Below are 55,824 nucleotides of genomic sequence, written 5' to 3'. Positions count from 1 at the left end.
GTGCGCCACAACGCTGCTGCCTGGGCGGTGACGTCGGCGGCCACCGGATCGAGGTCGCCCTCGATCGGCACGGCCCCCATGGCGTCCTCGACGGCCACGAGGTGCTGGCCGGTGACCAGGCCGGCCCACACCAGCTCGTTGTTGAGGGCATGGCTGGCCAGGCGGCGTACGGTCCACGGATCGCAGTTCGTCGGGCCGTCCATCACTGAGTCGTCGAGAGTGCCGACTACGCGCCGGAGCTCGCCCAGCGCGTAGTCGAGCGTCTGCAAGCGGTCCATGAGGTCTCCCCGGCGTCGGGTCTCGACGCTACCGACTCAGGACCACTGCGGCGTCAGCTGGTCTCGACCACCGCCTCCTTCGGGTCGACGCGACCGAGGTCCTCCACGACCTCGAACACACCGTCGCGAGCCTGCGCGATGTACATGTTCAGCCGGAGGTGGTGCTGCCCGGGGACCATCTCGGCGGGACCCCCCGGACCCTCGCTGAGGCTTGCCGTGTCGAGCGCCTTGACGACGGCGTCGGTGTCCAACGAGCCGGCCTCGGCGACGGCGGCCGCCCATAGCCGCAGGCCGCGGTACATGCCCGTGCACGCGCTCCCGGCCGTGAACTGGGCGCTGCCCGGGTAGCGGCGGTCGTACTCCTGCAGCAGTTCCGAGCTGAACGGATCTGTCACCTCCCGGTAGTAGTCCAGGCACCCGTAGAGGCCCTCGATCTGCTCGGCCGGCACGAGGTTGAGGAAGTTCTCGTCGAAGTAGGTGCACACGACGGTCCCTCCCCGGGCCGTGAAGCCTGCCTCGTGCAGCTTGGCCAGGAACGGGGTCAGCCCCGGCGGCACGATGGTGTTGAACACCAGGTCCGCCCCGCTGCTCATGATGCGATCCACCGTCGCGTCGTAGTCCATGTGGTCGAGCGGGTGGTACTCCTCGCCCACGATCGACCCACCACGGGCGGTGACGACCTCCGTGACCTTGGCGTTCAGCACGTGGGGCCAGATGTAGTCGGCCGACGGAAGGTAGACGCTCTTCGCGCCCGTCCGCTCCATGAGCCACGGGAAGAGCGGCTCGATCTGCTGCGCAGGCACCGGCCCGGTGCAGAAGATCAGCGGGTCCGACTCCTGCCCCTCGTACTGCTCGGGGTAGATGTACAGCTTGCGTCCGCGCTCGACCACGGGGCCCTTGATCGCCTGTCTGGTCGAGCTGTAGATGCCGCCGAGCACGACATCGACGTCGTGCTCGTCGACCATCTTGGTGGCCGCCTGCTCGGCTGCCTGGTCGTCGGTGGCACTGTCCTCGACGATGAGGCGGAGGGGCCGCCCGAGCAGCCCGCCCTCGTCGTTGATCTGCTGCACGACCATGTCGGCCACGTTCGCGTTCGCGATGCCCATGAAGGACAGCGGCCCGGTGAGGTCGGTGATCACGCCGACCTTGACGGGGTCGTCGGCTGTTGTCGTCATCGTCGCGCCTCAGGCCTCGACCGCACCCTGGAAGTGCAGGGGGTAGGGCTTGGTGAGGTGACCGGCGTCCTTCATGATCGGCGGGACGGTGGGGTCGGAGACGAACGACTGCCAGCCGGCCTCGTCCCAGTCGAAGACGACCCAGACGCTGTCCGAGGCGGCGTCGTCGCGGAAGACCTGGGCTCCCTTGCAGCCGTGCTCGGCGCGCTTCTCCGCGCCGGCGGTGCTGAACACGGACCAGAAGCGGTCCCAGTCTGCGAACTTGGTGGTGGCGAGGATCATGACGTTCTCCTTGTTCCGTCGGGGTGGTGAACACCAGCGATACTTCGCCGGTCGCCACCCCGGCCGCATCCGGAGAACTCCCCATTCCCGCCTCGTCAGTCGACGAGTCCGTGCTCCACGGCCCACCGCGTCGCGTCGGCCCGGTTGGAGGCGCCGATCTTCGTGTAGAGGTTCTGGATGTGCCGGTCCGCGGTCTTCGCCGAGATGAACAGCCGCTCCGCGATCTCGCGGGTCCGCAGGCCCTGTGCCGCCAGGCGGACCACCTCCACCTCGCGCTCGCTCAGGCCACCCGGTCGCCTTGCGCCGGCAGCTGCCCGGAGCTCGGTGCGCGACTGCTGGATCACGCCTCGGGCGAAGTGGGCCGTGTCGCCGAGGTCCATCCCCTCCCCTGCGACGCAGTTCGTGCGGAAGGCTGCGGTGCCGAGCCCGGCCTCGAGGCGTTCGGCGAGGTCGGGCAGCTCGGGGACGTGGTGCTCACTGCCCGGTTGGCGGACGATGGCGGCGTACAGGGTGGCGGCGCTCTCCAGCCGGCCAATGCGTTCGAACAGCGCGGTCGCGCTGGCCAGGGTGATCGTGAGCTGGGGCACGCTGCCGGCCTGCTGGAAGGCGTCGATGGCCGCGTCGAACATCGTGAGGGCGTCGTCGGGGTCGGCGTCCACGAGTCGCAGGCGCGCTGCGTCGCGGGCGATGAAGCCGACGAAGAACCCGACACGGTGCCGGTGCACGTAGGCGAGGCCTTCGCGCCACAGCGCGAGCGCCCGGTCGGGTTCGGTGTGTCGGTGGGCGCTGCCGGAGGTCCAGTAGGCGTAGGCGATGAAGTAGGGGTTGCCGAGGTCTCGGGCGGCCGCCATCGCCTCGTCGGTCAGGGCCAGCGCCTCGGCGAGGCGGTCGGAGGCCTGCAGGCCGTCGAGGAGCAAGGAGAGGCCCCAGCCACGTGGTCGGCCAGGTAGGGCGGCTACTCGCTCGGCCGCCTCGACGTAACGGTCGAGGTGACCGGCGTACACGTGGGACAGCGCCTCCACGAGCCCGGACAGCCCCGGCTCGCACGGCTCGTACCGCGGGTCTGCCTCGAGTGACCCTGCGGTGCGGGCCGCGACGACCGCCTCGTCGGGGCTGCCGGTGAAGCAGCCCCACGCGGCGCCGGTGTAGAGCCGCGGCAGGTGGTGAACGTCTGCCCGGGTCGCATCGCCCAGCAGCTGCTGGGCCCACCCGACCGTCTCGAACACCTGCACCGACGCACCCATGAGGGCGGCATGGGCGGCGATGTCGGCAGCGGTCTCGAGGTCGCCACGCGACCAGCTCCACCGGAAGGCGACCCGGAGGTTCGCGAGCTCGACCTCGAGCCAGTCGACGCACTCTCGCCACTCGGGACCGTTCCACCGGGCCCAGCGCGCCGTTGCCTCCTGGGCGAGACGGACGGCATGTCGGTCTCGTACGACGTCGATCGAACCCGACGCGACGAGCTCGTCCTCGGCGAACTGCCGGATCGTCTCGAGCACCAGGTAACGCGACGTACCAGCTGCCGTGTCGGCGGTCACCAGCGACTTGCGCACGAGGGAGTCGACGAGGTCGAGCACCGCCAGCTCGTCGTACGCCCCGAGCACGTCGCTGATCGCCCCGATGGTGAAGCCGCCGGCGAACACCGCACTGGTGCACAGCAACGCGCGTTCGTCCTCGTCGAGCAGCTCGTAGGACCACGCGACCACGTTGCGCAGCGTCTGCTGGCGCTGCGGAGCGCGCGGCGATGCGGTGAGGATGCGGAACCGGTCGCCGAGGCGGTCGCGGATGTCGATCGGGCTCATGGAGATCGTGCGGGCCGCGGCCAGCTCGATGCCGAGCGGCAACCCGTCCAGGCTGCGGCAGATCTCGACGACCGCCGCCGCAGTGTCGGGCTGCGCGAAGTCGATCCGTGACTGGAGCGCACGGGCTCGCTCGACGAAGAGGGTGACCGCCGGTGAGTCCGCTCCTCCGTCGAGCGCGAGCGGCAGGACCAGCCGGCGCTGCTCGCCGGGTACGTCGATGGCTTCGCGGGACGTCGCGAGAACGCGCAGCGTCGAGGTCCGGGCGACGAGCTCGCGCACCGTCTCCGACACCGCTCCCACGAGGTGCTCGCAGTTGTCGAGCACGACGAGCACCCGCCGACCCGAAAGCGCCTCGGCCAGCGTCTCGAGCACGGCCACGCCCGCGGTGGGCGTGATGCCCAGCGTGGAAGCGATCGCGTCGGGCACGGCGTCGGGGTCGGTGAGCGGAGCGAGCTCGACCATCCAGACGCCGTCCGGGTGTTCCTCCCTGAGGGTGGCGCCCACCTCGATCGAGAGGCGGGTCTTGCCGACACCACCGACGCCGGTGAGCGTCACCAGGCGGTGGGTGCGCACCAGCTCGGTCAGCTCGAGGAGAAGCTGCTCACGGCCGATCAGGCTCGAGGTCGGCATCGGCATGTTGCCGCGGTGCGCGTCACGAGCGCGCGGAGTCGGGAAGTGGGCCGGCGCGCCGGCGACCACCACCTGGAACAGGCGCTCGGCCCGCGGCAGGTCGGGCAGGCTGTGGTCCCCCAGGTCGACCAGCTCGGCCCCGTCGAGAAGTGCCGCCGCCCGTTCGCCGACCAGGACCTGCCCGCCGTGGGCCGCCGCCATGATGCGGGCGGCGCGGTTCGGTCCGAGGCCGATGTAGCTCCCGCCGCGCCCACGGGCAGTGCCGGTCTCGATACCCATGCGAGCCCGCAGCCGTAGGTCGTCTGACCAGGCCTCGGTGGCGAGCGCGCGCTGCGCGGCGACGGCGCCACCGACCGCGTCCTCGGTGTTGTCGAAGACCGCTCCGAAGCCGTCACCGTCGGCGGCGAACACCTCGCCGCCGTGGGCGACGAACGCACTCCGCAGCAGAGCGTCGTGCCGAGCCAGGGCATCCTCCATGTCGGCCGGATGCTCTTCCCACAGCAGCGCCGTGCCCTCGAGCTCGGTGAACAGGAAAGTCACCGCCTGATCGCCTGACGCGCCCCCATCCACCCGTCGAGGATGACACCGAGCAGCCACGGAGCCGAGCCGTGGCAGCACACCGGCACGTGTGGGCTGGACCGCTCGTCGGCATCTGCGTGGCAGGCTCGCCCTGTGCAGGAGGTGTGGAACGACGCGTGGTTCGGTGCCCGCGTGCTCGTGCTGGCGGCGGCGACTGTCGGGCTCGGGCTCTGGTACGGCACCGGCCTGCGCCTGTTCCCGCTCTGGGCGATCGCCCGGGCCGCCGTCCAGCTCTCGATCGTGGCGCTGCTGCTCCGCGGCGTGCTGGCGGTGCCCTGGACCGCCGTCGCCTTCGTGCTGCTGATGCTCAGCACCGCCTCGGTCACGGCGATGGGTCGCACGCGCGATCTCTGGCGGGGTCGTGAGGCGGCAGTGGTCGGCGTCGCGGCTGGAGCCCTGGCCAGCCTCGGTGCGATCTTCGCGCTGCAGCTCGCCGATCTCGAAGCCCGCTACCTGGTGGCGACCGGCGGGATCATCATCGGCAACGCGATGAGCGCCGCCACCCTCTCCGGGCGCAACTTCCTCCGCTCGGCACGCGCCCGGGCCAGCGAGATCGAGGCCTGGCTGTCGCTCGGCGCGACACCGGCCGTGGCCCACCGGGACATCGGTCGCGAGGCCGTGCGGGAATCGCTGATCCCGACCCTCGACCAGTCCAAGTCGACCGGGCTGGTCACCCTGCCCGGCGCGTTCGTCGGTGCGCTGTTCGGTGGCGCCAGCCCCGCAGACGCGGCGAAGTTCCAGCTCGTGGTGCTGGCCGGCATCGCGCTGTCGATGACGGTCACCGCCATCGTGGTGACCACGATCGCCGGGCGTTCGCCGTACGTCGTGGGCACGCGCGCGTGACGCGGCCCTCGACCGGTGCCAGACTCCGGGAATGACTCGCTACGGGCAGCAGTTCGGCCCTGACTTCACCTTCCTGGGCGTCCCGATGTGCGACCTCGACGACCCCTCGTCGTACGCCGATGCGCAGGTGGTGATCCTCGGCGCTCCGTTCGACGGAGGCACCTCGGCCCGCTCCGGGGCACGGTTCGGGCCGATGGCGATCCGGATGCGCGACTACCTCGCCCACGACGGGTCGCGGCCCAGCCTGGCGCTGCGCACCGACGGACTGGTCGACCTCGACGTGGTCGACGCTGGGGACGTCGAGATGTACTCCGGGGACATCGAGGTGGCCCTGCCCGCGCTCGAGGCCGCGGTCGAGAAGGTCACCCGATCGGGCGCGATCCCGGTCATCCTCGGCGGCGACCACTCGGTCACCTTCCCCGACGCCAAGGGCGTCGCGAACGTGCTCGGCCACGGGCGGATCTCGATGATCCACTTCGACGCGCACGCCGACACCGGAGACATCGAGTTCGGCTCCTTGTGGGGGCACGGCCAGCCGATGCGGCGCCTGATCGAGTCCGGTGCCCTGCGCGGCGACCGCTTCCTCCAGGTAGGGCTCCGCGGCTACTGGCCACCGCCGGACACGCTCGACTGGATGGCCGGGCAGCAGATGCGGTCCTACGAGATGACCGAGGTCGTGCACCGCGGCCTGAACGAGTGCCTGAGCGAGGCGTTCGTGATCGCCATGGACGACTGCGACGGCGTCTTCCTCTCGGTCGACATAGACGTCTGCGACCCCGGGCACGCTCCGGGCACCGGCACCCCCGAGCCCGGCGGGTTGTCGGCGCGGGAGCTGCTCGACGCCGTACGCCGGATCTGTCTCGAGCTGCCGGTCGTGGGCGTCGACGTGGTCGAGGTGGCACCGCCGTACGACCACGCCGACATCACTGCTGCGGTGGCCAACCGGGTCGTGCTGGAGGCCCTGTCGGCCATCGCGCGCAGGCGTCAGGATGAACGGAACGGCACGACCTGGGACCCTGCCACTCCTCTGCTCGCCGACCGGCAGCCACTCCCCGACCAGCACGGCGACGCGGGCTCCTGACGTCGCGGACAACTTTTCGGCAAGAACCACGTCATGAACTCCCAGTGGCGGCGTTCCATGAGCATCCGACAGGTGTTCGGCGTTCGCCGACATCTCGAGGAGTTCGCCCGTAGCGCGGGGGCGCTGACCGCGGGCGATCTGCGCGGCGCCATCACCACGGCTGGCGCCGCGCAGTACTCCTCCCTACGGCCGGTTTCAGCCTGCTCGGCCCGGCGAAGGCCCGTGGCATAGTGCGCAACGGCACTCGTCGGGTGTCGTCCGCGAGGCAGGAGACCGATGGCACAGCATCCCCTCGAGCCACTCGACGAAGCCGAGTTCCGGCAGACTGCCGCCGCCCTGCGGCGTGACCAGTCGCTCTCGGCGTCGTGGCGGTTCGCCTCGATCGAGCTGCTCGAGCCGCCGAAGGCAGCGGTCAAGGCCTGGCGCCCCGGCGACCCGGTCCGGCGTACGGCGTTCGCGGTGCTGTGGAACCGCGAGGACAACCAGACCTTCGAGGGTGTCGTCGACCTCACCGGCGACACCGTGGTCTCGTGGACGCACGTGCCCGGGGTGACGCCGCACTTCACGACCGACGAGTACCACGAGGTCGACGAGGCGATGCGTGCCCATCCCGATGTGGTCGCGGCCCTGGCCGAGCGCGGCATCACCGACATGTCCCTGGTGACCATCGAGGTGTGGACCTACGGCAAGGCACTGATGCCCGAGCAGTGGCGCGACCGGCGCCTGGGATGGTGCGACATCTGGTACCGCGAGACCCCCGACGGCAACCTCTACGCGCACCCGGTCTCGGGGCTGAAGGTCGTCGTCGACGTGAACACCCTGGAGCTGCTCGAGCTCGAGAACGACCACGACCACGGCCAGCCCCTGGTCGATGCGGAGTACGTGCCCGGCCCCTGGACCGGTGAGCAGCGCGAGGTGGCCCCGCTCCACATCACCCAGCCCGACGGCGTCTCCTTCACCGTGGAGGGCACCGAGCTCAGCTGGCAGAACTGGACCATGCGCATCGGGTTCAACTACCGCGAGGGTCCGGTCATCTACCAGGTGGCGTACGACGACCACGGGACCCGTCGCGAGATCGCCTACCGGATGTCGTTCACCGAGATGGTCGTCCCCTACCGCGATGCGTCCTTCGACCACTACCGGCGCACCGCGTTCGACATCGGCGAGTGGGGCCTCGGCTTCATGACCACCTCGCTCGAGCTCGGCTGCGACTGCCTCGGCGAGATCCGCTACCTCGACGCGACGCTGCACGACACCGCGGGCGAGCCGTACACGATCCCCAACGCCATCTGCCTGCACGAGGAGGACAACGCCGTCCTCTGGAAGCACGTCGACCACAAACTCGGCGCCGAGGTCCGGCGGATGCGGCGGCTGGTGGTGTCCTGCCACGCGACCGTCGCCAACTACGAGTACCTCGTCTACTGGCGCTTCTACCAGGACGGGAACATCGAGTGCGAGGTGCGCGCGACCGGCCTGATGGTGACCACGCCGTACGACGAGAAGGCCGGCCCGCCCGCCACCGGGACGGTCGTCGACAACCGCACCTATGCGCCCTTCCACCAGCACTTCCTGGTGGCGCGCCTCGACCTCGACGTCGACGGTGACGACAACACGGTCATGGAGGTCGACTCGCGGGCACTGCCGACGTCGGAGGACAACCCCTACGGCCTGGCGGTGGTCACCGAGTCGACCCCGGTCACCTCGGAGGCCGAGTCGGCGCGCGACTTCAACTGGGCGACACAGCGCTCGTGGAAGGTGGTCAACCCCAACCGCACCAACGCGCTCGGCACCAACCCGGCCTACAAGCTGGTGCCCAGTGCCTCCATCCCGCCGATGATGGAGCCGGACGCGCCGCAGTTCCGCCGGGCGCCGGTGATCGGCCACACCCTCTGGGTGACCCGCCACCACGACGACGAGCGCTGGCCGTGCGGCGCCTACCCGACCCAGTCCAGCGACGACGACGGGATGACGCGCTTCATCGCCGACGACGAACCACTGCAGAACACCGACGTCGTGCTCTGGTACGTCTTCGGCATCCACCACGTCACCCGGGTCGAGGACTGGCCGATCATGCCGGCCGACACGATCGCCTTCTGGCTCAAGCCGTTCGGGTTCTTCGACCAGAACCCGTCGATCGACGTACCCGCCTCCAGGAAGGCCGACGGGGACCACTGCCACCCGGACAGCGAGTAGACGAGCTCAGGAGCTCTTCAGCAGGACGCTGAAGCTGGCACCTCGCGAGCTGGTCGAGTTGGCGGTGGCCGTCAGCTGGCCCCGGGCTCCCGACGCGACCGGACCGTTGCCGTCCGCGAGCAGGGCAGTGATGTGACCCGAGGACGAGGTGGTGGCCACGGCGCGCCGTACGGTCTGACCGGCCGGGGTGCTGAACCCGGTGGTGTCGGTGGACTTGTCGGCCCAGTAGGTGACCAACCAGCTGGTGCTGTCGGTCGCGGTGACGGCCGGGCTGACGTGGGCCGCACCCGCCGCGTCGTCGGTCTTCGAGGCCGAGGCGGCGATCGGCGTGGTGCCGTTGAGCCCGCGGTAGGCCACGACCGTGAGGTCGGACTTGCACAGCACCGACGACGTGACCGTCACGCTGGGCTCGTTGGCCGTTGCCGTCTTCGTCCAGGCGCGGGCCACGATGCCGTTGCCGTCCTTGGTCTCCAGCAGGGTCCAGCCCGACGGAGGCGTGTACGTCGGGGTGGTGCCGTTGCCGGTGAAGAAGGCGATCAAGGTGTCGCCGGCCTGGACACCGCTCGGCATCGCCGTGGTGTGGATGCTGCGGTTGCCGTTGCTGGAGTTGGCACCGACGTACGCCACGTTGCTGACCGGGGCTGTTCCGGACGGGTTGACGGTCGTGGTGTCGGTCGCGCTGTGGCCGTGGCCGTCGTTGACAGTCAGCGTGACCGTCTTGGCCCCGGCCGTGGCGTAGGTGTGCGACGGGTTGGGAGTGGTCGACGCCGCCGTGCCGTCGCCGAAGTTCCAGCTGTAGGTGAGCGTGTCGTTGTCCGGGTCCGTCGACGTCGTACCGGTGAACGAGCAGGCGAGCCCGGTGCAGCCGGCGTTGGTGATGTGTGCCGTCGGCGCCGCGTTGGCGGGAGCTGCGCCGCTGCCCGAGAGCAGCACGCTCATCGTGATGCCCTTGGCCGAGCTGTCGGCGGTGGCGCTGAGCCCACCCCGGGTGCCGGCGGCGACCGGAGCGTTGCTGTCGGTGAGCAGCGAGGACATGTGGCCGGTGCCCGTGGCAGTGCCCTCCGAGCGCTGCGTCTGGCCGGCGGGACCGGTCCATCCCGTCGTCGTGGAGGACTTGTCGGTCCAGTAGCTGACCAGCCAGTTGGTGGCGTCGGGAGCGGTGACCGTCGGTGTCGTGTGCACCGTCGCCGCTGTGTTCTGGCCCGCGATGGCCGAGGCGCTGATGGCCGGGGTGCCGACTCCGCGGTAGGAGGCGATGGTCAGGTCGGACTTGACCAGGTAGGCCGTGGCGTCGGGGTTGCGGCTCGTGACCGTGACCGTGGCGCCGAGGTCCGCGGCCGTGGCGGTCTTGGTGTAGACGGTGCCGATCGCCCCCGTGCTCGAGTCGGTCCGCACCTGGGTCCAGCCCGCCGGACCGGCGTAGACGGGAGTCGTCGAGTTGGCGCTGAAGTACAGCAGCATCGTGTCGCCCACCGCGGTGCCGCTGGGCACCACGATCGAGTGGTTCGAACGGTTGCCGTTGTTGTTGGCCGCTGCGACGAAGCCGATGCCGGTGGCGCTGCTCGTCGGGTTCAGCGTCGTCGTCGCGGTGGCCGTGTGGCTGTGACCATCGTCGACCGTCAGCGTCACGGTCTTGGCACCGGCGGAGGTGTAGGTGTGCGTCGGGTTGGCGGTCGTGCTGTGGGCCGTGCCGTCACCCCAGTTCCAGTCGTAGGTCAGCGTGTCGCTGTCGGGGTCGCTGGAGGACGAGCCGTCGGCCGAGCAGGACAGGCCGGTGCAGCCGGTGCCGGTGATCCGTGCGGTCGGCGCCTGGTTGGCCAGTGGGGTCGTCGGCGTCGCGACCACGGTGTCGACGCCGGTGGCGCCCTGGGGGTCGGTCACCGTCAGCGTGACGGTCTGGTTGCCGCCGTTGGCGAAGGCGTGCGTCGGGGTGGCCGTGGTGCCGTGGGCCGTCCCGTCACCCCAGTTCCAGTCGTAGGTCAGGGCGCCCGACTCGGGGTCGGTCGACGACCCGCCGTCGAAGGAGCAGGTCAGGTTGGTGCAGCCCACCATCGTGGCGTGGGCGACCGGTGCCTGGTTGGGCGGCGGAGGTCCGGCTGGAGCCAGCATCAGGCTCATGGTGAGGCCCTGGGCGCTGCTGTCGGCGGTGGCGTTGAGCCCGCCCTGGGCGCCGGCGCTGACGCGCCCGTTGCTGTCGGTCAGCAGCGAGGACATGTGGCTGGTGCCGGTGGCATTGCCCTCGGAACGCTGTGTCTGGCTGGCCGGACCGGTCCATCCGGTCGTGGTGGACGAACGGTCGGTCCAGAAGCTCAGCAACCAGTTGGTGCCGTTGGCGGCGCTGACCGTCGGCGTCTGGTGGGTCGCACTGGCGACGTTCTGGGCCGTGATCGCGCTCACGGAGATCGGCGAGGAGCTGGTGCCGCGGTACGCCGCGAGGGTCGTGTCGGACTTGACGTAGTAGGCGGTGCCGTCGGGGTTCCTGCTCGTCACGGTGACCGTGGCGCCGAGGTCGGCTGCCGTCGCGGTCTTGCTGAACACCTTGCCCACCGCTGCGGTGCCGTTCTGGGTCAGCACCTGGGTCCAGCCGGCCGGACCGGCGTACACCGGGCCGACGGAGTTGGCCGCGAAGAACAGCAGCAGCGTGTCGCCGACCTGGGTGCCGGCCGGCACCGCGATCGCGTGGTTGCTGCGGTTGCCGTTGTTGTTGTTGCTCGCGACGAAACCGATCGTGTCGGCGTCGTTGGTCGCACTGGCGGTCCGGGTGACGCTGTTGGTCGCACCCTTGTTGTCGGTCACGATCAGCGTCACGGTGCGGTCACCGGCCGCGGCGTAGGTGTGCGTGGTGGTGACGCCGGTGCCGTGGCTGGTGCCGTCGCCGAAGTCCCAGTCGTAGGTCAGCGCGCCGCCCTCGGGGTCGGTCGACCCGGTCGCGTCGTAGCTGCAGGTGAGCTGGTTGCAGCTCACGGTGGCGGTCGCCACCGGCGGGTCGTTCACCGGCGGAGGCGTCGCCTGCATCGGGAACAGCGCCCGCGAGGACCAGCCGGTGCCGGCCGTCCCGATGGTGGCGGCGGTGCCGGTCACGGCGGTGTGGCCGGCCTGGTTCCAGGTGGCCTGCCACAGGTTGCCCGACGAACTGGCGAAGAAGAGCTTGCCGCCGGCCACGAAGGCACCGCGGACGTTGCGGTAGTCGATGCTCGTGGTGCTCGTGGTGAAGCGCTGCTGGCCGACCACGCCGTCCTCGACCTCGAAGGCGCGACGGTAGAGCACGTTGTTGCTCGTCACGGTGCCGGACTTGGTGTAGTAGATGAAGCCGCCCGAGTAGAAGATGCTGGTGATCGTCTTGACGTCGTTGTGCCAGTCGGTCTGGTTGGCCAGCGCGTCGCTCGTGTTCACCGCGCTCGCGGCGCCGTACGTCGTGCCGTCGAAGGTCTGCTTGGTCATCGAGCCGTCGGAGTTCAGCTTGTAGAGCACGCCGTTGACCATGAACGCGCCGACGCTGGTGCTCCAGCCAGGTCCGGTCGGCACGTTGACGGCCGTGCCGGCGGTCGTTCCCGTGAAGTTGAGCTTCTGCAGCTGGCTGGCTCCGGTGGCGACCTTGTAGAGGTCGACGGGAAGCGCGTTGCTCTGCAGCTGCGGCAGGCGGGTGCCAGTGGCGAGCGGCAGGAAGGCGATGCGGGCGTGGTAGCCGTTGCCGGCAGTGTGCCCGATGAGGTCGGTGTCCGATCCCACGTAGAGACCGTCGTTGGTGGCCAGCATGTCCTGCACGCCGACGCCGCGGGCGCGGGTCGGGTTCCACGAGTAGGGCATGCCGTTGACCGGGTTCAGCGCCGCGATGCCCTCGCGGCTGACCGCGCCCTGACCGGCCTGGTCCGCCGCGGTGGGGTTGTTCTGCCAGCGCATGTGGCCGCCGGCGTAGACGACGTTGTCGGTGACCTCGACGGTCCAGGTGGTGTCGCCGCCGGTGTAGGCGGTCCAGGTGGCACCCGATCCGGCAGCAGCGTTGTCCTCGAAGCGAGCCACCACGTCACAGCCCGAGGTGCCGTTGAGGCTGCCGCTGCCGCCGTAGGCACCCGTGGTGGCGACGATGAAGTAGTTGCCGTTGGGGGCGTACTCGACGTCGGTCATGTAGGTGTCGAAGTTCGACGAGCAGCCCTGGGTGAAGAGATTGGTCGACCACGTGGACAGCGTCTGGTGCACGTTGGGGTCCACGGCGGTCGGGGTGTTGCCGACGTCGAACCGCGCGATCTGGGACCGCGCCTGGCCGTCGACGGAGGTGAAGTTGCCGATCGCCATCAGCTCGTTGTTCTGCTTGTTGATCGCGATCTGCAGCACGTTGGTGATCGAGCCCACGTTGTTGTTGTGCGTGCCGGCGAGCACGGCGTTGAAGTAGGGGTCACGCTTGCCGGTGTCGGCGTACACCGTGCCGAGGGCCCGCTGCACGATGCCGAAGATGTGGGTGAACTTGCCGGCGATGAACAGGTGGTTGCCGACGAGCTCGAGGTCGCGGATCTCACCGCTGATGGTCGGCGTGGTGAAGGTCGTGCTGAGCGCGCCGGTGGTGACGTTCATCTTGAAGAGGTGGCCCGGCATTGCCACGCCGGCCGCGTTGTTGAAGGCGCCGGCGACGTAGACCGACTGGCCGTCGGCGGCCGGGAGCACCTTGTAGACGATGCCGTCGGGGTCGGGGGCGAACGTCGTCAGCAACCGACCGGTGGTGGCGTCGAAGGCCAGCAGGTTGTTGCGCGTGAACGTCGTGGAGGTGTTGAAGTTCTGGGCCTGGGTGAACGAACCGCCGACCACGATGGTGTTGCCCACCTTGGCGATCGAGTAGACCGTGCCGTCCAGGATGTTGGGCGCGTTGGTGCCCGGCTCGTCACTGACGATCTTGCCGGACTGCGGATCGGCGCTACCGGTGTCGGCGGCCTGAGCTGCCGGAGTCCACGTGGCCAGGCCCGCCACCATCAGGGCGACGAGCACCACCAGCGAAAGGAGTTTACGCACTCCGACCATCCCCCGTACTTTCCTCACACGACAGCGCTGCGCGCGCCCCCGGTGACGCAACCATCCGCCATCGTGCCCCCGAATCGGGGCAATCACGAAGAAGTGCCCTCAACCGGTCTGGTCCAGTTGGCACACTGGCGCCATGGCCGACCAATGCTCCCCACGCACCGTCCTGCTGACCGGGGCGGCCGGCTTCATCGGCAGCGCGATCGCGGCCCAGCTCAGCGATCGAGGCGACGAGGTGGTCCTGGTCGACGCGCTGATTCCCGAGGCGCACGGTCCCGGTGCCACGGCGGGGTCCGAGGTGCACCGGCTCGACGTACGCGACGCCGCCCGGTGGGCCGACCTCCTCGACGGGGTCGACGTTGTCTGCCACCAGGCAGCGATGGTGGGGGCCGGGGTCACGGTGGCCGACCTGCCGTCGTACGCCGGCCACAACGACCTCGGCACGGCGGCGCTGCTGGCGGCGATGGCGGACCGCGGCGTCGGCGCCCTCGTCCTGGCCAGCTCGATGGTCGTGTACGGCGAGGGCCGCTATGCCTGCGCCGAGCACGGGGAACAGCAAGCGCCCGCCCGCACCCGTGCTGCCCTGGACTCCGGCGACTTCGAGAACCACTGCTCGACCTGCGCCGCGCCGCTGACGTGGGAGCTCGTCCCCGAGGACGCGCGCCTCGACCCGCGGAGCAGCTATGCGGCGAGCAAGGTCGCCCAGGAGCACTACGCGCTCGCCTGGGCCCGACAGGCGGGGGCGCGCGCCATCGGGCTGAGGTACCACAACGTCTACGGCCCGGGGATGCCGCGCGACACCCCCTACTCCGGCGTGGCCGCCATCTTCCGGTCCTCGCTGGAGCACGGGCGGGCGCCGCGGGTCTTCGAGGACGGAGGCCAGATGCGCGACTTCGTACACGTCCACGACGTCGCGCGCGCCAACCTGCTCGCCATCGACGCCGTCATCGATCGACCCGCCGAGTCGTGGGCGGCGTACAACGTCTGCTCGGGTACGCCGGTGCCGATCGTGCGCATCGCCGAGCTCCTCTCCGACGCCGCCGACGGACCGGCTCCGGAGGTGACCGGGGACTACCGGGCCGGCGACGTCCGCCACGTCGTGGCCTCCCCGCAGCTCACCGCCGCCGAGCTCGGCTTCACCGCGGGCATCGCGCCGGAGCAGGGCATCCCCGAGTTCGCCAGCGCGCCGCTGCGGGAGTAGTCGTCGGTGCGGATGAGCGGATAGTCCCGAGTGAACGGACCCTTCGGGAGGCCCGAGAGGGGTCCAATCGTTCGGGACTACCCGGCCCGGGCGGAGCTCCGTGTGCGACCGCTTGATCGGCGCGGTGTCCCGGGCGGTTGGTGCTCGCTGTCGACTCTCAGCGCCGGCGACGCCATCGCGCACGCGCCGCACGGTGAGAGATCAGCCGCACCGGCTCGACCGCCGATGCGAGGAGGTCGCGTTCCGCTTCATCGACGCGCACGACGATCTCTGTGCCGCAGTCGGCCAGCGACACGAGTGGGAGAACTCGTTTGTCCGACCAGGCACTCGCGTCGTACGCGTATCCGGCGAACGCGGTGAACGCCTGCCACAGCGCGTCGTCGCGGCGGTTCATCATCCCGGTCTGCTGGTACGGCTTGTCAGCGGTCCACGGAATGTCAGCCTCGAACCGAACGGCTGTCTCCTCCAGCGCCTGCAGGACCACGCGGCAGAGCTCTGCACGCTCGCCCGCGACCAGAGGCTCCGAGTCAAACCACGTAGTAGCGAAACTTCACCCGCGCAGGATGGCAGACCGACCCACGCAGGCAAGGTGATGACCGCGCTCGTCCCTCGCGAGTCCGAGCGCGGATCAAGCCCGTTTCCTTGACGGAACGTTCCATCAAGACGCGGTTTGTCGGAACGTTCCGTCAACGCACGGGACTGGTGCCGCCGTCACGACCCTGACACCGGGGCCACCAGGAATCAGGGTCCGGTCGGGGCCACGCCCGATGTGCCGCGGGTGGTCCGCGGTGCACTGTGGAGGTGTCAGGCAGGAGCCTGGACAGACATCCGAAGGAAGAGCGTCAACCATGAGTGACATCCGTCAGAGCTTCGCCCACCAGGGTCTGATCCGACCACGCGAAGGGCGGGTGCTGGGCGGCGTGTGTGCCGGCGTGGGCCGCCGCTTCGGCATCGGTCCGTGGACGTCGCGGCTGCTCTTCGTGCTGCTGCTGATGGTCATCCCCGGCAGCCAGATCCTGGTCTACCCGGTCCTGTGGATCCTGATGCCGTCGGAGGAGACGGTCAGGTTCCAGCCGCCGCTGGCTGGGCAGGTACCCGTCACCAGCCCGTGAACAGCAGGTGCTGCACGACCAGCGCGACGAGCACCTGGATCGCCACGCCCGCTCGTCGCCAGCGGTCGGGCAGCAGGGCGCAGGCGACCAGCAGCCACGGGACGAACGGCAGCCAGATGCGTTCGACCTCGGCCTTGCTCATCTGGGACAGCTCGGCGGCCAGCACCATCAGCGCGGCCGCTCCGACCAGCCACCGGACGACGCGCAGACCGGCGGCGCCGACCTCGCGGGTCCGGCCGCCGAGGGCGGTGAAGCCGGCCCACATCATCGGGCCGGCACTGAAGGTGAGCGCGGCCAGGTTGCCCCACCACCAGTAGGACATCGGCCGGTTGCGTGCCACGCCGGCCCAGTAGCGGTCGTGCAGGGCCGGCAGCGCTTCCCACCACCAGAACCCGTAGGCGCCGAAGGCGGCCACCACCGCGACCGCCCCCAGCACCGCCCACGGCAGCGGCCGCCAGGTGCGGGCGAGCACGAGCACCGCGACGGCGAGCAGGCCCAGCAGCGGCAGCCCGTAGGAAAGCATCACGGCGTACCCCAGGAGCAGGCCGGCGAGGAGTGACCACGTGATGCTGCGGCGCACGGCGCCCGCGGCCAGGGCGGCGATGCCCCACGCGGCGACGGCGGCGAACATCGCATCGGCGCTGACGCACTGCCAGATCGCAGCTGGTCCGAGGACGAGGAACGGCGCGGCGCGGCGAGCGACCGGCTCTGCGCCGAGCAGCCGGAGCGTCACCAGCACCGCAAGGGCGGTCGAGGCCGCGATCGCCGTGACCACGAACCCGGCGGACCAGTCGCTGCCGAGGCCGATCCGGTCGAGCCACACGAAGAAGCCCAGCGCCCCGGGCGGGTGGCCCGCGACGTGCACCGGCCAGTTGGCGTTCGCGATGTCGTCCGGCAGCCCGTCGTACGGGATCCGCGCCACCCAGCCGGACAGGATGCCGTGGAAGTCGGTGGTCGCGCGGGCGGTGCGGAGGTACTCGTACTCGGTGCCGAGGATCGCCCCGACCCCGGGCTTGCCGTCGACGAACGCCAGGCTCAGCATCCAGGCCAGCCCGGCGCCGTACGACGCAGCCAGCAACCCGCGCCACGACAGTCGCTGGGCGAGCGGGACCGACCACCACACCGCGAGCCCCCCGGCGACGAGGGCGGGAACCGTCCCCGGACCGAGGCGGGGATCCCAGTACGCGTGCAACGGCGGGAAGTGCCGCACGTGCACGTCCCACCCGGTGACGGCCGGCAGCACCATCGCGACCGTCACGAGCAGTACGCCGAACGCGAGTCCCGCGAACGGTGCGACGCGCTCGGCCCGGGTCATGTCGCCCAACAGTAGGGACCGTCCGCTCCGGAGCGGTCCACACGGACGTCGGTGCGACAACCGTCAGGGTTTGTTAATGACTGGGAACCCCACAACCGAGCCGGTCGCCCATACGTTTGCAGGATGACCGTCATCCCTGCGTGCGACGTGGTGATCCCGTGCCGCGACGAGGCGCCTGCGCTGCCCGCCCTGCTGCGTCGACTGCCGGTGGGGTTCCGAGCGGTCGTGGTCGACAACGGCTCCAGGGACGACACCGCCGAGGTGGCCCGCGGGCTGGGCGCCACGGTCGTCGACGAACCGCGAGCCGGGTACGGCGCCGCGGTGCACGCCGGGCTGGAGGCCGCCACCGCTGAGTTCGTCGCGGTGATGGACGGTGACGGCTCGATGGACCCGGCCGACCTGGTGCCCCTGCTCGACCTCGTGGTCACCGGCGACGCCGACCTCGCCGTCGGACGCCGTCGCCCCACGCGCCGCGGGGTGTGGCCCTGGCACGCCCGCGCCGGCAACGCGGTGGTGCTGTGGTGGCTGCGCCGGAGGATCGGCCTCCCGCTGCACGACATCGCGCCCATGCGCGTCGCCCGGCGCGGAGCGCTGCTCGGTCTCGGTGTGGAGGACCGGCGGTTCGGCTACCCCGTGGAGCTCCTCCAGCGAGCCGCAACGGCGCAGTGGCGGTTCGTCGAGTGCGACATCGACTACCACCCGCGTGCTGCCGGCACCCGGTCGAAGGTGTCCGGGTCGGTGACCGGCACCTTGCGTGCGGCGAGGGACTTCGCGCGGGTGCTCTCGTGAGGCCCGCGGTGATGCTGGTGGTCGCGAAGGCTCCGGTCGCCGGCCGGGTGAAAACCCGGCTCGGCCGCGACATCGGCATGGATCGGGCTGCTCGGCTGGCGGCTGCGTCGCTGCTGGACACGCTCTCGGTCTGCGCGTCGGCGTACGGCGCCGAGCGGTGCCACCTCGCGCTCCACGGCGTCCTGGCCCAGTCGGAGCGAGCCGACGAGCTGCTGGACGCGACCGAGGGATGGGTGGTGCACCCCCAGCGCGGCAACGACTTCGCCGCGCGGTTGGTGAACGCCCACCACGACGCCGCGGTCGCCTCGGCGGCCCCCGTCGTGCAGGTCGGCATGGACACGCCGCACCTGGACTCCGTGACGCTGACCGAGGCCGGGTCCCGGCTCCGCCACCGGGACGACGCCGTGCTCGGTCCTGCCGCCGACGGTGGTTGGTGGCTGCTCGGTGTCGGCGGTCCCCACCTGGTCGACGGCCTCGGCGAGGTGCCGATGTCGACGGCTCGCACCGGCGACCTCACCCGCGAGGCACTCGTCCGGGCCGGCGCGCGGGTGAGCGACGTCGAGACCCTGCGCGACGTCGACGAGGTCGAGGACGCCGAATCAGTGGCCTCCACTGCGCCGCACAGCCGCTTCGCCCGCGCCTTCCTGGAGGTCGCGCGATGACCATCGGCGAACCGGCCACCACCCAGGTGCCGCGAATGCACACGTTCAGCGAGGTCTACAGCGACGCGCTGCGCGGGGAGTCGTGCACCGTGACCGGCGTCCAGGTGCACGTGCCGTTGCCCGTGCACGAGTGGACCAGGCCCGTGAACCACGGCGACCGCGTGCTGCTCGCCCACTGTCGCGGGGCCACGCTCGACGTGGGCTGCGGTCCCGGCCGGATGAGTGCCCACCTCGCGGAGCGCGGCCACGTCGTGCTCGGTGTCGACATCGTGCGCGAGGCCGTGGAACAGGCCCGCCGCCGAGGTGTCTCCGCCCTGCGACGCAACGTCTTCGACCCGCTCCCGGGCGAGGGTCGCTGGAACACGATCCTGCTGGCCGACGGCAACATCGGCATCGGTGGCGCGCCCGAGCGGCTGCTGCGTCGTACGGCGGAGCTGCTCGACCGCACCGGACGCGTGGTCTGCGACCTCGCCGCGCCAGGCACCGGCGTACGCCGGCATGACGCCCGCCTGGTCACCGCGCTGAAGAGGTCGGGACCCTTCCCGTGGGCCTCGGTGGGACCGGACGCGATCGCGCAGGTCGCGGCCGACGCGGGACTGCGCGTCGCTGAGGTCGGGGACCACCACGGCCGGTGGTTCGCGGTGCTGGCGAGATGAGGCGCCCGTCCGGGCTACCCGGCATGGCGCAGACTGTTGGACGAGCGGGGAGGTGAGCGATGGCGGCAGTGCTCGTCGTCGACGACGACGCGACCGTGCGCGAGGTCGTGATCACCTACCTCAGCAAGGCTGGCCACACCGTCACGTCGGCGGCCGACGGCCACGAGGCGCTGGCGTCCGTCGCGTCGTCGCAACCGGAGCTGGTGGTGCTCGACCTGATGCTGCCCGGCATCGACGGGCTCGAGGTGTGCCGGCGGCTGCGCGAGTCCGGCGACATCCCGGTGATCATGCTGACCGCCAAGGGGTCGGTCAACGACCGCGTCGTGGGCCTCGAGGTCGGCGCCGACGACTACGTGACCAAGCCGTTCAGCCCGCGTGAGCTCGTGCTGCGCGTCGACTCCGTGCTCCGTCGTACGCAGGAGCCGGTGCCGGTCGGCGGCCCGGTGCGGTCGGGCGACATCGTGGTCGATCCCGGCTCGCGCGTGGTCACCCGCGGCGACGAGCGGGTGGCGATGACCGTCCGCGAGTTCGACCTGCTGCACCACTTCGTCTCCCACGCCGGCACCGTGTTCTCCCGCGAGGACCTGTTGCGCGACGTGTGGGGCTGGTCGTTCGGTGACGACTCGACCGTCACCGTGCACGTACGCCGCCTGCGCGAGAAGCTCGAGACCGACCCGACCCACCCGGTGCGACTCGTGACCGTGTGGGGCGTCGGCTACCGGTGGGAGGACTCATGAGCCACGACGAGGTCGTCATCATCGCGATCGCCGCCGGGTGCGCCGCCTCGGTCGGCGTCGTCGGCCTGCTCTTCGCCTGGGTGTTCCGCGGTGCGAGTCTCCGCTGGCTGCCGGCCGGGGTCGCCGTCGTCGCGGCCGCAGCGATGATCGCGGCCGTGATCGGCACCGCCCGCGCGATGTTCATCTCCGACCACGACTACGTCGTCGTGCTCTGGGTCTGCCTGGTCGCGGGCATCGTCGCCGCCTGCTTCGCCTCCCTCGTGGGAGCCGTCGTGGTGCGCTCGTCGCGGCAGCTGCGGGAGGGGGCTCGACGCTTCGGCGAGTCCGGAAAGTACGACGCCGACGTCACCGGCCCGGCCGAGTTCACCGCCCTCAACGAGGAGCTCCGCGAGACCTCCCGCAAGCTGACCGAGGCCCGTGAGCGCGAGCAGCGGCTCGAGGAGTCGCGCCGCGAGCTGGTCTCCTGGGTCTCCCACGACCTGCGTACGCCGCTCGCCGGACTGCGCGCGATGACCGAGGCACTCGAGGACGGCATGGTCGATGACCCGTCGCGCTACCACCGGCAGATCAGCGCCGAGGTCAACCGCACCGTGCGGATGGTGGATGACCTCTTCGAGCTGTCCCAGATCCACGCCGGCCTGCTGGACCCCTCGCCCCAGACGATCGCCCTCGGCGACCTGGTCAGCGAGTCCCTCGCTGCCGCTGAGTCGGTGGCGGCCGTGAAGGGCGTCCGGCTCGACGGGCAGGTCGACCCCGACGTGCTGGTCCACGTCGATCCCCACGCCATGTCCCGGGTGATCGGCAACCTGCTGATGAACGCGATCCGGCACACCCCCAGTGACGGCGCCGTGCAGATCCGCGGTTGGTCACGCCCCGACGCGGTCGAGCTCAGTGTGCGCGACGGCTGCGGCGGCATCCCGCGTGAGGACATCGACCGTGTCTTCGACGTGGCGTTCCGCGGTGGCGCCTCCGCCCGCACACCCGGCGCCGAACCGGTCGCCTCGGGCAGCGGTGCCGGGCTCGGACTGGCCATCGTGCGCGGGCTCATCGAGGTGCACCGCGGACGGGTCGAGGTGGAGAACGTCGAGGACGGCTGCCGGTTCGTGGTGACGATCCCGACCTCCGACCCGGTCACCCAGCCGAGCGTCGGCTGAGGTCAGCCGACTTCCTTCCACGGGTCGTGCTCGGCCAGGATCCGGTCGACGCGGGCCTGGTCGAGCCGGGACACGACGTACTGGCTCTCCTGGGCATCGCGCACGCACTTGGCGAGCGTGAAGGCCGACGTCGTCAGGAAGAGGGTGCCGAGGGCGAGGAAGGCCTTGGGCCACGACTCCCCCGGCAGGTAGTAGATCGCGACCAGCATGGCGAACACGGCGACGCCGAAGGCGATGGCCGACTGGGCGAAGAAGGCGTTGGTGTTCTTGGCACTGGGTGTCTGGGATTCCATGTCCCCAGTCTCACGACGGCGACATCGACCCGACATCCGTCGAAGTACTCAGGTGCGAGCGCAGCAACGCCAGCGCTGCCACCGGGAACAGCACCACCGACAACAACCCGGCGCACACCATGGCGGCCGCGGTCACGCCGCTCAGCAAGCCCGTGAGCACACCGATCTGCGTGGCCGTGACGATGAACGGCAACGAGGTCGCCTGCAGCAGACCGGCGGCGACGACCGAGCGGCGGTCGAAGAGCCGGGAGAACAGCAGCGCCGGCAGCCCGCGTACGACGAGCAGGGCGAGCACGAACACCGGCACCCGCGCGAGGGCCGCCGGGTTCTCCATCAGACCGCTCAGGTCGAGCCGCAGCCCGCTGCTCACGAAGAACACCGGGATGAGGAAGCCGTAGCCGATGGCCTCGAGCTTGAGCCGGAAGTTGGGGTGTGACACGGAGTCACGGTCGACGAGACCTACCACCGCCCCGGCCATGAAGGCGCCGAGGATGCTCTCCAGCCCGAACTGCTCGGCCAGGGCGACGAAGGCCACGAGGAGTACGACGGCTGCGCGCACCCGGATCTGCGCAGTGGTGTCCTGCAGCCGGGTCAACGTCATCGTCAGCCGTCGCGAGCGGGCGACGAACATGGTGGCGACCGCCGTGGCCCCCACGAGTGCCGCGAACGACACCAGCAGCACCAGCCGACTGCCGGTCGAGCCGTCCGATGCCGAGAAGAACAACGAGAGCAGCACGATGGCGGCGAAGTCAGCGACCGAGGCAGCCGCCACGACCGTCTGGCCGAGCCGTGAGTCGACCTGGCCTGCGTCCTTGAGCACCGGCACCACGAGACCCAGCGACGTGGCGGAGAGGGTGACCGCCACCAGGCCCGGGCTGTGCACCCAGCCCACGGCGTCCAGCCCGAGCCCCGTCACGACTCCGAGCACCAGCGTCACGGCGTACCCGACGAGGGCGAGCCGCAGCACCTGCCCCCTGAGCTGCTGCAGGTCGATCTCCAGCCCGGCCAGGAACAGCAGGAACGCGAGGCCGAGGAGCGACACGATCGAGACCGGCAGGTCGACCTCGACCCAGCCGAGGACCTGGGGACCCACGACGATGCCGGCGACGATCTCGAGCACGACGGCCGGGACCCTCAGTCGCGGGGCCAGCCCCAGGGTCAGCGGCGCCAGTAGGGCGATGACGGCGACCAGCAGGAGGTTGGTGAACTCGACGTCAGGCATGTCAGCGGCGCACGTCGCGGAAGGCCGAGAGCAACGTCGACTGCATCTCCTCGGAGAGGGACTCGACCGGGATCTCCCCGAGCCGGGAGACCGTCTCCTTCATCTGGAGCAGGTAGGTCTCGCAACCGGGGCACAGCGCCCGGTGCTCGTCGAAGCGGGCGGTGGTCTCGGCATCGAGCTCGCCCTCGAAGTAGTCGGTGACCAGCTCGACGAACTCCTGGCAGGTGAGGTCGCTCATCGGGCCACCTCCAGGTAGGACGCCAGCCGGGTGCGTACGGCGGCCCGGGCGCGATGCAGCAGCACCCGCTGGTTGGCGCCGGACAGCTCGAGCATCTGGCAGACCTCCTCGGAGCTGTGCCCGATCACGTCACGCAGGGTGATCACGACCCGCTGCCGGTCGGGCAACGAGTCGATCGCCTCACGCACCGTGGTCCGCACCTCGCTGTCGAGCACGCTGCCCTCTGCGGATCGCCACTCCCGAGGGAAGGACCGCCAGTGTCCTGCGTACTGGTCGTCGGCATCACGGAACAGCACCGGATCGACGGTGGGGCCGTGGTCGCTCTCGACGCCGGCAAGGCTGCTCCACGGCACCGTCCGGCTCTCGCGCAGCCCGCGCTTCTTGGCGGTGTTGACCAGGATCCGGTAGACCCAGGTGCGCAGCGAGGACCGACCCTCGAAGCCGTCGATGCCCCGGATGACGGCCAGCCAGGTGTCCTGGACGACCTCCTCGGCGGAGGCCTCCGTCGAGACGAAGGTGCGGGCGAGCAGCAACATCGATCGTGACCAGTCGTTCAGCAGTTGCGCGAAGATGGCTTCGTCACCGGAGCGAACACCCGCCACGATCGCGTCGTCGGTGCTCGACGTGACCACGCCGGGAGCGTAGCGCCTGTCATCGGTACTCCGGGTTCTCGAAGTCGAATCGACAACCCGCATCCCACTCGCTGCGCTGGTTGCCGTACGCCGGGACACCGCCGGCGTCCTTGAGCAGCTTGGCCAGGTGCATCAGGTTCCAGGTCATGAAGGTGGTGTTGCGGTTGGTGAAGTCGTTCTCGGGACCGCCCGAGCCGGGGTCGAGGTACGACGGGCCGGGACCTGCCTCGCCGATCCAGCCCGCGTCGGCCTGGGGCGGGATGGTGTAGCCGATGTGCTGCAGCGTGTAGAGCACGTTGTGCGCGCAGTGCTTGATGCCGTCCTCGTTACCGGTGATCAGGCAGCCGCCGACCCGGCCGTAGTAGAGGTACTGCCCCTGGTCGTTGAGGAGGTGCGATCCGCCGTACAACCGCTCGTGGACCTGCTTCATGATCGAGCTGTTGTCGCCCAGCCAGATCGGCCCGGCCAGCACCAGGATGTCGGCGGCCTTGACCTTCTCGAAGATCGCCGGCCAGTCGTCGGTCTCCCAGCCGTGCTCGGTCATGTCGGGCCAGACGCCGGTGGCGATGTCGTGGTCGATGGCGCGGACGACGTCGACCTGCACGCCATGGGCCTCCATGATGTGGCGGCTGATGTCGACCAGTCCCTGGGTGTTGCTGGGCTCGGGCGATCGCTTCAGCGTGCAGTTGATGAACAGCGCCTTGAGATCGGCGTAGCTGGTCGCGCTGGGTGCTTCGGTCACGGTTCTTCTCCTCGGGATGGTGGGCGGGTTCGAGAGCAGCTCAGATCAGTTCCGGGTCCTGCTCGACGCAGAGCAGCGCCGGCCCTGGGGTCTCGAACAGGGTCTTCATCGCCTCGTCGAGCTGGTCACTGGAGGTGACCTTGATGCCGGTCGCGCCGCAGAGCTCGGCGTACGCGGCCCAGTCGGGGTTGCTCAGCGAGGTGTGCCAGACCGGGTAGTCGGCTGCGAGCTGCTCCTTGCTGATCTTGCCGAGCGCGTTGTTGTTCAGCAGCACGTGCTTGACGGGGATGCCGTACTTCACGGCCGTGTTCAGCTCCATGGCGTACTGCCCGAACCCGCCGTCGCCGGTGACGGCGACCACGGGTCGATCAGGGTCCGCCGCCCAGGCGCCGATCGCGGCCGGGTAGCCGAACCCGATGGAGCCGAGGTAGCCGGACATCAGGACCGGTTGGCCCTTGGACTCGAGGTAGCGCCCCAGCGAGTAGGCGTGGTTGCCCACGTCCACGGTCACGACAGCCTCCTTCGGGAGGTGCTCGGACAGCGCCGCGAAGACGGCCGCGGCCGAGACCCCGGCGCCGCGGTCGTCGGCAGCTCGGCGTGCCTTCTCGGCACGCCAGATCTCCCAGCGCTCGGCCACGTCGGGGCGCTGGTCCTCGGGATCGGCGTCCACGACCGCTTCCGTCAGCGCCGCCACGACGATCGCGGCATCGCCCAGCACGTTGGCGGTCACGGCGTCGAAGCGGCCGATCGAGGAGGGGTTGTCGTCGATCTGCACGATCGGCTTGTACGGCGCGATGCCGGTGTGGTTCGCGAAGGAGGCACCCACCACCACGAGCAGGTCGGACTCGTTCATCAACCAGCTCGCGACCGGCGTACCACTCCGGCCGAGGACGCCCGCGCCGAGCGGGTGGGTGTCGGGGACCAGACCCTTGGCCTTGAAGGTGGTCAGCACCGGTGCGTGCAGTCGCTCGGCCAGGGCGGTGACCTCGTCCTCCGCACCGCGGGCGCCGTGCCCGACGATGAGGACCGGACGCCTCGCGCTCACGACCAGCTGGGCGGCGCGAGCCAGCGCCTGCTCGTCGGGCCGGACCAGCCGGTCGGAGTAGCGCCCGTCGGGAGAGACCGCCGGAGCGTCCGACGGCAGCGCCTGCACCTCGTCGGGCAGCACCAGGTGCGCCACGCCGCGCCCGTCGCGCGCGTGCTTCACGGCAAGGGCGGCCAGCTCGGCGTGGTCGCTGCCCGACTGGACAGTCGTCGTGGTGAGTGCCACGTCCTTGAAGACCGCGGACAGGTCGAGGTCCTGGAAGGCGCCGCGACCGAGGACCTTGGAGGGCACCTGACCAGAGATCGCGATGACCGGGGACTGGTCCAGCTTCGCGTCGTACAGCCCCGTCAGCAGGTTGGTCGAGCCGGGTCCGGCGATCGCGAAGCACGCGGCCGGCCGGCCCGTCAGCTTGCCGTAGGCGCTCGCCGCGAAGGCCGCCGCGCCCTCGTGCCTGATGCCGATGAACGTCAGCTCGCCGCGCTCCTCGGCCCGTCTCAGGGCTTCGGCAAAACCCAGGTTGGAATGCCCGACCATCCCGAAGACCCGCGTCACACCGTGTGCGACGAGTGTCTCGACGAGCACGTCGGCCACCGTGCGCCCCGCCTCGACGGGCTCCGGAAGTCGTACGTAGACACCGTCGTCGCGCTCCTCGACCTCGTAGACCCCGACGGCATCGCCGAACGTGCCGGGCGACTCACCCGTCAGCGGGTCGTAGTCGTAGCCGTGCCACGGACAGCGCAACAACCCCTTCTCGATCGACCCCTCCCCCAGCGGACCGCCCTGGTGAGGGCAGTGGTTCTGCAGGGCTCCGAGCGTGGGCCCACACCGCGTCAGTGCGAGGCTCCGACCGTCGACGGTGACGCTGCGCACCCGCCCCTCGCCGGGAACGTCGACTGCGCTGACCGGGTGCCAGCTTCCACCGGGCAGGTTGGGGGTGGTCTGCTCTGGCGACGACATGTAACGACTCCTCGGTTCGGCGACACCCATCAGTGCCGCCGACCGCGGTGGCGTTACACGTCGAGCCGAGGATGTTCGAGAAGGAGATCCGCAGATGAGCCCAGCTGACCTGGACCGCACCCGGCAGTCGCTGCACGGTGTGGCCGAGATGGTGCTCGCCGCACCGCAGTACGACACCTCCGGCTCGATCCGCCTGCGGGTGACACCAGGCGGGTTCGGGACCACCGCGGACCCCGACCTCAGGGTCGACGGGCTCGAGCTGGTGGGCGCGACCGCCCGGTTGCCCCTCGGCGGCACCTTTGCCGAGCTCGGCCGAGCCGCCGGCGTACGGGCGCGACCCCTGCGTGACGTGTACGCCGACGGCCCGGGAGTGGGGACGGACGACACGCTGCAGATCGCACCCGACGCCGTTCATCTGCTGGTGGAGGCGCTCGCTCGCGGCGACGCTGCCATGCGCGCGTTCGCACCCGCCCAGGAACCGGTGCTCTGGCCCGAGCACTTCGACGTCGGGATCTCGCGGGACGACGTCAACTACGGCGTCTCCCCCGGTGACCGCCACGTCGACGAGCCCTATGCGTACGTCGGGCCGTGGCAACCGCGCGTCGGCCGGTTCTGGAACCGCCCGTTCGGGGCGACCCGACTGATGACCGAGGTGCCGGACGTCGGGTCGCTGACGGAGTTCTTCCGCGAAGGGGCCGCCCGCGCCGCAGCCGACCATGCGGCAGCACCGGACGGCTCAGGCTGACCGCGGCTGCCGAGTCGTGCCCAGCCACTCCCCCAGGAAGTCCGGGTGCTGGGCGTCGCGCATCGCCCGTCCCCGGAAGAAGGTGATGGCGCACGCCGCCACGACTCCCCGGCGTCGACGGGCCTGGGTGAAGATGGCCTCGATCGCGTGCACCTGCTGGCGCTCGGCCCGTAGCGCGGTCAGGTCGTGGCGCTGCTCGGCCTCCGCGAGTCGCTCGAGCGCCCGCTCCTTGACGAACGAGTGCAGCCGTTCGGCGCGCTCCCAGTCGATGCGCTCGCGCCGGGTCCGGCTCGGCAGACGGGTGACGCGTCGGTCCTCCGGGACGTCGAACGTGGTCGTCACGGGTGGCGCCTGGTCAACATCCTTGCTCGGTGACGTGAGAATCATCGGGGCTCCTCGCCAGCGTGATGGTGCCGTCTGCGGCGAGTCTCCGCACCGCTCCTACCTCTCGCCTACCCGTGCCGAATTCCGGCAAACCATCCATCTCGGACAGTGGTCACGCCTTGCGTCATACGAATGGTGGCCTTGAGGGCACGATTCGTATGACGCAAGCGAGTCCCCTCAGGCGAAGAGATCGATCTCCTGGCCGAGGCCCTGCTCCCGAGCCGCTGTCAGGACGAGGTGCGCGGCCGCCACGTCCTGGGCGGCGATGCCGACGGACTTGTAGAGCGTGATCTGGTCCGGCGAGGTGCGACCCGTCCTCGTGCCCAGGAGCAGCTCGCCGATCTCGGCATGGACGTGCTCGGGCCCGATCAGGCCCTCCTCGATCGGCTGGCGCAGGTCGTTGCAGCCGGCCGGCGGATCCGCGAGTACGGCGGCTCGCGACTCGACGACCACCAGTGCGGCCGCCACGGTCGCGGAGTCGACCTCACGCCCCTCGGTGTTGAAGCCCACCGAGGTCACGTGCACGCCGGACCGCAGGAACTCGCGCTGCACCACCGGCTCGGTGGCATGGGTGGCGGCGCAGACGATGTCCGCGTCCGCACATGCCTCGGCGTAGCTCTCGGCCGGCCGGACCTCCAGCCCGAGCGCACGCTCGAGCTCGGAGCACAGCGTGGCCACGTGGTCGGGACGGCGACCGGCGACCCGCAGGCGCCGGATCGGTCGCACGCGCACCATGGCCTCGGCGTGCGCCTGCGCCTGCACGCCAGTGCCGAGGATCGCCAGCGTCTCGGCGTCGTCCCGGGCCAGGAGCTCGGCGGAGAGCGCGGACCCGGCGGCCGTACGACGCGTGGTGATCGACGTCCCGTCGAGCAGGGCCACCGGCTCGCCGGACTCGGGGTCGAAGATGAGCACGACGGCCTGGTGCGTCGGCAGTCGACCGCCCGCGTTGCCCGGGAACAGGCTGACCAGCTTGGCCGCCAGTCCCCCACCGTTCGGCAGGTACGCGGGCATGGCCGCGAGGAGTCCTGCGTCCGGCACCAGGGCCGCGATCCGGGACGGGCTCGACGCCCGTCCGGCGCTGACGTCCTCCATGGCGGCGCGCAGCGCGCGTCTCATCGCGTCGTGGTCGAGCACCGACTCCGTCTCCGCGCGACCCAGGATCAGCATGGGCCCAGTCTGGTTGGCCCCACGTTGGGTGGGAGTCAGCCGGTCTAGATCGCTCTGTGACGATCTCGTGCCGTTCTTGCTCGTTCACCGGCGGTGGGTTGAAATATGACTTCTTCACTCAACTTACTCGTGCTAACCATCGGGGGAACTGATGTCGAGCAGCACCCGCATCCACCTTGTCCGTCACGGCACCACGCTGCTGAACCGCGCCAACCGCTACCGCGGACGCCGCGACGTACCCCTCGACGCCGGCGGCTGGCAGGACGCGTGGTCCGCCGCCGACGAGCTCCAGGACCTCGGCTTGAGCCACACCATCTACTCCAGCCCATGCCGCAGGGCGCGCGACACCGCCCGCGTCATCGCCGATGCCGCCGGCCTGACCAGCGTCACGGACATGCCGGGTTTCCTGAACCTCGACTACGGCGCGTGGGAAGGACTCACGAGCGAGGAGGCCAAGGCCCACGACGAGATGGCCTACGCCAGGTACCAGACCTACGCACCCGACGCCGTGTGTCCCGGTGGCGAGAGCCTGGCCCGCGCCGCCGAGCGGATGCTGCTGGCCCTGCGGACGATCGCCCTGCTGCACCCCGGCGAGACCATCGGCGCGGTCAGCCACGCCGCCATGCTCCGGCTGGTGATCGCCAACGTCACCGACCACCCACGCGAGAACTGGCGGCACGAGCTGCCCAACGGTTCGGTGTGCGTCTTCGACGTCGACGGCTCCGACATCCAGCTGGTCCGCATGCCCGTGGCTGCGTGAGGCGTCCGTGATCACCTCGGCCGACCTGACGCGGGTCGCGATCGCGCTGCTGGCCCTGCTCCTCGTCGCGCACGCCGGCGGCGCCCTGTTCCAGCGGTTCCGCCAGCCCCGGGTCATCGGCGAGATCCTCGGTGGCCTCGTCCTCGGCCCGACGGTGCTCGGCCAGGTCTGGCCAGGCGCGGTGGCCTGGATGTTCACCGACGACCTCACCACCCGCGCAGTCATCGGGTTCGTCCAACAGCTGGGCCTGTTCCTGCTGATGTTCATCGCCGGCGTCGATGCCCGCCGCCGGATGCGGGGCACCGAGCGACGGGTCATCGGGGCTGTCAGCTCGGTGGGTCTCGTGGTCCCCTTCGCCTTCGGGCTGCTCGCGGTGGCCCTCGTCCCCATGGACTCGCTGTGGGGCGAGAACGCCAACCAGACCTCCTTCGTGCTGGTCTTCGCGATCGCCGTCGCGGTCACGTCGATCCCGGTGATCTCGCGGATCATGCACGACCTCGGTCTCCTGCGGACCGGCTTCGCCCGCGTCGTGCTCGGTGTCGCGGTCGTCGAGGACGTGATCCTGTACGTCGTACTGGCCGTCGCCGTCGACCTGGCCACACCCTCCGGACCCGCGACCGGGCTTCCCGGTGCGCTGGGTCTCCAGGCCGGGTCGACGGCCGACATCCTCTACCACACGCTGACGACCCTCGGCCTGCTCGTGCTGCTGTTCGCCTTCGCACCACGGGTCAACCAGTGGATCGGCGCGCATCCGGGCGTGAAGGGCCCGCTGAGCACCACGTCGCGTCGGCTGATCGTGCTGCTGGCCTTCGTGGTCGGCTTCCTGGTCCTGGACCTCGAGGCGTTCCTCGGGGCGTTCGTCGCCGGCATCTTCGTCGGCACGCCCCGCCGCGGTTCCGCTGGCCCGGACGAGGTCGAGGAGCGGCGCAGCGCGGCCCAGGACTCGATCCGCAGGTTCGCGTTCGCCTTCTTCATCCCCTGCTACTTCGCCCTCGTCGGGGTGAACCTGAACCTGGCCCACGGGTTCGAGGTCGGCTGGTTCCTGGTGTTCCTCACCGGCGCGTGCCTGGTCAAGGCGGCGTCGACCTACGTCGGCGGCCGGCTGGCCGGTCTCCCCGACCGGCCCACGCGACATCTCTCGGTCGCCCTCAACGCGCGCGGCGGTCCGGGCATCGTCCTCGCGACCGTCGCGCTCGGCGCCGGCATCGTCAACGAGGAGTTCTACATCTGGCTCGTCCTGCTGGCGATCCTCACCTCGGTCGCGGCCGGCATCTACCTCGAGCGCGTGTCGATCGACGACCTGGACCTGACCATTGCCGAGCACGACCAGCCCGATCTCGCGACGTCTGCCGGCAGGTCGGCCGCATGATCACCCGGGCCGACGCCCCCATGTGGGTCAAGCGCCGCGGGCGACAGGTGTCCCGGACGTTCGGCCGCTACACGGCCGGACTGCGGATGATTCCCGACTTCCTGATGTGCGGCGGGAACCGGTGCGGGACCACCGCCCTGCACCGGGCGCTCATCGAGCACCCGCTCGTCGCTCCTCCGGTGCTGCACAAGAGCGTCAACTACTTCGACGTGCACTACCCCCAGGGACCGCGCTGGTACCGCGGCCACTTCCCGGTCCGGGCCGTCGCCCAGTGGCGCTCCGGACAGTCCGAACGGCCGCCACTGGCGATGGAGGCCAGCGGCTACTACCTCGACCACCCGGAGGCGGTGCACCGGATCGCTCGCGACCTGCCGGGGGTGAAGGCGATCGTGATGCTCCGCGACCCCGTCGAGCGTGCCCACTCCGCCCACCGGCACAACGTGGCTCGCGGGTTCGACTCGGTCAGCTTCGACGAGGCGATCGAGCTCGAGCCGTTGCGCAACGTCGGCGAACGCGAGCGGATGGCGGCCGATCCGTCGTACCTCAGCTGGGCCGACCGGCACAGCTCGTTCGTCCGTCGCGGGCAGTACGTCGACCGGCTCGAGCTGTTCTTCGCCGAGCTGGGTCGCGAGAACGTGCACGTGCTGTTCTCCGAACGGTTCTCCGAGACGCCCGAGCCGGAGTACGCCCGCGTGCTGGAGTTCCTCGGGCTGCCGCCGCACGTGCCCGCGGCCGGCTTCGGCCGGTGGAACCCGTCGCCCCCGGCCGAGATGACTCCCCGGGCGAGGGCGCGGCTCGAGGAGCACTACGCGCCGTACGACGACCGGCTCGAGGTGCTGCTGGGCGAGCCACTGCCCTGGCGCCAGCCCGCTCGCTTGCTCTCCTAGTTAGGCTGACCTAAGTTCACCGACGAGAGGGAGGCCCGCGTGCACGGACGTGTGGTGGAGACCAGCAGGATCACGCCGAGCATGGTCCGGGTGGTCCTCGGCGGAGGGGACCTCGACCGGTTCACGATGGTCGAGGCGACCGACGCCTACGTGAACCTCGCCTTCCCGCCCGATGGTGCGCCGTACGGCGCGGTCTTCGAGCCGGCCCAGGTGCGCGACGAGCACCCCCAGGAGACCTGGCCGGCCCGCCGCCGCTACACCGTGCGCGACTGGGACGCCGACCGGCAGCGGCTGACCATCGACTTCGTGGTGCACGGCGACACCGGCGTCGCGGGAGCGTGGGCGATGAGCGCGCGTCCGGGCGACGTGCTGGTGTTCGAGGGCCCCAGCGGCGGCTACGTCCCCGAGCCGGAAGCCCACTGGCTGCTGATGGTCGGAGACGAGTCCGCACTGCCCGCGATCGCTGCCTCGCTCGAGGCCGTGCCGGCGGGGACGACGACGCTCGTCCGCCTGCTCTGCGACGGACCCGAGCACGAGGTCGACCTCGCGTGCGCCGGCGACGTCGAGCTGGCCTGGGTCCACCGACGCGGCGACGAGCGCGACGAGTCGCTGCTGGCCGAGGCCGTCCGCGACCTCACCTTCCCACCCGGACCGGTGCACGCGTTCGTGCACGGAGAGGCCGACGAGATCCGGCAGATCCGACGGCACCTGCTGGCAGACCGGGGTCTGACCCGGCAGGACATGTCCTGCTCGCCGTACTGGCGCCGCGACATGACCGACGAGGCCTGGCGCAAGGTCAAGCGCGACTTCGTCGCTGCGATGGAGGACGACGTCGCCTTGACCGGCTGACCAGCCGGATCCAGCATGAGCGGTGGGAGGGCTCATGCGACCCGAAGGAAGCTGGGGATCGGTCGAGGAGATCCTGGACGCCGCCACCGACGCCGAGACGCTGCAGACCGCCGGGGTGTCGGGTGCCCGGCTGGAGCGGATCCAGGTCGACGGCACAGCGCTGGTGGTCAAGCGACTCGACCCCGCAGCGGACTGGACGATGCGCGCACTGGGCGACCTCTCCTGCTACACGGTGCAGCTCTGGGAGCGCGGCATCCTCGACCGGCTCCCCGCCTGCATCGGCCAACCCGTCGTCGCCGCCGGGCCCGACCCGGCCCGACCACCGGGTTCGCGACGGGTCGCGCTGGTGATGCAGGACGTCTCGGCCTGGCTGCTCCCCGACGAGGACGCCCCGATCTCCGAGGAGCTCAACCAGCAGTTCCTCACCCACATGGGCAAGCTCCAGGCGGCGTTCTGGGACGCCGGCCCCGAGCTGGAGGTCACTCCTCCCCTGCACCGCTACCTGATGCTCTCGCCGTGGACGGCGATCGCCGAGGCCGAGCTGGGCTCCGGACACGTCGTACCACCGCTGATCGGGCAGGGCTGGGACCGTCTGGACGAGGTCGCGCCGCGCGCCGCCGCGGTGGTGCTGCCCCTGGCCTGGGACCCGGGCCGACTCGTCGAGGCACTGGAGACGACCCCGCAGACGTTCCTGCACGGCGACTGGAAGCTGTTCAACCTCGGCGCCGACGACGAGGGACACACGATCCTGCTCGACTGGGAGATGCCGGGACGAGGCCCCGGAGCCGCCGAGCTCGCGTGGTACCTCGCGATCAACTGCCGCCGGCTCCCGATCACCAAGGAGGCGTGCATCGCGACCTACCGGGAAGCCCTGGAGTCGTGTGGAGTGGACACCGAGCCCTGGTGGGACAGACAGCTCGCCCTCGCCCTCCTCGGTGGACTCGTCCAGTTCGGGTGGGAGAAGTGCCTGGCCGGGTACGACGACGAGCTGGCCTGGTGGGAGGAGGCGGCGCTGCGCGGCGCCACCGAGCTGTGAACGACATCGCCCTGGCGTACGACGCGGCGGCCGATGCCTGGTCGACGGGATCGGCTCGCGTGTACGACGCGCTGGCGTCGGCGATCGCGGACCGGGCACCCGACGTCACCGGCCACCGTGTCCTCGACATCGGTGCCGGGACCGGCGTTCTCGGACTCCACCTGCTGCGCCGCCGCGCCGCCCACGTGGTCGCGGTCGACCTCGCCGGGCAGATGCTCCGCAAGGCCGGGTCCGGCGTCAGCCCGGTGATCGGGGACGCGACGGCGCTCCCCTTCGCCGACGGGGCCTTCGACCTCGCCGCCACCGCCTTCTGCTTCAGCCACCTCGACCGGCCCGAGCAGGCCGTGCGCGAGGCCCGCCGCGTGGCCGCAGGACTGCTGAGCGGCTCCTTCGCCGGCGACTCGGACCACCCCGCCAAGGCGGTGGTCGACGAGGTCGTCAGGCGCTACGGGTTCGACACACCTGGCTGGTACACCACCATGAAGGGCGGCCACCCGATGGACGACCCCGAGCGCCTGGCCGGGCTGGCCCGCACGGCCGGTTTCGGGACGGTCGAGGTCGACCTCCGGCAGGTCGACACCGGCATCGCCGGCAACGACCTCGCGGCCTGGCGGCTCGGCATGGCGCACTACGCACCCTTCCTCGCCACCCTCGACGCCCGTTCCCTCGACGCACTGCGCCGCGACGTGGAGTCGGCCGTCGACGGCCTGCCCCCTCTGACGATGTCCGTGCTCGTGCTGACGGCGTCCTGATCGCCTGCCGCTCAGCCGATCAGGTCCTCGACGAAGGAGTTGCCGAACCGCCGGTCCGGATCCATGGCGTCCCGGAGCTCGCGGAAGCGCGGCAGCTCGGGGTACAGGCTGTCCATCTCCTGCAGTGAGCGGTCGAGGAACACCTTGCCCCAGTGCGGCCGCGGGTCGAACGGTGCGAGCACGGACTCCACGCGCTCCAGCGCCGGGCGCACGATCTCCCACTCCGGGCGCCAGGTGAAGTGCGCGGCCACCGAGTCTCGTCCCCGCGACGGGCTCAGCCACAGGTCGTCGCCGGCGATGGTGCGCATCTCGAAGACCTGCAGCGCACCGGACAGGTCCGGGCCGAGGCCGTGCAGCGCCTCGATGACCTCGCCCGCCACCGCGCGCGGCATCAGGAACTCCGACTGGAGCTCGTGCCCGACGCTGGGGGTGAAGCCCATCCGGAAGTGCGGGAGCCGCTCGTGCCACGCGCCGGGTACGCCGCCCTGCTCGGTCGCCGCGGCCGTGTCCTGCCCGCGGATCGGGTGCTGGGGCTGGTCGGCGGGCTCGGTCCCCAGCACGGACTCCGGGCCCGCACGCTCGGGCCCGTCGGTGCGCGCCTTGAACCAGATCGACTCCATGAGCTGCGGGTCGGTGAAGGAGGAGAAGATGCTCACGCTGTAGGCGGACTCGAAGATCTCCTGCACGCGCTCGACGACGAGGTCGCGCGAGACGTCGGTGAAGACCTGCTGGCGCACGTCGAAGGCCGGCTCGATCCGCAGCCACAGCCGGGTCACCACGCCCAGGCAGCCCAGCGCCAGCACCATGCCGGAGAAGTCCGGGTCGTCGACGGTGGACCTCACCAGCCTCCCGTCGGCACGCACGAGCTCGACGCCGACCACGGCGGTCGACAGGTTGCCCAGCCGGTTGCCCGATCCATGGGTCCCGGTCGAGCACGCGCCACCCACCGAGATGTGCGGCAGCGAGCCGAGGTTGTGCAGCGCCCACCCCTCCCGGTGCAGCGCGGTCGCCACCTCGGCGTACGTCGCACCGGCCGGGACCACCGCCACACGTTCGTCGGGCAGCACCTCGATCGGTGGCTTCAGCCCGCTCGTGCTGATCAACGTGCCGGTGGTGTCGGCGACGGTGGAGAAGGAGTGGGCGGTGCCCAGGGCGCGCACGCGGGCCGAGCCCGTCACCACCTGTTGCAGCTCCTCGACCGAGCTCGGGACTACCAGGTCGGCCGCCGAGAACTGCACGTTCCCGCTCCAGTTGACTCTCACCGCGCCAGCCTCGCACGGCCGCCCTCGGCGGTGTCGCGGACGGTGCCACTACCCGACTCTGCCGTCCCCATGCGCGCGACCAGCGTCACGTTCACGTGGCGGGACGACCCGGCCGGTCACACCATCGAGCGCCGGACCTCACCTAGCGTCGGACGGCATGCAGCTGTTCGTCGTCGTGCTGGCCACCTTCCTCATGTGCACCGGCCTCCTGATCGGGTGGAGTCGGGAGAAGCCCATCCGACAGAACCCCAAGGACCAGGAGTTCCGCCGTCGTCGGGGCCAGGACGCCGCCTAGGGCGCTCAACGGGACCGCACCGGCCATGCTGCCCGGCTTCACCGGGTATGCCGGATTCGCCTGATCGACGGCGTCCGAGTCCACGTCGACGACACGTCTCCACTTCGCTGGATTCGGTCCCACTGGCCGGTGAATGCGTGTTCGATGTGCGGGTGGGAGCAGCCCGGAGCCGGGAGGCGCGCATGGCTCGCATCGTCGTGGCGGACAACGACCTTGACGCGCTCGATCTCGCGCTGACCGACCTCCGCCTCGAGGGCCACGAGGTGTACGGCGCGCTCGACGCCGAGGAGGCGGAAGCACTCGTGGGCACTGTCTCCCCGGACGCGCTCGTCCTGGACTACCGGATGCCACCCGGGATCACCGGACTGGACCTCGCCGAGCGGCTCGTCACCGACCACCCCGACCTGCGTGTCGTGATCTACAGCAACTACCAGCGCGTGGAGCTGAGGGCCCGCGCCGCCAAGATCGGCGTGCCGTTCCTGGCGAAGGGCAACCTCCGTGCCCTGCGGGCGGCGGTGCTCCAGGAATGAGCGAGCCGCAGCGGGTGCACCGAGGGTGGGGCGGACCGGCCGCCGTGGTGCTGGTCGCCGTCATGGCAGCCGTCGCCGTGATCCTGGTCGCGCGTGACCACGCCGCGCTGCAGGCGCAGCGCGAGGTCCGGGAGGCCGCGGCCGATGCCGTCTTCCCGGTCGACGAGGCGATGCGCACGGCGATGAGCGAAGCGGCCGCCGGGTCGCTCCCCGGCGCGAAGCACGTCGCGGTCGACGAGAGCACGACCGTCGGTGTTGCCGGTGACGTCGCCGCCCGAGCCCAGGACTCCGGCGACCCGGTGCTCGAGGATGCGGGCGACGGACTGGTGGTGGTCGCGACGTACGACACCGCGTCGCGGCCCGCCTCCGTCGCGGAACGCCGCGCGCACGTCACCGGCCTCCAGGTCCTGCCGCTCGGCCTGCGGTCGACGCTGGACGACCTGCGGCCCGCGCGCGGCGGCATCGCGCTCGCCGGTCCGGACCGGACGATCCAGTCGCTGCCCGGCCCGCGTCCCTCCGGCCAGCCGTCGTACGCCGTCGACCTGCAGCCCGGCCCCGTCCAGGAATGGACCCTGACCCTCTGGGCGGCGCCTCCCCCGGTGCCGCTCTGGACCTGGCTGCTCGCCGTCGGGATCGTGCTGGCCGGCATCGCGGCCGCCGTCTGGCTGGTACGCCGCGACGACCGCTCCCGTCGCAGCCAGCGCGAGCTCGTCCGGTTGCAGGAAGCCAGCGCCACGACGGCGGCGCTGGCCACCGTCGCGCAGCACAGCCTGGACCTCGCCGACTTCCTGCCCGCCCTCACCAACGAGCTGGCCGTCGCCCTCGGCCTGCACGGACTGTCGCTGGCGTCACCGGCTGCTACGGGAGAACGCCAGTTCTTCGCCTGGGGCGTCGCGCCGGCCCCGGTGACCGCCTCGTCGATCCTGCCCACGACGCTCTCGGCGGGCGACAGCCTCTGCCTCGTCCTGGGTCGTGGCGGGCGGACGGTGGCCAGGCTCAGGGTGGTCGCCGGGCGTGACCTGGACGGTCACGACCTCAGTGCCCTCGGCTCCGCCGCCGAGGTGCTGACGTCGGCGCTGGTGAACGCCGAGACCTTCGCGCAGCAACGCGACCTGCTCGAGCGGATGAGGTCGGTGGACGAGCTGAAGACGGTGTTCCTGGCCACCGCCTCGCACGAGCTCAGGACCCCGGTCAGCGCCATCACCGGCTACGCGCAGCTCCTGGCGTCCAGCTGGGACACGCTGAGCCCGGAGGAGGCCCGTCTGTTCGCCGAGCAGATCGACGGCAACGCCCAACGCCTCGGCACTCTCGTCGAGGACCTGCTGGACTTCTCACGACTCGAGCGCGGCGCGGGCGTGGTGTCCGACGCATCGATGCTGGACCTCGGCGAGGTGGTGACGGGCATCCTCGAGGAGCAGCCCGACCTCGCGCCCGACCACCAGGTCCTGCGGCAGACGGTTCCGGGCGTCCGGGTCGCCGGCTCCGTGCAGGCGGTGGAACGGGTGCTGTCCAACCTGGTCGGCAACGCGGCGAAGTACTCGCCGGCCGGCACGGTGATCCGCGTCCTCGTCAGCGAGCACCGGGACCGAGCCGAGCTGGCGGTCGAGGACGAGGGACCGGGAGTCCCGAAGGCCGAGCGCGAGCAGGTCTTCACACGCTTCTTCCGCGGGCGCGGCGACTCCGTCGTCGCGACGCGTGGGGCCGGGCTCGGGCTGGCCATCGTCAGCGAGTTCGCGGCCACCATGGGAGGCCAGGTCTCGGTGAAGACAGCTCGGAGCGGAGGGGCGCGCTTCGTCGTCTCCTACCCCTTGGCCGGCTCTCCGGCACCCCGCGTCGAAGGAGCATCCGATGTCCGTACGTGATCGACTCGTGCCAGCGGTCGCGGGAGCGGCGGTGCTCATGGTGGCGTTGATGGTGATCGCCCTGCTGCGCTCGGCGGAGAACGACGGCACCGACGCCCTGGAGAAGGCAAAGTCCGCGCAGGTCCGCACCACCGCGGACAGCTTCAACGCGCGCGTCGAGTCGAGCATCAGCTCCCTCGGCGGTCTGGGTGCCCGTCCCTGGGACCTGACGCCGGGCAGCGCCTCCGACAAGGCGACGCTGAACACCTTCGCCGTCGACCCGGATGCCCTCAGCGGGACCTTCCTCGTCGACGCCAACGACACCGTGACCAACGGCGTCCTCCTGCGCCCCGGGATGCTCGGCTCGCAGTTCGACCCACCCGGTTGGGAGAAGGCCAAGGCCGCTCTCGCCACGACGCCGGCCGTCGTCCTGCCCGTCACCAGGTCCGGTCTGACCACCGAGCTGCCCAGCTATGCCTTTGCCGTGGCCATCCGGGGCACGACACCGACCAGCGTCCGGGGCGCCTTCGTCTTCGAGCAGGCGCTGACCAACGACTCGCCGTTCAGCCAGGAGATCCGTGGGCTCGCCGGCAAGGGGAAGTCCACGGCCACCTGGCGGTTCCTGGACAGCAACGGGGCAGTGGTCGCCTCCACCCTGCGCACCGGGCTGGGCAAGCCGGTGCCCGACGCGCGGTTGCGCTCGCTGCCCGCGGGGTTGCACGAGATCGGGGACAAGCTCGTGGTCAGTGCCGACGTCCCCGTCGTCGGTTGGCGCGTCGTCTTCACCCAGGACCGCTCGGAGTTCGTCGGACCCGTGGCCGGTCCGCTCCAGTCGGCCGGGCTCATCCTCGTCCTGCTGCTGCTGGCCATCGGCCTCACCCTGACCGTCCTGCTCGCCCGTCGGTTGCGGCAGTCCCGGGAGCAGGAAGCCCGGCTGCTCGCGCTCAACCGCTCCCAGGAGGAGTTCATCTCCGTGGTCTCCCACGAGCTGCGCACTCCCGTGTCCGGGGTGCTGGGCTTCCTGCAGACGAGCCTCGACCACTGGGAGGTGATGAGCGACGAGGACCGGCACAGCGCCGTACGCCGCGCCTTCAGCAACGCCCGTCGCCTGCAGGCGATGACCCGCGACGTCCTCGACACCGAGAGCATCGAGTCGGGTCGCTTCGGCTACGTCCGACACCCGATGGATCTCAGCGAGGAGGTCCGGACGGCGGTGGACGCCTTCGACACCGGCGCGACCAACAGCGTGGTCCTGAGGGTGCCCGACACCCCGGTCATGGTGGAGGGTGATCCCGACCGCATCCAGCAGGTCCTCGCCAACCTCCTCGACAACGCCCGCAAGAACGCACCCCCGGACATCCCCATCGAGATCTCGCTCGAACAGACCGAGAACGTGGCCCGCCTCGTCGTCGAGGACCACGGACCCGGCATCGATCCCGACCAGCTCGGGCGCATCTTCGACAAGTTCGTGCGCGGACGTGCCGGCGCGGTGACCGGGACCGGCCTCGGTCTCTACATCTCGCGCCGGATCGTGGATGCGCACGAGGGCCGGATCTGGGCCGAGAGCAGTCCCGGGGAGTCGACGAGGTTCATCGTCGAGCTGCCCTGTCAGAGCCTCGTGACGAACTAGCGTCGGGCGGTGCGTGACCTGGGTCCGCGAAACGCAACGAACCTCGGACGCACGACACTAGGATGCCGCCACCATGACAGTCACCACCCCGCAGGCCGTGATCGCACCCAGCGTCTTCGTCGTCGACGACGAGCCGGAGATGCGCATGCTCGCCCGCGTCTTTCTCGAGCGCGGCGGCTTCAGCGTCGTCGACGAGGCGGAGGACGGCCATCAGGCACTGGAGCGGTTCGACGACCTGAACCCGCCGCCGATCCCGTCGGTGGTGCTGCTCGACAACCGCATGCCCGGCCTCACCGGGCTCGAGGTGGCCGAGCAGATGCTGTCCCGGCACCCCGGCCAGATCATCATCCTCTTCTCCGCTCACCTCGACGCCGAGGTCAAGGAGAGGGCTCGCTCGCTCGGGATCACTGCGTGCGTCTCGAAGATGGAGGCCTCGCGGCTTCCCGAGATCATCCGGTCGCTGCTCCCGCAGGACTGAACGACCGCTGCTCAGGTCTGCGTCGTGAACGCCTTCAGGCCGCTGCCGTCGAGCCACTCGTTCCAGGGCACGTCGTAGTCGGCGTACCCGTTGTCGCCGGGAGCCTTGCCGCGGGGCGAGCCGGTGATCGTGACCGGGTCACCCTGCTTGGTCAGGTTGTAGTACCACTCCGCGTCCGACCAGGAGAGGTGCACACAGCCGTGGGACCCATAGCTGTGGCCCGGGTAGGGGTCGCCGGTCGAGTAGTGCAGGAACGTGCCTGACCAGGTGATCCGGACGTCCCACGGCAGGACCAGGTCGTAGAAGTTCGGGTCCTTCTTGTCGCACGCGATCTGCACGCTGCAGGAGGTCATCCGGACGGTGCGCGACTTGTTGACCACGGCCATCGTGCCGTCCCAGGACGGGAAGTCAGGGCTGCCGGCGTCACTGGGCATCGTGCGCAATGTCTTCCCGTTGCGGGTCACGACGGTCTTGTGCTGGTTCACGTAGACGTGGGTGCGCACGTCGGCGCCGACCTTGAAGGTCCGGAAGTAGCTGTGCGTGCCGTAGCGGCCGTAGCCGTCGCCGACGTGTTTCAGGTGGGCGACCATGCTGATCCTCGTGCCCGGCTTCCAGTACCCCTTGGGCCGGAAGTCGGCCCGCTGCGAGCCGAACCAGTGCCAGGCACCGGTGACCGGGACCGACGTGGTCAGTGTGATGTGCTCCTCGATCCGCTTGCGGGCCTTCGCCTTGACCGGGTCGGTGAAGGAGATCGAGATCGGCATCGCCACCCCCACCGTCGTGTCGCTCAGCGGCGCGATGCCCTCGAGCAGCATCGGGGGGCCCTTCGGATAGTGCTTCTTCTTCGGCGTGGGGGTGGCCGACGGGGTGGTCGGGTGCGAGGTCGTGCTCGATCCCCCCGACCCACCCGAGGCGGCCGGCGGGTCCGAGGAGTCCGACGAGTCCGAGGAGGAGCCCAGCCCGGCACAGCCGGACGCCACCACCAGCAGCCCGGCCACGACGAGAGCGAACCAGGAGCGTCGGCTCCGGGTGTGGTCCATGGAGGTGATCGGCTCCTTCCCGGGCAGGAGTGTGGGGCACCCCGCGTGCACCCATTGAATCCGACCCGGTCAAGAAATCCCCGCCCCCACGCTCTGCTCCGCACCTCCGGTCGTGGTGTCAACTCCCCGCCCACTGGGTAAGGGGAATGGCGGTCCAGCGGGGCAACCGCAGGCCGTCCGCCATCACGGAAAGGCATCCACCTTGTCCACAGAGGCAGAAACCCAGTCCGCTCAGGCGACTGACCCCCAGCTCAAGCGACACGTGGGAGTGATCGGGCTCCTCTTCGCGAGCGTCGGCTCGATCATCGGCTCCGGGTGGCTCTTCGGTGCCCTGAACGCCTCCCAGGCCGCCGGTCCGGCGGCCATCATCTCGTGGGCGCTCGGCGGATTCCTGATCCTGCTGATCGCCCTCGTGTATGCCGAGCTCGGCGTGATGTTCCCCCTCTCCGGCGGCGTGGTCCGCTTCCCGCAGATGGCCTTCGGCCACCTCGCCAGCTTCACCTCCGGCTGGATCACCTACGTCGCGGTCGCCACGACGGCCCCGATCGAGGTAGAGGCGGCCCTCCAGTACGGCACCAAGTACGCGCCGTTCACCACCGAGCACACCGTCAACGGCGAGACGGTGCACACCCTGACCGCGCTCGGCTACGCCACGGCCGTGGTCCTGATGGCGCTCTTCGTCGTCGTGAACTACTACGGCGTGCGCTGGTTCGCCCGCATCAACAACGCGCTGGTCAGCTGGAAGCTGTTCATCATCCTGCTCGTCATCGTCGCGTTCTTCGTCGCGGCCTTCCACGGGCAGAACTTCAGCTCGCACGGTTTCGCCCCGGAAGGCGTGCACGGCATCTTCACCGCCATCGCCACCAGCGGCATCGTGTTCTCCTACCTCGGTTTCCGCCAGGGCATCGAGCTCGCCGGCGAGACCGACAACCCGCGCCGCAACGTCCCCATCGCCGTGATCGGCTCGGTGCTGCTCACCGGCCTGATCTACGTCCTGCTCCAGGTCGCGTTCATCGGTGCTCTCGACCCCGGCACGCTGGCCAAGTCCGACGGCTGGGCCAACCTGTCCTTCGAGAACGACTTCGGTCCGCTTGCCGCGCTGGCCACCGCCCTCGGCCTCGGCTGGCTGGCGGTCCTGCTCTACATCGACGCCATCGTCTCCCCCGGCGACACCGGCCTGATCTACACCACGATCACCGCGCGGATCTCCTTCGCCATGGCCCGCAACGGCAACGCCCCGAAGGTCCTGGAACGCACCACCGACAAGGGCGTCCCGCTGGTGGGACTGTTCCTCGCCTTCATCATCGGGCTGATCGCGTTCCTGCCCTTCCCGAGCTGGCAACAGCTGGTCGGCTTCATCACGTCGGCCACCGTGCTGTCGTTCGCCTCCGGCCCTCTCGTGCACGCCTCCTTGCGGGCCCAGCTGCCCGACCAGGAACGACCCTTCCGGCTCCCGGGCGGCCACACCATCCCGCTGCTGGCCTTCTGGGGGTCCAACCTGATCGTCTACTGGTCGGGCTGGACGATCGTGTGGAAGCTGATGGTGGCCGTGCTCATCGGCTTCGTGCTGCTCGCCGCGTTCGCGGGTTCGGGCCAGATGAAGGGCAAGTCCCTCGACGTACGCTCCGGGCTCTGGGTGTTCCCCTGGCTGGTCGGGCTCACCCTGATCTCCTACTTCGGCAACTACCCCGAGCCCGCGGACGGCAACCTGAACAACCTCAACTTCGTGCTCTCCGCGGGCCTGCTCCTCCTGCTGTCGGTGGGTGTCTACGTGCTGGCGTACACCCAGCGCCTGCCCGTCCCCGAGGCACAGGCCTACATCGACGAAACCGTCGAGGAGGCCGCGGTCGAGGAGAAGGAGCTCTCCCCGCCCTCGCCCTGAGTCGTGCCGCGGTCGGGACCTCGCCGGCTCAGCCCGGTCGGACCCGCCCCAACGACAAGGCGGCGGGTAGCCGCACCGTGACCGACAACCCCCCGCCGTGGCGTGGGGTGAGGGCCAGGGTTCCGCCGTGCGCCTGGGTGATGCTCCTGACGATGGCCAGCCCCAGTCCGACGCCCGCGTGGTCGGTGTGCACCCGCTCGGTGCCGCGCTGGAACGGCTCCACCAGGATGGCCACCTGCTCGGGCGTGAGCACCTCGCCCGTGTTTTCGACCATGAGGACCACACCCGCAGGATCGGTCCCGGTGCTGACGCACACGGTGCCGTGCTCGGGCAGGTTGTGCACGATCGCGTTGTGGACGAGGTTGGTCGTCAGCTGCTGCAGGAGTGCGGGCGAGCCGATGGTGGCGGCCATCTCCCCGGTGGTCTCGAGGGAGACGCCACGCTTCGCGGCCAACGGCAGCAACGTCTCGGTGGCCTCTTCCGCTGCCAGGGACAGGTCGACCCGTTCGCGGGTGAAGGATCCTTGATCGGCGCGGCTGAGCAGGAGCAGTGCCTCGGTGAGGTCGATCGCTCGGGCGTTGACCACCTGCAGGCGCTCGATGAGCTCGTCGACGTCGCGGTTCGGGTCCTTGCGGGCGACGTCGAGCAGGGTCTGCGTGATCGCCAGCGGGGTGCGCAGCTCGTGGGAGGCGTTGGCGGCGAACCTCCGCTGTTCGGCCACGTGCGACTCGAGCCGGGCCAGCATGCCGTCGAAGGCGTCGGCCAGCTCGCGGAACTCGTCGTTGGGGCCGGGCAGCTCGATCCGGTGGGCCAGCGACCCGGTCGCGGCCACGCGCGTGGCGTCGGTGATGCGACCCAGGGGCTCGAGCATCCGACCGGCGAGCACCCAGCCGCCCACCAGACCGAACACCAGCAGGAATGCCAGCACTTCCAGTGCGGCCGGAAGGAAGACGTTGGGACCGAAGTTGTGCGGGTCGAGGGCGCGCAGGAAGTCGGCCAGGTCGGGAACGAAGAGAGGGTTTGGCCTGTCCCGCAGGAGGAACACCCAGACGGCGGCGAGCAGCAGGGTGCCGGCGACCAGGAGGAAGCCGGCGTAGCTGAGGGTCAGCCTGAGGCGGACGCTCAGCCCGGGAGCCCTATCCACGAGGGCCGCCGTCCGCCACGGCATCTGCTCCGCCGTCGATGCGGTAGCCGACGCCGGGCACGGTGGCGATGATCCCGGGTTCACCGAGCCGCTTGCGCAGGGTCGAGACGGTGATGCGTACGGCGTTGGTGAACGGATCGGCGTTCTCGTCCCACGCTCGCTCCAGCAGATCCTCGGCGCTGACCACACCACCGTCGGCGGCCACGAGGACCTCGAGCACGGCGAACTGCTTCCTGGTCAGGGCGACGTAGCGGTCGTCGCGGTAGACCTCGCGACGGAAGGCATCGAGCCGCAGTCCCGCGATCTCCCGGACCGGCGGTCGGTGGTGGGCCCGTCTGCGGTCCAGCGCCCGGAGACGCAGCACCAGCTCCTGGAGCTCGAACGGCTTGGTGAGGTAGTCGTCGGCCCCGAGCTCGAACCCAGAGACCTTCTCGTCGATCCGGTCGGCCGCGGTGAGCATCAGGATCGGCATGCCGCTGCCGGAGGCGACGATGCGTTCCGCGACCTCGTCGCCGGACGGACCCGGGATGTCACGGTCGAGGACGGCGATGTCGTAGGTGTTGACGCTCAGCTGCTCCAGGGCACTGTGCCCGTCGGCGGCGATGTCGGCAGCGATGGCCTCCAGCCGTAGCCCGTCGCGGATGGCCTCTGCCAGCAGGGGCTCGTCCTCGACGATCAACACACGCACGGTCACGATGCTAGAGAGCCGAGGCATATCGCCGGCGTATCGGAATCCGGATACGCGCTCACAACGTCGCGCTGCCTTGACTCGAGGCATGTCACAGAACACTGCAGTGCGATCGACGATCGTCGGTCTCCTCGTGGTCGCCGGAGCGGCGGTCCTCGGGGTCCTCGGCTACCCGTCACCGGCAACCTCGCCCTCGACGGCACCTGTCTCCGCAGCGCCCCCCGCGCCGGCCCGGCACCACAGTCTCCGTCCCGAGCGTCCTCGCCTGCTCGGAGAGGCGGACGGCGTCGTCCCTGACGACACGACCGTCTTCGACGACGACGTACCGGCGGTCACCCACCTCGATCCCGCTCTCCTGCGAGCGATCCGTCGGGCTGCGACGGATGCAGCCGCCGACGGGCTGACGTTCTACGTCAACAGCGCCTGGCGGACAGCGGCGTACCAGGAGCACCTGCTCGACGAGGCGGTCGCGAAGTACGGCTCCCGGGACGAGGCGGCCCGATGGGTCGCCACTCCCGCGACCTCTCCGCACGTCTCGGGGGACGCGGTCGACATCGGGCACGCCGAGGCCGCGCGGTGGCTCTCCGAACACGGGTCGGCGTACGGACTGTGCCAGATCTACGGCAACGAACCGTGGCACTACGAGCTGCGCCCTGACGCTGCCGAGCACGGCTGCCCGCCCAGCTATGCCGACCCCACGCACGACCCGCGGATGCAGCAGTGACCACCACCAACCCCACCACCACCTTCGAGGAGACACGATGAGCACGAGCCTTCGACCGATGGCGGCCCTCCTCCTGGTCGCCCTGCTGGGTGTCGGCTGTTCCCCCGCAGCCGACGAGACCGGCGGCAGCGGCAGCACCGGGTCCGCGAGTCGTGCGAAGGGGGTGAAGTTCTCCCAGTGCATGCGCGACCACGGCGTCAAGAAGTTCCCCGACCCGGACTCCTCCGGTGCCCTGACCGTCGACGAGGTGGCGAACGGCTCGGACGTGGACACCAGCAGCCCCACCTTCGACCGGGCTCTCGGCGCCTGTCGCGACCTGCAGCCGGCGGGGTTCACCGGCCGCGCGAGGAGTGCGGCCCAGCAGAAGGCCTCCCTCCAGTTCGCCCAGTGCATTCGTGACCACGGCGTGAAGGACTTCCCGGACCCCGACCCGGACGGCCCGCTCATCGACACCAACCGCATCCCGTCCGCCAACCAGGAGGGCGGCATGAGCACCCTCAACGCCGCGATGGCGGCGTGCGGCAAGGTGTACGCCGGACAGCTGGGGCTGACGCCGTGACCCGGAACCGCTGGACGCTGGCCGCCGCGGCCGTCCTAGTCGTCGCGGCCGCCTCCGGTGGCGTGGTCGCCCTGTCGGGCCGGGACCGGGCGAGCTCGGCTGCACGGGAGTCGCGACCGAGCACGGCGACCGTCGAGCGGGGAGCGCTGTCTGCCATGGTCTCGCTCGACGGGACCCTGACCCATCGGGCGCGCGCCGACGGTTCGCCGTACCTCGTGGTCAACCAGGCCCGCGGCACCTACACGAGGCTCCCCGGCGTCGGGGACGAGGCCGGCTGCGGCCAGGTGCTCTACCGCGTGGACGACCGGCCGGTGCTGCTGCTGTGCGGCACCGTCCCGGCGTACCGCGGCCTGCACATGGGCGACCTGGGCCCGGATGTCCGCCAGCTCAACCAGAACCTGCACGCGCTCGGCTACGACACCGAGCCGGACGGAGCGATGTTCACCGCCAGGACCCGTCAGGCTCTCGAGCAGCTCCAGCTCGACCGTGGTCGCGACCAGACCGGCGAGCTTGCTCTCGACGAAGCGGTCTTCCTCCCCCGGCCGGTGCGGATCACGCGGGTGACGGCCGGTCTCGGCGGTCCCGCCCGGTCAGGTGCGTCCGTCGCGGAGGCCACGTCCGACCTGCCAGAGGTGCAGGTGTCCCTCGACGCCTCCCAGCAGGGTGCCGTGCGGCGAGGCGAGCGCGCGCTGATCACGCTGCCGGGCAACAGGGTGGTGAGGGGAAGGGTGTCCAGCGTCGGCACGGTCGCCCGGACCTCCGGCCAGGACCACGACGCCGCAGACGCGACCCTCTCGGCCGTCATCAGCCTCGACGACCCGACGCAGGTGCGCGGCCTCGACTCGGCACCGGTCCAGGTCGAGATCACGACCACGGGCGTGCGCGACGCGCTGAGCGTCCCGGTCCTCGCTCTCGTCGGGAAGTCCGGCGGCGGGTACGCGGTCGAGGTCGTGCGCGGCGGTGGGCGACGGCCCCTGGTCGCGGTGAGACTGGGCCTGTTCGACACCGCCAGCGGGCGCGTCCAGGTGGAGGGCGCCCTGCACCCCGGCGACGCCGTCGTGGTGCCGTCATCGTGAGCGGCACCTGGGCACTGGAGCTCGACGGGGTGACCAAGGTCTACGGCGAGCAGCCACCGGTGCACGCCTTGCGGGGCGTGTCCTTCGCCGTACGCCGGGGCGAGCTGGTGGCGATCGTCGGACCCTCCGGCTCGGGCAAGAGCACGCTCCTCCACGTCATGGGCACGCTCGAGCTCCCTTCCGAGGGCGTGGTCCGCATCGGTGGTGTCGACGCATCCGGACTGAGCGACCGTGAGCTGTCCAGGCTTCGGGCCCGCCAGATCGGGTTCGTCTTCCAGCAGTTCTTCCTGGCCGAGCACGCCTCGGTCCGGGAGAACGTCGCCGACGGGTTGCTCTACGCCGGCGTACCGGCCGTCGAGAGGTACCGGCGCGCGGACGAGGCGCTGGAACGGGTTGGCCTCTCCCACCGCGCGAGCTTCCGGCCCACCCAGCTGTCCGGAGGAGAGCGCCAGCGGGTGGCGATCGCCCGGGCGGTGGTCGGGACACCGGCGATCGTGCTCGCAGACGAACCGACCGGCAACCTCGACAGCACGACCGGTGCCTCGATCATGGAGCTCCTGCACGAGCTGCACGCGAACGGCGCCACCATCCTCATGATCACGCACGACGCCGGGCTCGCCGACCAGCTGCCGCGCCAGATCCGGGTGCTCGACGGCCAGGTCGTGTCCGACACCGCGTGCGACCGCGGGGACGTGGCGTGATCGCCACGGACAGCCGCCTCGGGTGGAGGGACGGACTGCGGGTGGCGAGCGTCGGAATGCGCGCTCGGAGGCTGCGCGCCACCCTGTCGGCGCTCGGCATCGCCATCGGTACAGCCGCGATCGTGGCCGTCCTCGGCCTGTCCTCCTCCTCCCAGGCCGGGCTGATCGCGGAGATCAACCAGCTCGGCACCAACCTGTTGACCGTCGAGGCCGGCCAGAGCTTCACCGGCGGACAGGCGAAGCTGCCCCTCCAGGCCCCAGCGAGGATCACCCACCTCGACCACGTCGAGGAGCTGGCGCACACCGGGCTGGTGAAGGAGGCGAAGGTCTACCGGAGTGCGCTGGTCCCGCCGGCCAGCACGGGCGGCCTCTCGGTGCGGGCCACCAGCTTGAACCTGACGGCGGTGCTCGGAGTCGGCCTGGCACGCGGCAGCTGGCTCAACGCGGGCACCGCCCGTGAGCCGGTCGCGGTGCTCGGTGCCGTCGCGGCCCAGCGGCTCGGGATCGACCGCATCCGCCCCGACCAACGGATCTGGCTGGGGCACCAGTGGTTCGACGTCGCCGGGATCCTGGAGGCATCGCCCCTCGAGACCGACATCGACAGCAGTGCCCTGGTCGGCTATCCGGCGGCGCAGCAGTACCTCGGCTACCTCAGCCTGGTCCACGGCGCGAAGGAGTCCGGCCCACCGAGCTCGATCTACGTGCGCACCGCGACCGGCCACGAGGCGGCGGTGCAGTCGCTGCTGGCGGCGACGGCCAACCCAGAGGCACCGAACGAGGTGAACGTGAGCCAGCCCTCCGACGTACTCACCGCCCGGGCCGCGGCCGCGGGGGCGTTCGACAGCCTCTTCCTCGGGCTCGGCTTGGTGGCGCTGGTCGTCGGTGCCGTCGGGGTCGCCAACATCATGATCATCTCGGTGCTGGAGCGCCGCTCGGAGATCGGCCTCCGTCGCGCCCTTGGCGCGACGAAGGGTCAGATCCGGACCCAGTTCCTCGCCGAGTCGATCCTGCTCGCTCTCGTCGGTGGCGTCGTCGGCGTACTGGCGGGCGCTGCGGCGACCGCCGGGTACGCCGAGTCGAAGGGCTGGGCCATCCTCATCCCGGTCGAGGCCTGGTCAGGGGGCATCGCCGCAGCCCTCCTGATCGGCGCCCTGGCAGGCCTGATGCCGGCCGTGCGAGCGTCACGGATGCCGCCGACCGTGGCGCTGCGGACGGTGTGATCAGGAAGCGAGCGCCTTCGCCTTGATCTGCTCGAACTCGGCCGGGGTGATCGCCCCACTGTCGAGCAGGCCCTTGGCATCGGCGATCTGGGTGGTGGCACTGCCCGAGGACGAGGCGACGGACTTGATGTAGCTCGCCTGGGCAGCCTGGATCTCCTGGGCCTGCTGCATCTGACGGTCCTGCATGCCGTGGCCGCGGACGATCAGGTAGACGAGGATGCCGAGCCACGGGATGACGATCACGAAGATCACCCACAGCGTCTTGGCGCCTCCGCCCAGGTCCTTGCTGCGGAAGACGTCTCCCAGCACCCAGAACAGGCACATGAACCAGGCGAAGAACAAGAAGAACTCGAACAGGGCCAGCAGGAACGAGCCGTTGTCGTTGAACATGGGGCAACCTCTCAAAAGGGTCCGAAACGGTGGATCCCACCGGTCTTGTCGTCTCAGCCTCGTGTGATCCCGAGCGCACGGCATCCCCCGAGTCGGATGAATCACCGAATCCGCGCCCCCGCGGACAGCGTGCGTTTCGTGGCCGCCTGCCCCGGTTTGACCCCTTCGCTGGGACTGCCCGTCATCGCGCGCCGAACGCGCCTACGATGTCGCTCGGGCCGGCGGCGGAACTGCCGGCCGATGCCCACCCACGGACACGCGAGCCTCCATGAACCGTCTGCCGCTGCTTGCCCTCGTCGGGACGCTGCTGCTTGCCACGTCCCCGGGGTCGGCCTCGGCAGCGAGCGGGCAGTCGGGGGTGCACCCCGGAGCGTGCAAGCCGAGTCCCACGGTGCTCACGGCCGCCGCGGCACCGGTTCCCGGGCTGTCGTCCGCACAAGTCCAGACGGGGACCGCCGTCATCAACGCCGCCGCGGCGCTGCACGTGCCCGAGCGCGGCCAGACGATCGCGGTGATGACGGCGCTCGAAGCGTCCTCGTTGGGCGGCTCCGCTCCCCGGGCCGGCCACGGACTGTTCGGTCCGGATCCCGACCACCCGTCCGGCACGCAGCAGCCCGACGCCACGGGAGCGGCCCAGGACTTCTACCGCGCGCTGACGAAGGTGAAGGGCTGGCAGAACCTGCCACCGACGCTGGCGGCCCACGCGGCGGAGCGCAACCTCGATCCCGAGGTCTACGCCCGGTGGTGGCCGCGGGCGGTCACGGTCGTCAACGCCCTCACGACCGGCAGCGGAACGGCCGGGCTCGCCAACCTGGCGGCCCGAGCCCAGGCGGTCGCCGACTGCACGGCGGCCACGGTCGACGGGCGGTTCTCGGTCAACGGCGCTACGCCGTACGTCGGCCCGTTCCCGGCCAACGTCCTGGACGCCCGGGCGCTGGACCTCGCCGAGAAGGGGGGCAGCGGTTGGTTCGACCGGTGCCAGAACTTCGTGGCCGTGCTGGCCGGGCGACCGCACTCGGGCTACAGCACGGCGCTCGATGCCTGGCAGACCTTCGAGGGTGCCGGTGTCGCCCACGAGGTGACCGGCGACGACGGAGTCGCTCCCCCGGTCGGCGCCTGGCTCTACTACCGCGACTCCACCAACCCGGCGGGTCACGTGGTGACCTACCTGGGCAACGGCCAGATCGCCAGCACCGACGTGTTCAGTCACGGCCGCGTGGGAGTGGGACCGGCCTCGGCGATCACCGACGGCCCGTGGCACATGCAGTACCTCGGCTGGGCCGCACCCTGGGGCCAGGAATGAGGACCCGGGCCGCGGCGGCAGCCGTGCTCCTGGCCGTGCTCGGTGCCGTCGCCGGCTGCGCCGGCACGTCTGGCGATGCTCCCTCGAGCCACGCGCGGAGCGACCCTTCTCCGGCGGCCGCCCCTCCCTCACCGATGCTGACCCCGACCGCGCCAGCGAGTACGCCGCTCGGCACCGGTGAACGCGTCTGGGCCGCCTTCTCCGAGCGCGGGGTGCCGTACGACGACTGGTGGGCCAGGCTCGAGCCGTTGCTGTCGGGCTCGGCCCGGGCTGTCTACGTGTACGACGATCCGCGCAACCTGCCGACGATGAAGCTCACCGGCAAGCTCCGACTGGCCGCCAAGGCTCCGGCCCAGCCCCGCTACACCGCCGAGGTCGTCGTCCCGACCGACAAGGGCGACTTCGCCCTCGACCTCGAGCGGCACACGCTCGGCTCGAGGTGGCTGCTCTACGCCATCAAGTTCCCACCCACGGTGCAATGACCGGGGCGAGTCGACACCGCGGGTAGCCGCACGTGCATCCGGGAAGGTGCAGTTCGAACCTCTCGAACAGGTTGGTCCGATTGAGCGCCATCCCGGGCACCGCCGGCCGCAGAGGTGACCCGAGACGGGTGATGTCAGCACGCCCGTGGAACACCACACTCACTCGCATGGTGGAGCGGGCAGTTGCGGGAGACGGCGCCCTGGCACTGCCCACGGGACCCCACTGGGTGCATCGGCTGGTGCGCTTGAACGAATGGGTGCGTGAGCGCTTCTGGTCCATCCCGGCAGTGCTGGTCGCCGCGGGAGTGCTCACCGCTGTCGTTGTGTGCCGGCCGGACCTCGTCGGCCTGGGCGCCGACTGGGACCTCGGCCACGTGGTGCGGATCCGGACCGCCGACACGATGCTGCAGGTGATGGCATCGTCGATGCTGACCTTCGTCGGCGTGGTCTTCGCGATCACTCTTGTGGGTCTGCAGCTGGCGAGCTCTCAGCTCTCGCCACGGGTGATCCGTACCTTCATCCGCTCCGGCGTGACCAAGACCGCCTTCGGCATCTTCCTGGCCACCTTCGCCTTCGCAGTCACGGCCCTCGCCTTCGACAACGTCGACGATGCAGCAGCGGCGTCGCGCACGGTCGGGGCGTGTGTCGCCATGCTGGCGGTCGCCGTCGTGGTGTTCATCATCTACGTCACCTCCACCATGAGACTCCTCGAGGTGGGCTGGGTGATCACGACGGTGGCGAACGAGGCGCGGGTCGCGATCCGACGGTCTTTCCCCCCTGAGTCCAGCTATGTCACGGCCGCGCCGCCAGACCTCGACGACACTCCACAGGTGATCCACCTGCCCTCGAGGGACACTCGGGGATTCACGGGCGTGCTGGGCACGGTTCTCGGTATCGACCGACCGCGTCTGGTCCGTCTGGCGAGCACGCACAGGTGTGTGATCGAGCTCGTCCCACGCATCGGGGAGTACGTCGCGAGCGGTGGACCGGTCTTCGCCGTGCACGGGGGGAACCCACCCGATGACTCCGCGCTCCTGGGGTGCCTCGACCTCGGTCGCGCGCGCACGCTCTACCAGGACCCGACCTTCGGGATCCGGCAGCTGGTCGACGTCGCCACGCAGGCGCTCTCCCCCGCGATCAACCAGCCCTCCACGGCTGTCCAGGTGATCGACCGGCTCTACGACCTGCTGCTCCGGATCGGGAGGGTCCCCACGCCCACCGGGCTCCACCTGGATACGGACCACGTCGTGCGACTCGTCGAGCAGACGCTGACCCCGGCGTACCTCCTCGACCTCGCATTCCAGGAGATCAGCCAGGTGGGAGCCTCCTCCTGGCACGTGACCCGCCGCCTCGCTGCGGCGTACGCCGACCTGTCGCGAGAATCCCCCGATGACTGGCATCCGGCCATCTCCCGCCTGCGGGAGTCCCTGGAGGAGCTCTCCCGCGCTCAGACGCATGCCGCGTGGGCCGATGGCATCGCGGTCCAGCCCGACCGGCTCGGCCTCGGGTAGACCTCGTGGACATCCTGGACGGCCTGGCCCAGCTCTTCGTCGTGGCGACCGTTTCGGCGCTCGCCCCCGTGGTGTCGGCACTCATCCCCAAGATCCGGGTGCCGCAGGTGGTGCTGCTCATCCTCGGCGGGATCGCGATCGGGCCCGTCGGACTCGGGATCGAGGGTTCACCGGAGCTCACGTTGATCGCCAATGTCGGGCTCGGCTTCGTCTTCCTGCTCGCCGGGTTCGAGATAGAGCCCGAGATCCTGTTCGCCCGCAGCGGCAGGCTCTCGCTCACCACGTGGGGCATCTCGGCGATCGTCGCCGGGCTCACGGTCGGTGGTCTCGCCGCCGTCGGGTACGTGCACGCCTTCGTCCCGGTCGCCCTCGCACTCACCACCACCGCGCTGGGTACCGTCCTGCCCATCCTGCGTGAGCACGGCATGCTCGGAGGATCCGTCGGACGGCACTTCCTGGCCGTGGGCGCGATCGGCGAGCTGTTTCCCATCCTCGCGATCGCGATCTTCCTGGGGGTGAACAGCCGGCTCTCCGCGCTGATCTCCATCTTCGCGGTCAGTGCCATCGCACTGGTGCTGGCCCTCGGCCAGCGCGTGCTCGCCGGTCGGCGGGTCGCGGTGATCGTCTCCGAAGGGGCCGACACCACCGGCCAGACACCCCTTCGGTTCTCGATCCTGCTGCTGCTCGGGCTGCTCGTCCTCGCCGGCGAGTTCGGGCTCGACGTCGTGCTCGGGGCCTTTCTCGCGGGCGCGGTGCTCCGTCGATGGGCGCCGGTCGACATGCACTCGCTCGAAGGAAAGTTGGACGCGCTCGGCTACGGCTTCTTCATCCCGGTGTTCTTCGTCAGCGCTGGCATGAACGTCGACGTGCACTCGATCATCGAGTCACCCACGCGTCTCGTGGTCTTCCTCGTCCTGCTGCTCGTCGTACGCGGACTCCCGGTGCTGCTCGTCTACCGGACGGAGTTCGGGTTCCGACAGCGCACCCAGCTGATGCTGTGCACGGCCACCACGCTGCCTCTCATCGTCGCCCTGACCCAGATCGGGCTGGCGAGCGGGACGATGCTGCCGGAGAACGCCGCAGCGCTGGTGGGCGCCGGCGTCCTCTCGGTGCTTCTCTTCCCGCTCAGTGCGGTGCTGCTGGAGCCACACCGACCGGACCCTGTGCCTGCTGAGCCGGGAGGCGAGGTCGGTCCGTCGCAGGATCCTCGGGAAGCGCGGGACCTGGCACCACCATCGTGATCACGAACGCCACCACGACCGCCACCACGACCTGCGGCGTGACCGCGACCCCGTCGCTCCCCAACAGAAGCGTGGCGAGCAGTGTCGAGGTCAGGGGCAGTCGCAGCATCGCGGCACACATGGCGCCGATTCCCGCTGCGATCGCGGGCGCCAGGCTCATCCCGGGCAACCCGCTCATGGCGATCCCCAGGGCGGCACCGATGAACATGGCAGGGAAGACGGGCCCGCCCCGGAAGGCGCTCAAGGAGAGCCCGTAGGCGAGCATCTTGCAGGCGATCAGCAGGACCAGGACGCCGACGGAGTAGTCGGCGGCGTGCTCGACCAGGGTGGGCAAGGCACTCTGCCCCGAGAACAGCACCTGGGTGGCCGCGTGTCCGGAGACGAGCTGGTAAACCATCGCGCTCACGCCGACGAGTGCCCCGAAACAGGCAGTGACCAGCACCCGGTTCAGGTGCACGACCGGGCGAAGAGCCAGTCCGACGAAGCGGACCACCCAGGCGAGCGCCGCGGCCGCCACACCGATAACCAGCGCCCAGGCCATCGTGGCCACCGTCGGGTCCACGGCCGCGGGTACCGACGTCAGCGCGAGTGAGAAGGTGCCGAGCCCGGTCCAGCTGTCGAGACCCACGAACACCAGGGCACCCATGCCTGAGGCCAGCAGACCTGGAAGGGCCACGAGACTCAGCGTCACTCCGCTGACTCCGGCCACCTCCATGATCAGGAAGGCGCCCAGCAGGGGGGACCCGAGCAAGGTACTGATGGCCGCAAAGCTTCCGGCGGACGCCATGATGGTCAGCGCCATCGGGGGCGCGTCACGTTTCAGGAGACGCACGGTCAGAGCCGCCAGCCCACCACCGATGGCGATCAGCGGCGCCTCGGGGCCGAGGACAGCCCCCAGGGCGAGCGTGACCAGCGCAGCAAGCACGATGCCAGGCAGTTCTCGGTCAATGGGAGCGCCTCCGTCGGTGTGGAAGCCGAAGGCAGGCGAGTGCCCGCCATTTCCGGGCAGGAAACGGATCGTCATCCCGACCAGCAGCCCGCACAGCGCCACGAGAGGGACGGGCCACCACGCCGGCACCTGGCTGCCGAAGAGATGGTGCGGCCACTGGTCGAACAGACCAGTCTGGATCTTGTCGACCAGCGCGAGGAAGCCGTAGGCAATCGCAGATATCGGGATGCCGAGAACGGCGGCGAGCACCAGCGCCGAGAGGTAGGACCGAGAGCGGATCACTGCCATCGGGTCGAGCGGCGGG

53 protein-coding genes (2 of these 53 cut by a window edge) are annotated in these 55,824 nt (G+C 70.5%); 32 read left to right on the top strand and 21 right to left on the bottom strand.

Annotated elements, in window-relative coordinates; genetic code table 11:
• The 4 genes from H976_RS0116055 to H976_RS26755 form a co-directional block, all read right to left on the bottom strand.
• A protein-coding gene (locus H976_RS0116055) for a TIGR03086 family metal-binding protein (RefSeq protein ID WP_027862375.1) crosses the window boundary here: on the bottom strand, positions 1–278 show its 5' end (the start). The gene continues 295 nt to the left of window position 1, outside the view; only the first 278 of its 573 coding nucleotides appear in the window; the start codon lies at positions 276–278; its stop codon lies off the left edge, out of view.
• Positions 279–331: 53 nt separating this feature from the next.
• Positions 332–1,453 (bottom strand): substrate-binding protein, encoded by a 1,122-nt coding sequence (locus H976_RS0116050; RefSeq protein WP_027862374.1) that lies wholly within the window; start codon positions 1,451–1,453, stop codon positions 332–334.
• Between the two features lie 9 nt (positions 1,454–1,462).
• On the bottom strand, positions 1,463–1,735 hold the full coding sequence (locus H976_RS0116045; protein WP_027862373.1) for a hypothetical protein: 273 nt from the start codon (positions 1,733–1,735) through the stop codon (positions 1,463–1,465).
• Between the two features lie 95 nt (positions 1,736–1,830).
• Positions 1,831–4,707 (bottom strand): LuxR C-terminal-related transcriptional regulator, encoded by a 2,877-nt coding sequence (locus H976_RS26755; protein WP_051276913.1) that lies wholly within the window; start codon positions 4,705–4,707, stop codon positions 1,831–1,833.
• 132 nt (positions 4,708–4,839) lie between these two features.
• Here H976_RS26755 and H976_RS0116035 point away from each other — a divergent pair, with 132 nt between their 5' ends.
• The 3 genes from H976_RS0116035 (at position 4,840) to H976_RS0116025 (ending at position 8,863) form a co-directional block, all read left to right on the top strand.
• Complete coding sequence (locus tag H976_RS0116035; RefSeq protein ID WP_027862372.1) at positions 4,840–5,589, top strand: ABC transporter permease; 750 nt, start codon at positions 4,840–4,842, stop codon at positions 5,587–5,589.
• A gap of 31 nt (positions 5,590–5,620) precedes the next feature.
• A complete protein-coding gene (gene speB / locus H976_RS0116030; RefSeq protein WP_027862371.1) occupies positions 5,621–6,670 on the top strand; it encodes an agmatinase in 1,050 nt (349 codons plus the stop codon).
• A 276-nt stretch (positions 6,671–6,946) separates the two neighbouring features.
• Positions 6,947–8,863 (top strand): primary-amine oxidase, encoded by a 1,917-nt coding sequence (locus tag H976_RS0116025; RefSeq protein WP_027862370.1) that lies wholly within the window; start codon positions 6,947–6,949, stop codon positions 8,861–8,863.
• 6 nt (positions 8,864–8,869) lie between these two features.
• On the opposite strand, the gene H976_RS31020 is transcribed toward H976_RS0116025, so the two are convergent.
• Entirely contained in the window at positions 8,870–13,864 is a 4,995-nt protein-coding gene (locus H976_RS31020; RefSeq protein ID WP_155918325.1) for a PKD domain-containing protein, read from the bottom strand.
• Positions 13,865–14,006: 142 nt separating this feature from the next.
• On the opposite strand from H976_RS31020, the gene H976_RS0116015 reads away from it, so the two are divergent.
• Positions 14,007–15,071 (top strand): NAD(P)-dependent oxidoreductase, encoded by a 1,065-nt coding sequence (locus tag H976_RS0116015; RefSeq protein ID WP_027862369.1) that lies wholly within the window; start codon positions 14,007–14,009, stop codon positions 15,069–15,071.
• Positions 15,072–15,228: 157 nt separating this feature from the next.
• Here the strand turns inward: H976_RS0116015 and H976_RS0116010 are convergent, their stop codons facing one another.
• A complete protein-coding gene (locus tag H976_RS0116010) occupies positions 15,229–15,555 on the bottom strand; it encodes a hypothetical protein (RefSeq protein ID WP_027862368.1) in 327 nt (108 codons plus the stop codon).
• 364 nt (positions 15,556–15,919) lie between these two features.
• Between H976_RS0116010 and H976_RS0116005 the strand changes: the two genes are divergently transcribed.
• On the top strand, positions 15,920–16,183 hold the full coding sequence (locus H976_RS0116005; RefSeq protein WP_027862367.1) for a PspC domain-containing protein: 264 nt from the start codon (positions 15,920–15,922) through the stop codon (positions 16,181–16,183).
• Here H976_RS0116005 and H976_RS0116000 read toward each other — a convergent pair.
• Entirely contained in the window at positions 16,170–17,498 is a 1,329-nt protein-coding gene (locus H976_RS0116000) for a hypothetical protein (protein WP_027862366.1), read from the bottom strand. The genes H976_RS0116005 and H976_RS0116000 overlap by 14 nt on opposite strands.
• Positions 17,499–17,621: 123 nt before the next feature.
• Between H976_RS0116000 and H976_RS0115995 the strand changes: the two genes are divergently transcribed.
• The 5 genes from H976_RS0115995 to H976_RS0115975 are packed head-to-tail and all read left to right on the top strand — an operon-like array spanning position 17,622 to position 21,496.
• On the top strand, positions 17,622–18,287 hold the full coding sequence (locus tag H976_RS0115995; protein WP_155918322.1) for a glycosyltransferase family 2 protein: 666 nt from the start codon (positions 17,622–17,624) through the stop codon (positions 18,285–18,287).
• Positions 18,284–18,949 (top strand): DUF2064 domain-containing protein, encoded by a 666-nt coding sequence (locus H976_RS0115990; RefSeq protein ID WP_027862364.1) that lies wholly within the window; start codon positions 18,284–18,286, stop codon positions 18,947–18,949. Before H976_RS0115995 ends, H976_RS0115990 begins: the two co-directional genes overlap by 4 nt.
• A complete protein-coding gene (locus H976_RS0115985; protein ID WP_196804111.1) occupies positions 18,946–19,605 on the top strand; it encodes a class I SAM-dependent methyltransferase in 660 nt (219 codons plus the stop codon). The genes H976_RS0115990 and H976_RS0115985 overlap by 4 nt, the downstream gene beginning before the upstream one ends.
• A gap of 59 nt (positions 19,606–19,664) precedes the next feature.
• Positions 19,665–20,342 (top strand): response regulator transcription factor, encoded by a 678-nt coding sequence (locus H976_RS0115980; protein ID WP_027862362.1) that lies wholly within the window; start codon positions 19,665–19,667, stop codon positions 20,340–20,342.
• Positions 20,339–21,496 (top strand): sensor histidine kinase KdpD, encoded by a 1,158-nt coding sequence (locus tag H976_RS0115975; protein WP_036226782.1) that lies wholly within the window; start codon positions 20,339–20,341, stop codon positions 21,494–21,496. The genes H976_RS0115980 and H976_RS0115975 overlap by 4 nt, the downstream gene beginning before the upstream one ends.
• A gap of 2 nt (positions 21,497–21,498) precedes the next feature.
• On the opposite strand, the gene H976_RS0115970 is transcribed toward H976_RS0115975, so the two are convergent.
• Genes H976_RS0115970 through H976_RS0115945 form a run of 6 tightly spaced genes read right to left on the bottom strand, consistent with a single transcriptional unit; the run spans position 21,499 to position 26,625 of the window.
• On the bottom strand, positions 21,499–21,789 hold the full coding sequence (locus tag H976_RS0115970; RefSeq protein WP_027862360.1) for a YiaA/YiaB family inner membrane protein: 291 nt from the start codon (positions 21,787–21,789) through the stop codon (positions 21,499–21,501).
• Positions 21,790–21,799: 10 nt separating this feature from the next.
• A complete protein-coding gene (locus H976_RS26745; protein ID WP_036226781.1) occupies positions 21,800–23,011 on the bottom strand; it encodes a cation:proton antiporter in 1,212 nt (403 codons plus the stop codon).
• Position 23,012: 1 nt separating this feature from the next.
• On the bottom strand, positions 23,013–23,249 hold the full coding sequence (locus H976_RS0115960) for an anti-sigma factor (RefSeq protein ID WP_027862359.1): 237 nt from the start codon (positions 23,247–23,249) through the stop codon (positions 23,013–23,015).
• A complete protein-coding gene (locus H976_RS0115955; protein WP_027862358.1) occupies positions 23,246–23,881 on the bottom strand; it encodes an RNA polymerase sigma factor in 636 nt (211 codons plus the stop codon). Before H976_RS0115955 ends, H976_RS0115960 begins: the two co-directional genes overlap by 4 nt.
• A 19-nt stretch (positions 23,882–23,900) precedes the next feature.
• On the bottom strand, positions 23,901–24,623 hold the full coding sequence (locus H976_RS0115950) for a flavodoxin family protein (RefSeq protein ID WP_027862357.1): 723 nt from the start codon (positions 24,621–24,623) through the stop codon (positions 23,901–23,903).
• A 40-nt stretch (positions 24,624–24,663) separates the two neighbouring features.
• Positions 24,664–26,625 carry a thiamine pyrophosphate-binding protein gene (locus H976_RS0115945; protein WP_051276910.1) on the bottom strand — a complete coding sequence of 654 codons (1,962 nt, stop codon included), beginning with the start codon at positions 26,623–26,625 and terminating at the stop codon, positions 24,664–24,666.
• A 94-nt stretch (positions 26,626–26,719) separates the two neighbouring features.
• Between H976_RS0115945 and H976_RS0115940 the strand changes: the two genes are divergently transcribed.
• On the top strand, positions 26,720–27,370 hold the full coding sequence (locus H976_RS0115940; protein ID WP_027862355.1) for a hypothetical protein: 651 nt from the start codon (positions 26,720–26,722) through the stop codon (positions 27,368–27,370).
• Here the strand turns inward: H976_RS0115940 and H976_RS0115935 are convergent.
• Positions 27,362–27,712 (bottom strand): hypothetical protein, encoded by a 351-nt coding sequence (locus tag H976_RS0115935; protein ID WP_027862354.1) that lies wholly within the window; start codon positions 27,710–27,712, stop codon positions 27,362–27,364. The genes H976_RS0115940 and H976_RS0115935 overlap by 9 nt on opposite strands.
• 219 nt (positions 27,713–27,931) lie before the next feature.
• Positions 27,932–28,921, bottom strand: a complete 990-nt coding sequence (locus tag H976_RS0115930) for an ornithine cyclodeaminase family protein (RefSeq protein WP_027862353.1) — start codon at positions 28,919–28,921, stop codon at positions 27,932–27,934.
• A 151-nt stretch (positions 28,922–29,072) separates the two neighbouring features.
• Between H976_RS0115930 and H976_RS26740 the strand changes: the two genes are divergently transcribed.
• From H976_RS26740 to H976_RS28960, 6 genes are read left to right on the top strand one after another with little or no spacing between them, the layout of a single operon-like run.
• The gene (locus tag H976_RS26740) at positions 29,073–29,681 is read left to right on the top strand and encodes a histidine phosphatase family protein (protein WP_051276909.1); all 609 of its coding nucleotides are present in this window, start codon (positions 29,073–29,075) and stop codon (positions 29,679–29,681) included.
• Positions 29,682–29,688: 7 nt separating this feature from the next.
• Entirely contained in the window at positions 29,689–31,050 is a 1,362-nt protein-coding gene (locus tag H976_RS26735) for a cation:proton antiporter (RefSeq protein WP_051276908.1), read from the top strand.
• On the top strand, positions 31,047–31,937 hold the full coding sequence (locus tag H976_RS0115915; protein ID WP_027862352.1) for a sulfotransferase domain-containing protein: 891 nt from the start codon (positions 31,047–31,049) through the stop codon (positions 31,935–31,937). The genes H976_RS26735 and H976_RS0115915 overlap by 4 nt, the downstream gene beginning before the upstream one ends.
• A 39-nt stretch (positions 31,938–31,976) precedes the next feature.
• Entirely contained in the window at positions 31,977–32,786 is an 810-nt protein-coding gene (locus H976_RS0115910) for a siderophore-interacting protein (RefSeq protein WP_027862351.1), read from the top strand.
• 34 nt (positions 32,787–32,820) lie between these two features.
• Positions 32,821–33,822, top strand: a complete 1,002-nt coding sequence (locus tag H976_RS0115905; RefSeq protein WP_027862350.1) for a phosphotransferase family protein — start codon at positions 32,821–32,823, stop codon at positions 33,820–33,822.
• The gene (locus tag H976_RS28960) at positions 33,819–34,574 is read left to right on the top strand and encodes a class I SAM-dependent methyltransferase (RefSeq protein ID WP_051276907.1); all 756 of its coding nucleotides are present in this window, start codon (positions 33,819–33,821) and stop codon (positions 34,572–34,574) included. Before H976_RS0115905 ends, H976_RS28960 begins: the two co-directional genes overlap by 4 nt.
• A gap of 11 nt (positions 34,575–34,585) precedes the next feature.
• On the opposite strand, the gene H976_RS0115895 is transcribed toward H976_RS28960, so the two are convergent.
• Positions 34,586–35,836: an FAD-binding protein gene (locus H976_RS0115895; protein WP_027862349.1), complete on the bottom strand. Its 1,251-nt coding sequence runs from the start codon at positions 35,834–35,836 to the stop codon at positions 34,586–34,588.
• Positions 35,837–35,993: 157 nt separating this feature from the next.
• On the opposite strand from H976_RS0115895, the gene H976_RS30435 reads away from it, so the two are divergent.
• The 5 genes from H976_RS30435 to H976_RS26725 all read left to right on the top strand — a co-directional run bounded on the left by H976_RS30435 (position 35,994) and on the right by H976_RS26725 (position 40,610).
• Positions 35,994–36,131, top strand: coding sequence for a hypothetical protein (locus H976_RS30435; protein WP_196804110.1), 138 nt, complete (start codon positions 35,994–35,996; stop codon positions 36,129–36,131).
• A gap of 182 nt (positions 36,132–36,313) precedes the next feature.
• Positions 36,314–36,661, top strand: a complete 348-nt coding sequence (locus H976_RS30430) for a response regulator (RefSeq protein WP_027862348.1) — start codon at positions 36,314–36,316, stop codon at positions 36,659–36,661.
• Positions 36,658–38,523, top strand: a complete 1,866-nt coding sequence (locus H976_RS0115880; RefSeq protein WP_155918316.1) for a HAMP domain-containing sensor histidine kinase — start codon at positions 36,658–36,660, stop codon at positions 38,521–38,523. The genes H976_RS30430 and H976_RS0115880 overlap by 4 nt, the downstream gene beginning before the upstream one ends.
• On the top strand, positions 38,510–40,132 hold the full coding sequence (locus H976_RS0115875; RefSeq protein ID WP_027862346.1) for a HAMP domain-containing sensor histidine kinase: 1,623 nt from the start codon (positions 38,510–38,512) through the stop codon (positions 40,130–40,132). Before H976_RS0115880 ends, H976_RS0115875 begins: the two co-directional genes overlap by 14 nt.
• Positions 40,133–40,205: 73 nt before the next feature.
• Positions 40,206–40,610 carry a response regulator transcription factor gene (locus tag H976_RS26725; RefSeq protein WP_051276906.1) on the top strand — a complete coding sequence of 135 codons (405 nt, stop codon included), beginning with the start codon at positions 40,206–40,208 and terminating at the stop codon, positions 40,608–40,610.
• Between the two features lie 11 nt (positions 40,611–40,621).
• Here the strand turns inward: H976_RS26725 and H976_RS0115865 are convergent, their stop codons facing one another.
• Positions 40,622–41,650: an Ig-like domain-containing protein gene (locus H976_RS0115865; RefSeq protein ID WP_027862345.1), complete on the bottom strand. Its 1,029-nt coding sequence runs from the start codon at positions 41,648–41,650 to the stop codon at positions 40,622–40,624.
• A gap of 202 nt (positions 41,651–41,852) precedes the next feature.
• Here H976_RS0115865 and H976_RS26720 point away from each other — a divergent pair, with 202 nt between their 5' ends.
• Positions 41,853–43,532 (top strand): APC family permease, encoded by a 1,680-nt coding sequence (locus tag H976_RS26720; RefSeq protein ID WP_036226780.1) that lies wholly within the window; start codon positions 41,853–41,855, stop codon positions 43,530–43,532.
• 28 nt (positions 43,533–43,560) lie between these two features.
• Here the strand turns inward: H976_RS26720 and H976_RS0115855 are convergent, their stop codons facing one another.
• Both H976_RS0115855 and H976_RS0115850 read right to left on the bottom strand, forming a co-directional pair.
• The gene (locus tag H976_RS0115855; protein ID WP_304412361.1) at positions 43,561–44,700 is read right to left on the bottom strand and encodes a HAMP domain-containing sensor histidine kinase; all 1,140 of its coding nucleotides are present in this window, start codon (positions 44,698–44,700) and stop codon (positions 43,561–43,563) included.
• The gene (locus tag H976_RS0115850; protein WP_036226854.1) at positions 44,669–45,364 is read right to left on the bottom strand and encodes a response regulator transcription factor; all 696 of its coding nucleotides are present in this window, start codon (positions 45,362–45,364) and stop codon (positions 44,669–44,671) included. Before H976_RS0115850 ends, H976_RS0115855 begins: the two co-directional genes overlap by 32 nt.
• 88 nt (positions 45,365–45,452) lie before the next feature.
• On the opposite strand from H976_RS0115850, the gene H976_RS0115845 reads away from it, so the two are divergent.
• The 5 genes from H976_RS0115845 to H976_RS0115825 are packed head-to-tail and all read left to right on the top strand — an operon-like array spanning position 45,453 to position 49,644.
• Complete coding sequence (locus tag H976_RS0115845) at positions 45,453–46,088, top strand: M15 family metallopeptidase (protein WP_051276905.1); 636 nt, start codon at positions 45,453–45,455, stop codon at positions 46,086–46,088.
• Between the two features lie 37 nt (positions 46,089–46,125).
• Positions 46,126–46,647 (top strand): hypothetical protein, encoded by a 522-nt coding sequence (locus H976_RS28955; protein WP_051276904.1) that lies wholly within the window; start codon positions 46,126–46,128, stop codon positions 46,645–46,647.
• Positions 46,644–47,723 carry a peptidoglycan-binding protein gene (locus tag H976_RS0115835; protein WP_027862341.1) on the top strand — a complete coding sequence of 360 codons (1,080 nt, stop codon included), beginning with the start codon at positions 46,644–46,646 and terminating at the stop codon, positions 47,721–47,723. The genes H976_RS28955 and H976_RS0115835 overlap by 4 nt, the downstream gene beginning before the upstream one ends.
• Entirely contained in the window at positions 47,720–48,424 is a 705-nt protein-coding gene (locus H976_RS0115830) for an ABC transporter ATP-binding protein (RefSeq protein ID WP_027862340.1), read from the top strand. Before H976_RS0115835 ends, H976_RS0115830 begins: the two co-directional genes overlap by 4 nt.
• A gap of 56 nt (positions 48,425–48,480) precedes the next feature.
• Positions 48,481–49,644, top strand: coding sequence for an ABC transporter permease (locus H976_RS0115825; RefSeq protein WP_081682964.1), 1,164 nt, complete (start codon positions 48,481–48,483; stop codon positions 49,642–49,644).
• Here H976_RS0115825 and H976_RS0115820 read toward each other — a convergent pair whose 3' ends face one another.
• Positions 49,645–50,034, bottom strand: coding sequence for an SHOCT domain-containing protein (locus tag H976_RS0115820; RefSeq protein WP_027862338.1), 390 nt, complete (start codon positions 50,032–50,034; stop codon positions 49,645–49,647).
• Between the two features lie 268 nt (positions 50,035–50,302).
• On the opposite strand from H976_RS0115820, the gene H976_RS30425 reads away from it, so the two are divergent.
• The 4 genes from H976_RS30425 to H976_RS26700 all read left to right on the top strand — a co-directional run bounded on the left by H976_RS30425 (position 50,303) and on the right by H976_RS26700 (position 54,571).
• On the top strand, positions 50,303–51,337 hold the full coding sequence (locus H976_RS30425) for a hypothetical protein (protein ID WP_027862337.1): 1,035 nt from the start codon (positions 50,303–50,305) through the stop codon (positions 51,335–51,337).
• Positions 51,334–51,819, top strand: a complete 486-nt coding sequence (locus tag H976_RS0115810; RefSeq protein WP_155918314.1) for a hypothetical protein — start codon at positions 51,334–51,336, stop codon at positions 51,817–51,819. The genes H976_RS30425 and H976_RS0115810 overlap by 4 nt, the downstream gene beginning before the upstream one ends.
• 167 nt (positions 51,820–51,986) lie before the next feature.
• Positions 51,987–53,330 (top strand): DUF2254 domain-containing protein, encoded by a 1,344-nt coding sequence (locus H976_RS26705; protein ID WP_196804109.1) that lies wholly within the window; start codon positions 51,987–51,989, stop codon positions 53,328–53,330.
• Positions 53,331–53,335: 5 nt separating this feature from the next.
• Complete coding sequence (locus H976_RS26700; protein ID WP_155918311.1) at positions 53,336–54,571, top strand: cation:proton antiporter; 1,236 nt, start codon at positions 53,336–53,338, stop codon at positions 54,569–54,571.
• Here the strand turns inward: H976_RS26700 and H976_RS0115795 are convergent.
• Positions 54,456–55,824 carry the 3' portion of a chloride channel protein gene (locus tag H976_RS0115795; protein WP_081682962.1) on the bottom strand. The gene runs 62 nt beyond the window's last position, so 1,369 of the gene's 1,431 nt are visible here — the last part of the coding sequence; the start codon falls outside the window, past its right edge; it ends in the stop codon at positions 54,456–54,458. The genes H976_RS26700 and H976_RS0115795 overlap by 116 nt on opposite strands.

The organism is Marmoricola sp. URHB0036, assembly GCF_000426045.1.
GTDB lineage: Bacteria > Actinomycetota > Actinomycetes > Propionibacteriales > Nocardioidaceae > Marmoricola.
This window is presented reverse-complemented; position numbering and strand designations above follow the sequence as displayed.

What these genes read in the sequence shown, in the direction of transcription:
- H976_RS26725 (WP_051276906.1), top strand. Translation starts at nt 40,206, where the DNA reads ATGACAGTCACCACCCCGCAGGCCGTGATCGCACCCAGCGTCTTCGTC.
- H976_RS28955 (WP_051276904.1), top strand. Translation starts at nt 46,126, where the DNA reads ATGAGCACGAGCCTTCGACCGATGGCGGCCCTCCTCCTGGTCGCCCTG.
- H976_RS30435 (WP_196804110.1), top strand. Translation starts at nt 35,994, where the DNA reads ATGCAGCTGTTCGTCGTCGTGCTGGCCACCTTCCTCATGTGCACCGGC.
- H976_RS0116050 (WP_027862374.1), bottom strand. Translation starts at nt 1,453, where the DNA reads ATGACGACAACAGCCGACGACCCCGTCAAGGTCGGCGTGATCACCGAC.
- H976_RS0116045 (WP_027862373.1), bottom strand. Translation starts at nt 1,735, where the DNA reads ATGATCCTCGCCACCACCAAGTTCGCAGACTGGGACCGCTTCTGGTCC.
- H976_RS0115820 (WP_027862338.1), bottom strand. Translation starts at nt 50,034, where the DNA reads ATGTTCAACGACAACGGCTCGTTCCTGCTGGCCCTGTTCGAGTTCTTC.
- H976_RS0115810 (WP_155918314.1), top strand. Translation starts at nt 51,334, where the DNA reads ATGAGGACCCGGGCCGCGGCGGCAGCCGTGCTCCTGGCCGTGCTCGGT.
- H976_RS0116005 (WP_027862367.1), top strand. Translation starts at nt 15,920, where the DNA reads ATGAGTGACATCCGTCAGAGCTTCGCCCACCAGGGTCTGATCCGACCA.
- H976_RS0115905 (WP_027862350.1), top strand. Translation starts at nt 32,821, where the DNA reads ATGCGACCCGAAGGAAGCTGGGGATCGGTCGAGGAGATCCTGGACGCC.
- H976_RS0115995 (WP_155918322.1), top strand. Translation starts at nt 17,622, where the DNA reads ATGACCGTCATCCCTGCGTGCGACGTGGTGATCCCGTGCCGCGACGAG.
- H976_RS0115855 (WP_304412361.1), bottom strand. Translation starts at nt 44,700, where the DNA reads ATGCCGTGGCGGACGGCGGCCCTCGTGGATAGGGCTCCCGGGCTGAGC.
- H976_RS0115945 (WP_051276910.1), bottom strand. Translation starts at nt 26,625, where the DNA reads ATGTCGTCGCCAGAGCAGACCACCCCCAACCTGCCCGGTGGAAGCTGG.
- H976_RS0116000 (WP_027862366.1), bottom strand. Translation starts at nt 17,498, where the DNA reads ATGACCCGGGCCGAGCGCGTCGCACCGTTCGCGGGACTCGCGTTCGGC.
- H976_RS0115930 (WP_027862353.1), bottom strand. Translation starts at nt 28,921, where the DNA reads ATGCTGATCCTGGGTCGCGCGGAGACGGAGTCGGTGCTCGACCACGAC.
- H976_RS0115985 (WP_196804111.1), top strand. Translation starts at nt 18,946, where the DNA reads ATGACCATCGGCGAACCGGCCACCACCCAGGTGCCGCGAATGCACACG.
- H976_RS0116015 (WP_027862369.1), top strand. Translation starts at nt 14,007, where the DNA reads ATGGCCGACCAATGCTCCCCACGCACCGTCCTGCTGACCGGGGCGGCC.
- H976_RS0115875 (WP_027862346.1), top strand. Translation starts at nt 38,510, where the DNA reads ATGTCCGTACGTGATCGACTCGTGCCAGCGGTCGCGGGAGCGGCGGTG.
- H976_RS26740 (WP_051276909.1), top strand. Translation starts at nt 29,073, where the DNA reads ATGTCGAGCAGCACCCGCATCCACCTTGTCCGTCACGGCACCACGCTG.
- H976_RS0115915 (WP_027862352.1), top strand. Translation starts at nt 31,047, where the DNA reads ATGATCACCCGGGCCGACGCCCCCATGTGGGTCAAGCGCCGCGGGCGA.
- speB (WP_027862371.1), top strand. Translation starts at nt 5,621, where the DNA reads ATGACTCGCTACGGGCAGCAGTTCGGCCCTGACTTCACCTTCCTGGGC.
- H976_RS0115845 (WP_051276905.1), top strand. Translation starts at nt 45,453, where the DNA reads ATGTCACAGAACACTGCAGTGCGATCGACGATCGTCGGTCTCCTCGTG.
- H976_RS30430 (WP_027862348.1), top strand. Translation starts at nt 36,314, where the DNA reads ATGGCTCGCATCGTCGTGGCGGACAACGACCTTGACGCGCTCGATCTC.
- H976_RS0115865 (WP_027862345.1), bottom strand. Translation starts at nt 41,650, where the DNA reads ATGGACCACACCCGGAGCCGACGCTCCTGGTTCGCTCTCGTCGTGGCC.
- H976_RS30425 (WP_027862337.1), top strand. Translation starts at nt 50,303, where the DNA reads ATGAACCGTCTGCCGCTGCTTGCCCTCGTCGGGACGCTGCTGCTTGCC.
- H976_RS0115980 (WP_027862362.1), top strand. Translation starts at nt 19,665, where the DNA reads ATGGCGGCAGTGCTCGTCGTCGACGACGACGCGACCGTGCGCGAGGTC.
- H976_RS0115880 (WP_155918316.1), top strand. Translation starts at nt 36,658, where the DNA reads ATGAGCGAGCCGCAGCGGGTGCACCGAGGGTGGGGCGGACCGGCCGCC.
- H976_RS0115940 (WP_027862355.1), top strand. Translation starts at nt 26,720, where the DNA reads ATGAGCCCAGCTGACCTGGACCGCACCCGGCAGTCGCTGCACGGTGTG.
- H976_RS0115975 (WP_036226782.1), top strand. Translation starts at nt 20,339, where the DNA reads ATGAGCCACGACGAGGTCGTCATCATCGCGATCGCCGCCGGGTGCGCC.
- H976_RS0115825 (WP_081682964.1), top strand. Translation starts at nt 48,481, where the DNA reads ATGCGCGCTCGGAGGCTGCGCGCCACCCTGTCGGCGCTCGGCATCGCC.
- H976_RS0115960 (WP_027862359.1), bottom strand. Translation starts at nt 23,249, where the DNA reads ATGAGCGACCTCACCTGCCAGGAGTTCGTCGAGCTGGTCACCGACTAC.
- H976_RS26745 (WP_036226781.1), bottom strand. Translation starts at nt 23,011, where the DNA reads ATGCCTGACGTCGAGTTCACCAACCTCCTGCTGGTCGCCGTCATCGCC.
- H976_RS0115970 (WP_027862360.1), bottom strand. Translation starts at nt 21,789, where the DNA reads ATGGAATCCCAGACACCCAGTGCCAAGAACACCAACGCCTTCTTCGCC.
- H976_RS26705 (WP_196804109.1), top strand. Translation starts at nt 51,987, where the DNA reads ATGGTGGAGCGGGCAGTTGCGGGAGACGGCGCCCTGGCACTGCCCACG.
- H976_RS0116025 (WP_027862370.1), top strand. Translation starts at nt 6,947, where the DNA reads ATGGCACAGCATCCCCTCGAGCCACTCGACGAAGCCGAGTTCCGGCAG.